At 67.6% G+C, this 46,655-nt stretch carries 57 protein-coding genes and 2 pseudogenes; 16 read left to right on the top strand and 43 right to left on the bottom strand.

The window, feature by feature from the left end:
• Positions 1 to 118: 118 nt before the first annotated feature.
• A complete protein-coding gene (locus NMN56_RS38110) occupies positions 119 to 676 on the bottom strand; it encodes a DinB family protein (RefSeq protein WP_274040293.1) in 558 nt (185 codons plus the stop codon).
• A gap of 61 nt (positions 677 to 737) precedes the next feature.
• Between NMN56_RS38110 and NMN56_RS38105 the strand changes: the two genes are divergently transcribed.
• Positions 738 to 1,235, top strand: coding sequence for a GNAT family N-acetyltransferase (locus NMN56_RS38105; RefSeq protein ID WP_274040294.1), 498 nt, complete (start codon positions 738 to 740; stop codon positions 1,233 to 1,235).
• 156 nt (positions 1,236 to 1,391) lie between these two features.
• Here the strand turns inward: NMN56_RS38105 and NMN56_RS38100 are convergent, their stop codons facing one another.
• From NMN56_RS38100 to NMN56_RS38085, 4 genes are all read right to left on the bottom strand, one after another.
• Positions 1,392 to 2,951, bottom strand: a complete 1,560-nt coding sequence (locus NMN56_RS38100) for an NAD(P)H-hydrate dehydratase (RefSeq protein WP_274040295.1) — start codon at positions 2,949 to 2,951, stop codon at positions 1,392 to 1,394.
• Between the two features lie 41 nt (positions 2,952 to 2,992).
• Positions 2,993 to 3,361, bottom strand: a complete 369-nt coding sequence (locus tag NMN56_RS38095) for a holo-ACP synthase (RefSeq protein WP_274040296.1) — start codon at positions 3,359 to 3,361, stop codon at positions 2,993 to 2,995.
• A 218-nt stretch (positions 3,362 to 3,579) separates the two neighbouring features.
• Entirely contained in the window at positions 3,580 to 5,451 is a 1,872-nt protein-coding gene (glmS, locus tag NMN56_RS38090; RefSeq protein ID WP_274040297.1) for a glutamine--fructose-6-phosphate transaminase (isomerizing), read from the bottom strand.
• Between the two features lie 74 nt (positions 5,452 to 5,525).
• Positions 5,526 to 5,762 carry a hypothetical protein gene (locus NMN56_RS38085; RefSeq protein WP_274040298.1) on the bottom strand — a complete coding sequence of 79 codons (237 nt, stop codon included), beginning with the start codon at positions 5,760 to 5,762 and terminating at the stop codon, positions 5,526 to 5,528.
• Positions 5,763 to 5,898: 136 nt separating this feature from the next.
• Between NMN56_RS38085 and coaA the strand changes: the two genes are divergently transcribed.
• The gene (coaA, locus tag NMN56_RS38080) at positions 5,899 to 6,897 is read left to right on the top strand and encodes a type I pantothenate kinase (RefSeq protein WP_274040299.1); all 999 of its coding nucleotides are present in this window, start codon (positions 5,899 to 5,901) and stop codon (positions 6,895 to 6,897) included.
• Between the two features lie 175 nt (positions 6,898 to 7,072).
• Here the strand turns inward: coaA and glmM are convergent, their stop codons facing one another.
• From glmM to NMN56_RS38060, 4 genes are all read right to left on the bottom strand, one after another.
• A complete protein-coding gene (glmM, locus tag NMN56_RS38075; RefSeq protein ID WP_274040300.1) occupies positions 7,073 to 8,443 on the bottom strand; it encodes a phosphoglucosamine mutase in 1,371 nt (456 codons plus the stop codon).
• A gap of 232 nt (positions 8,444 to 8,675) precedes the next feature.
• Positions 8,676 to 9,179, bottom strand: a complete 504-nt coding sequence (gene rpsI / locus NMN56_RS38070) for a 30S ribosomal protein S9 (protein ID WP_274040301.1) — start codon at positions 9,177 to 9,179, stop codon at positions 8,676 to 8,678.
• A 42-nt stretch (positions 9,180 to 9,221) separates the two neighbouring features.
• Positions 9,222 to 9,665 (bottom strand): 50S ribosomal protein L13, encoded by a 444-nt coding sequence (gene rplM / locus NMN56_RS38065; RefSeq protein WP_274040302.1) that lies wholly within the window; start codon positions 9,663 to 9,665, stop codon positions 9,222 to 9,224.
• A gap of 374 nt (positions 9,666 to 10,039) precedes the next feature.
• A complete protein-coding gene (locus NMN56_RS38060; RefSeq protein WP_274040303.1) occupies positions 10,040 to 11,677 on the bottom strand; it encodes an ABC-F family ATP-binding cassette domain-containing protein in 1,638 nt (545 codons plus the stop codon).
• Positions 11,678 to 11,741: 64 nt separating this feature from the next.
• Between NMN56_RS38060 and NMN56_RS38055 the strand changes: the two genes are divergently transcribed.
• The gene (locus NMN56_RS38055) at positions 11,742 to 12,587 is read left to right on the top strand and encodes a hypothetical protein (protein ID WP_274040304.1); all 846 of its coding nucleotides are present in this window, start codon (positions 11,742 to 11,744) and stop codon (positions 12,585 to 12,587) included.
• Between the two features lie 6 nt (positions 12,588 to 12,593).
• On the opposite strand, the gene truA is transcribed toward NMN56_RS38055, so the two are convergent.
• The 32 genes from truA to rpsJ form a co-directional block, all read right to left on the bottom strand.
• Positions 12,594 to 13,445 carry a tRNA pseudouridine(38-40) synthase TruA gene (gene truA / locus NMN56_RS38050; RefSeq protein WP_430542821.1) on the bottom strand — a complete coding sequence of 284 codons (852 nt, stop codon included), beginning with the start codon at positions 13,443 to 13,445 and terminating at the stop codon, positions 12,594 to 12,596.
• Between the two features lie 73 nt (positions 13,446 to 13,518).
• On the bottom strand, positions 13,519 to 14,031 hold the full coding sequence (gene rplQ / locus NMN56_RS38045) for a 50S ribosomal protein L17 (RefSeq protein WP_274040305.1): 513 nt from the start codon (positions 14,029 to 14,031) through the stop codon (positions 13,519 to 13,521).
• A gap of 262 nt (positions 14,032 to 14,293) precedes the next feature.
• The gene (locus NMN56_RS38040; protein ID WP_274040306.1) at positions 14,294 to 15,316 is read right to left on the bottom strand and encodes a DNA-directed RNA polymerase subunit alpha; all 1,023 of its coding nucleotides are present in this window, start codon (positions 15,314 to 15,316) and stop codon (positions 14,294 to 14,296) included.
• Positions 15,317 to 15,475: 159 nt separating this feature from the next.
• Positions 15,476 to 16,102, bottom strand: coding sequence for a 30S ribosomal protein S4 (gene rpsD, locus NMN56_RS38035; protein ID WP_274040307.1), 627 nt, complete (start codon positions 16,100 to 16,102; stop codon positions 15,476 to 15,478).
• A 28-nt stretch (positions 16,103 to 16,130) separates the two neighbouring features.
• Positions 16,131 to 16,535, bottom strand: a complete 405-nt coding sequence (gene rpsK / locus NMN56_RS38030) for a 30S ribosomal protein S11 (RefSeq protein ID WP_004571845.1) — start codon at positions 16,533 to 16,535, stop codon at positions 16,131 to 16,133.
• Between the two features lie 83 nt (positions 16,536 to 16,618).
• Positions 16,619 to 16,999 carry a 30S ribosomal protein S13 gene (rpsM, locus tag NMN56_RS38025; RefSeq protein ID WP_274040308.1) on the bottom strand — a complete coding sequence of 127 codons (381 nt, stop codon included), beginning with the start codon at positions 16,997 to 16,999 and terminating at the stop codon, positions 16,619 to 16,621.
• Between the two features lie 212 nt (positions 17,000 to 17,211).
• A complete protein-coding gene (gene rpmJ / locus NMN56_RS38020; RefSeq protein ID WP_009740505.1) occupies positions 17,212 to 17,325 on the bottom strand; it encodes a 50S ribosomal protein L36 in 114 nt (37 codons plus the stop codon).
• Between the two features lie 63 nt (positions 17,326 to 17,388).
• Positions 17,389 to 17,610: a translation initiation factor IF-1 gene (gene infA / locus NMN56_RS38015; RefSeq protein ID WP_003948620.1), complete on the bottom strand. Its 222-nt coding sequence runs from the start codon at positions 17,608 to 17,610 to the stop codon at positions 17,389 to 17,391.
• Between the two features lie 188 nt (positions 17,611 to 17,798).
• Positions 17,799 to 18,635 (bottom strand): type I methionyl aminopeptidase, encoded by an 837-nt coding sequence (gene map, locus NMN56_RS38010; RefSeq protein ID WP_274040309.1) that lies wholly within the window; start codon positions 18,633 to 18,635, stop codon positions 17,799 to 17,801.
• A 255-nt stretch (positions 18,636 to 18,890) separates the two neighbouring features.
• Positions 18,891 to 19,541 carry an adenylate kinase gene (locus tag NMN56_RS38005; RefSeq protein ID WP_274040310.1) on the bottom strand — a complete coding sequence of 217 codons (651 nt, stop codon included), beginning with the start codon at positions 19,539 to 19,541 and terminating at the stop codon, positions 18,891 to 18,893.
• Positions 19,541 to 20,854, bottom strand: coding sequence for a preprotein translocase subunit SecY (gene secY, locus NMN56_RS38000; RefSeq protein WP_274040311.1), 1,314 nt, complete (start codon positions 20,852 to 20,854; stop codon positions 19,541 to 19,543). The genes NMN56_RS38005 and secY overlap by 1 nt, the downstream gene beginning before the upstream one ends.
• A 187-nt stretch (positions 20,855 to 21,041) precedes the next feature.
• Positions 21,042 to 21,497 carry a 50S ribosomal protein L15 gene (rplO, locus tag NMN56_RS37995; protein WP_274040312.1) on the bottom strand — a complete coding sequence of 152 codons (456 nt, stop codon included), beginning with the start codon at positions 21,495 to 21,497 and terminating at the stop codon, positions 21,042 to 21,044.
• A 1-nt stretch (position 21,498) separates the two neighbouring features.
• The gene (gene rpmD / locus NMN56_RS37990; protein ID WP_274040313.1) at positions 21,499 to 21,681 is read right to left on the bottom strand and encodes a 50S ribosomal protein L30; all 183 of its coding nucleotides are present in this window, start codon (positions 21,679 to 21,681) and stop codon (positions 21,499 to 21,501) included.
• A complete protein-coding gene (gene rpsE / locus NMN56_RS37985; protein WP_274040314.1) occupies positions 21,681 to 22,283 on the bottom strand; it encodes a 30S ribosomal protein S5 in 603 nt (200 codons plus the stop codon). Before rpsE ends, rpmD begins: the two co-directional genes overlap by 1 nt.
• Before the next feature lie 68 nt (positions 22,284 to 22,351).
• Positions 22,352 to 22,735: a 50S ribosomal protein L18 gene (rplR, locus tag NMN56_RS37980; RefSeq protein WP_274040315.1), complete on the bottom strand. Its 384-nt coding sequence runs from the start codon at positions 22,733 to 22,735 to the stop codon at positions 22,352 to 22,354.
• A gap of 3 nt (positions 22,736 to 22,738) precedes the next feature.
• Positions 22,739 to 23,278: a 50S ribosomal protein L6 gene (gene rplF / locus NMN56_RS37975; RefSeq protein WP_274040316.1), complete on the bottom strand. Its 540-nt coding sequence runs from the start codon at positions 23,276 to 23,278 to the stop codon at positions 22,739 to 22,741.
• Positions 23,279 to 23,302: 24 nt separating this feature from the next.
• Positions 23,303 to 23,701: a 30S ribosomal protein S8 gene (rpsH, locus tag NMN56_RS37970; protein ID WP_274040317.1), complete on the bottom strand. Its 399-nt coding sequence runs from the start codon at positions 23,699 to 23,701 to the stop codon at positions 23,303 to 23,305.
• Positions 23,702 to 23,868: 167 nt separating this feature from the next.
• The gene (locus NMN56_RS37965; protein ID WP_030883916.1) at positions 23,869 to 24,054 is read right to left on the bottom strand and encodes a type Z 30S ribosomal protein S14; all 186 of its coding nucleotides are present in this window, start codon (positions 24,052 to 24,054) and stop codon (positions 23,869 to 23,871) included.
• Positions 24,055 to 24,056: 2 nt separating this feature from the next.
• Positions 24,057 to 24,626 carry a 50S ribosomal protein L5 gene (rplE, locus tag NMN56_RS37960; RefSeq protein WP_274040318.1) on the bottom strand — a complete coding sequence of 190 codons (570 nt, stop codon included), beginning with the start codon at positions 24,624 to 24,626 and terminating at the stop codon, positions 24,057 to 24,059.
• A gap of 2 nt (positions 24,627 to 24,628) precedes the next feature.
• Entirely contained in the window at positions 24,629 to 24,952 is a 324-nt protein-coding gene (gene rplX / locus NMN56_RS37955; protein WP_274040319.1) for a 50S ribosomal protein L24, read from the bottom strand.
• Between the two features lie 2 nt (positions 24,953 to 24,954).
• Entirely contained in the window at positions 24,955 to 25,323 is a 369-nt protein-coding gene (gene rplN / locus NMN56_RS37950) for a 50S ribosomal protein L14 (protein WP_274040320.1), read from the bottom strand.
• 123 nt (positions 25,324 to 25,446) lie between these two features.
• Complete coding sequence (rpsQ, locus tag NMN56_RS37945) at positions 25,447 to 25,755, bottom strand: 30S ribosomal protein S17 (protein ID WP_274040321.1); 309 nt, start codon at positions 25,753 to 25,755, stop codon at positions 25,447 to 25,449.
• Entirely contained in the window at positions 25,755 to 25,979 is a 225-nt protein-coding gene (gene rpmC / locus NMN56_RS37940; RefSeq protein ID WP_023531026.1) for a 50S ribosomal protein L29, read from the bottom strand. The genes rpsQ and rpmC overlap by 1 nt, the downstream gene beginning before the upstream one ends.
• Positions 25,979 to 26,398: a 50S ribosomal protein L16 gene (gene rplP, locus NMN56_RS37935; RefSeq protein ID WP_274040322.1), complete on the bottom strand. Its 420-nt coding sequence runs from the start codon at positions 26,396 to 26,398 to the stop codon at positions 25,979 to 25,981. The genes rpmC and rplP overlap by 1 nt, the downstream gene beginning before the upstream one ends.
• Positions 26,399 to 26,403: 5 nt before the next feature.
• Entirely contained in the window at positions 26,404 to 27,270 is an 867-nt protein-coding gene (gene rpsC / locus NMN56_RS37930; RefSeq protein WP_274040323.1) for a 30S ribosomal protein S3, read from the bottom strand.
• Positions 27,270 to 27,617: a 50S ribosomal protein L22 gene (gene rplV, locus NMN56_RS37925; protein WP_274040547.1), complete on the bottom strand. Its 348-nt coding sequence runs from the start codon at positions 27,615 to 27,617 to the stop codon at positions 27,270 to 27,272. The genes rpsC and rplV overlap by 1 nt, the downstream gene beginning before the upstream one ends.
• Before the next feature lie 43 nt (positions 27,618 to 27,660).
• The gene (gene rpsS, locus NMN56_RS37920; RefSeq protein WP_274040324.1) at positions 27,661 to 27,942 is read right to left on the bottom strand and encodes a 30S ribosomal protein S19; all 282 of its coding nucleotides are present in this window, start codon (positions 27,940 to 27,942) and stop codon (positions 27,661 to 27,663) included.
• A gap of 14 nt (positions 27,943 to 27,956) precedes the next feature.
• A complete protein-coding gene (gene rplB / locus NMN56_RS37915; RefSeq protein WP_274040325.1) occupies positions 27,957 to 28,793 on the bottom strand; it encodes a 50S ribosomal protein L2 in 837 nt (278 codons plus the stop codon).
• A 49-nt stretch (positions 28,794 to 28,842) separates the two neighbouring features.
• Positions 28,843 to 29,265 (bottom strand): 50S ribosomal protein L23, encoded by a 423-nt coding sequence (gene rplW / locus NMN56_RS37910; RefSeq protein ID WP_274040326.1) that lies wholly within the window; start codon positions 29,263 to 29,265, stop codon positions 28,843 to 28,845.
• Positions 29,265 to 29,918, bottom strand: coding sequence for a 50S ribosomal protein L4 (rplD, locus tag NMN56_RS37905; protein ID WP_274040327.1), 654 nt, complete (start codon positions 29,916 to 29,918; stop codon positions 29,265 to 29,267). Before rplD ends, rplW begins: the two co-directional genes overlap by 1 nt.
• Before the next feature lie 8 nt (positions 29,919 to 29,926).
• Complete coding sequence (rplC, locus tag NMN56_RS37900; protein WP_274040328.1) at positions 29,927 to 30,571, bottom strand: 50S ribosomal protein L3; 645 nt, start codon at positions 30,569 to 30,571, stop codon at positions 29,927 to 29,929.
• A 14-nt stretch (positions 30,572 to 30,585) separates the two neighbouring features.
• The gene (rpsJ, locus tag NMN56_RS37895; RefSeq protein WP_016909683.1) at positions 30,586 to 30,894 is read right to left on the bottom strand and encodes a 30S ribosomal protein S10; all 309 of its coding nucleotides are present in this window, start codon (positions 30,892 to 30,894) and stop codon (positions 30,586 to 30,588) included.
• A 639-nt stretch (positions 30,895 to 31,533) separates the two neighbouring features.
• Between rpsJ and NMN56_RS37890 the strand changes: the two genes are divergently transcribed.
• The 11 genes from NMN56_RS37890 (at position 31,534) to NMN56_RS37845 (ending at position 43,672) form a co-directional block, all read left to right on the top strand.
• Entirely contained in the window at positions 31,534 to 31,995 is a 462-nt protein-coding gene (locus NMN56_RS37890; protein WP_274040329.1) for an SseB family protein, read from the top strand.
• Positions 31,996 to 32,054: 59 nt separating this feature from the next.
• Complete coding sequence (locus tag NMN56_RS37885) at positions 32,055 to 32,684, top strand: hypothetical protein (RefSeq protein WP_430542822.1); 630 nt, start codon at positions 32,055 to 32,057, stop codon at positions 32,682 to 32,684.
• The gene (locus tag NMN56_RS37880; protein WP_274040331.1) at positions 32,684 to 37,414 is read left to right on the top strand and encodes a putative T7SS-secreted protein; all 4,731 of its coding nucleotides are present in this window, start codon (positions 32,684 to 32,686) and stop codon (positions 37,412 to 37,414) included. Before NMN56_RS37885 ends, NMN56_RS37880 begins: the two co-directional genes overlap by 1 nt.
• Positions 37,415 to 37,428: 14 nt before the next feature.
• Positions 37,429 to 37,848, top strand: a complete 420-nt coding sequence (locus NMN56_RS37875; RefSeq protein ID WP_274040332.1) for a hypothetical protein — start codon at positions 37,429 to 37,431, stop codon at positions 37,846 to 37,848.
• Positions 37,849 to 38,368: 520 nt separating this feature from the next.
• Positions 38,369 to 38,782: a hypothetical protein gene (locus tag NMN56_RS37870; RefSeq protein ID WP_280842640.1), complete on the top strand. Its 414-nt coding sequence runs from the start codon at positions 38,369 to 38,371 to the stop codon at positions 38,780 to 38,782.
• A gap of 250 nt (positions 38,783 to 39,032) precedes the next feature.
• Positions 39,033 to 39,671, top strand: a complete 639-nt coding sequence (locus tag NMN56_RS37865; RefSeq protein ID WP_274040334.1) for a GNAT family N-acetyltransferase — start codon at positions 39,033 to 39,035, stop codon at positions 39,669 to 39,671.
• Positions 39,672 to 39,909: 238 nt separating this feature from the next.
• Positions 39,910 to 40,269, top strand: a complete 360-nt coding sequence (locus NMN56_RS43475) for a hypothetical protein (protein ID WP_430542820.1) — start codon at positions 39,910 to 39,912, stop codon at positions 40,267 to 40,269.
• 1,072 nt (positions 40,270 to 41,341) lie between these two features.
• The gene (locus tag NMN56_RS37860) at positions 41,342 to 41,695 is read left to right on the top strand and encodes a hypothetical protein (RefSeq protein WP_283742551.1); all 354 of its coding nucleotides are present in this window, start codon (positions 41,342 to 41,344) and stop codon (positions 41,693 to 41,695) included.
• Between the two features lie 244 nt (positions 41,696 to 41,939).
• Positions 41,940 to 42,209 carry a hypothetical protein gene (locus tag NMN56_RS37855; RefSeq protein ID WP_274040336.1) on the top strand — a complete coding sequence of 90 codons (270 nt, stop codon included), beginning with the start codon at positions 41,940 to 41,942 and terminating at the stop codon, positions 42,207 to 42,209.
• A 98-nt stretch (positions 42,210 to 42,307) separates the two neighbouring features.
• Positions 42,308 to 42,757, top strand: coding sequence for a hypothetical protein (locus NMN56_RS37850; protein ID WP_274040337.1), 450 nt, complete (start codon positions 42,308 to 42,310; stop codon positions 42,755 to 42,757).
• A gap of 246 nt (positions 42,758 to 43,003) precedes the next feature.
• On the top strand, positions 43,004 to 43,672 hold the full coding sequence (locus NMN56_RS37845; RefSeq protein ID WP_274040338.1) for a hypothetical protein: 669 nt from the start codon (positions 43,004 to 43,006) through the stop codon (positions 43,670 to 43,672).
• A gap of 138 nt (positions 43,673 to 43,810) precedes the next feature.
• Here the strand turns inward: NMN56_RS37845 and NMN56_RS37840 are convergent, their stop codons facing one another.
• Both NMN56_RS37840 and NMN56_RS37835 read right to left on the bottom strand, forming a co-directional pair.
• Entirely contained in the window at positions 43,811 to 44,014 is a 204-nt protein-coding gene (locus NMN56_RS37840; protein ID WP_274040339.1) for a DUF397 domain-containing protein, read from the bottom strand.
• Positions 44,011 to 44,859, bottom strand: coding sequence for a helix-turn-helix domain-containing protein (locus NMN56_RS37835; protein WP_274040340.1), 849 nt, complete (start codon positions 44,857 to 44,859; stop codon positions 44,011 to 44,013). Before NMN56_RS37835 ends, NMN56_RS37840 begins: the two co-directional genes overlap by 4 nt.
• A 211-nt stretch (positions 44,860 to 45,070) precedes the next feature.
• Here NMN56_RS37835 and NMN56_RS37830 point away from each other — a divergent pair.
• Positions 45,071 to 45,502 (top strand): annotated as a pseudogene (locus NMN56_RS37830) (ATP-binding protein); the annotation flags it as partial.
• 694 nt (positions 45,503 to 46,196) lie between these two features.
• A pseudogene (locus NMN56_RS37825) lies at positions 46,197 to 46,655 on the top strand (hypothetical protein); the annotation flags it as partial.

Genomic DNA, 46,655 nt, shown 5'->3' with positions numbered 1-46,655 from the left:
GATCCTGCGGCCCTCCGTGCCCCCACTCCCCCGCCGCCCCGCTCCGACGCTCCCCTACGGCCCCGACCCTCCGCGACCCGCTGCCTCCCGGTAGCGGCCCCGCTGCACTGCGGCCCCGCTACCGCCCGGTGGAGCCGTCCAGCCCCTCGCGCAGCAGGTCGGCGTGCCCGCAGTGCTGTGCGTACTCGGCGATCATGGAGACGAGGACCCGCCGGACGGAGACCGGCTTGCCCGTCGCGCGGTGGACTCCGGTGGAGTCCAGGCCCGCAGCCGCGACGATCGCGCGCGACCGCTCGCACTCCCCGCGCCACACGGCCAGCGCCTCGGCCGGGTCGCCGTCGAGGCGGTCGAAGTCCTGGTCCGGGTCGTCGTCCGAGTAATGGAGCAGGGGCACGTCCTCGCCCGCCAGTTGTATGCGGAACCACCACCGCTCCACACCCGCCAAGTGCCGCAGCAGCCCGTGCAGGCTCATCGTGGACGGCGGCATGGACTTCTCCGAGAGCTGCTCGCGCGACAGCCCGGCGCACTTCATCGCGATGGTCTCGCGATACCACTCCAGATAGCGGGTCAGCACCTCCCGCTCGTCCCCCACCAGGGGCAGCGGCTCCCGTGTGTCGCCCTCGAAGAACGGTGAAAGGTGCTGCGGTGTCGCGCCGGCGGCGCTCTCTTCACTCATGCCGGGAGTGTGACAGCGACCACTGACAGTGCCCCGAAACTCCCTTGACCCCCTCGGGAGAATGTCCGGCGTGACCTGGAGCATCGCACCCACCCCCGTTGAGGACCCCGAGTCCGCCGCCACCGTGCGGGCCTATATCGACGACATAGCCAGCCGCTTCTACGGCCGTCAGGCGACCGACGAGGAGATCGACGCTTCCCTCGTCGATGAACCGGAGCGTCAACTCATGCCGCCGCACGGCGCGTTCCTGCTCGCGCGGGCCGAGGGCGACGACCGTGTCGCCGGATGTGTCGGCGTGCGGCTGATGGAGGGCGGCGCGACAGCTGAGCTGAAGCGCGTATGGGTGGCCCCGCACGCGCGCCGCCGCGGCCTGGGGTCCCTCCTCGTCGAGGCCGCCGAACGCGAGGCCGCCGCCCTCGGCGCCACCGCGATACGGCTCGACACCCGCGACGACCTCGTGGAGGCGAGGCGGCTGTACGAGCGGCGCGGATACGTCGCGATCGCGCCCTACAACGACTCGCTCTACGCCGAACACTGGCTGGAAAAGAAGCTGCCATAGGCCCCCGGCGACCCGCACCCGCGACTGACCGGCTCCCCATGCCCCGGTGACCCATGCCCCGCGCCCCCACGTCTCACCGTCCCGCCGTCCCGCCGTCGGGGCGCTCGGCGGCGACAAGAGGTCGAGGCAGGGGGCGAAGGCGCCGGCGCAGCGGGGTCAGGTGGTGATGTCGTGCCAGGCGTGGCGGAGCGCTCCGGCCACGTTCGTGGCGGACGGGGGGTCGGGGGCGAGGCGGCCCGCGAGTCCGTGGACATAGGCGCCGGCGGAAGCGGCGTCGCGGGCGGGCAGGCCCGCGGCGAGGAGGCCGCCGATGAGGCCCGAGAGGACGTCGCCGGTGCCTGCGGTGGCGAGCCAGCCGGTACCGGTGGCGTTGACGCGTACGGGCACGGAGGAGTCGGGGTCGGCAACCAGCGTCGTGGACCCCTTGAGCAGCACGGTCGAGGCCGTACGGGCCGCGAGGTCGCGCACGGAGGCGAGGCGCGCGCCCTCGACCTGCTCGCGTGGCACGCCGAGCAGCGCCGACGCCTCCCCCGCGTGGGGGGTCAGCACGGTGGGCGCCGTACGTGCCCGTACGGCGTCGAGGTCCATGAGGCGCAGCCCGTCCGCGTCGACCAGAAGCGGAACGTCGGAGTCCAGCACCTCGGCGACGGCCTGCCGCGCGTCCTGTTCGTCGCCCAGCCCTGGTCCGACGACCCACGCCTGCACGCGCCCCGCCTTGCGCGGCGGCCCGGCGGAGACCAGCGTCTCCGGGTAACGCGCGATGACCGTGTCGGCGCCCGGCCCCGCGTACCGCACGGCCCCCGCCCCGCTGCGCAGCGCGCCGGCGACGGCGAGCACAGCGGCACCGGGGTAGCGCGCCGAACCGGCGACGACGCCGACGACACCGCGCCGGTATTTGTCGCTCTCCGCATCGGGCCTGGGCAGCAGCCGCGCCACGTCGCCGTGCTGGAGCGCCTCGACAGCGGGCGAAGGCGAAGGCCCCTTGCCGGACCCGTCATCGGACCTACCGCGCCCCGTACCGGACCCATCGGACCCCGTACCGGCGGCATCCAGGGCGCCGCCAGGCAGGTGGGGGCCCAGGCCGATGTCGATCAGGCGTACGGCGCCCGCGTACTCCCGCGCGGGGTCGATGAGCAGGCCCGGCTTGTACGTACCGAAGGTCACCGTCGCGTCGGCCCGTACCGCGACACCGGCCACCTCGCCGGTCTCCGCTTCGACACCGCTCGGCAGGTCGACGGCGACGACGGGCACGCCCGCTTCGCGTACGAGGTCGGCCAACTCGACGGCCGCCGGGCGCAGTCCGCCCTTGCCGCCGATCCCGACGATGCCGTCCACCACGAGGTCGGCGCGCGCGATGATCCCGCCGACCGGCTCGGCCACTCCCTCGACCACGGCGCCGGGCGCCACGACCGTACGGCCGCCCGCGGCGCGCAGGGCCGTCAGGCCGCCCTCGTGCGCGCGTTCGGGGGCGAGCAGCACGGCGGTCACGCCGGCCCCGCGCCGGGCGAGCCGGGCACCGGCGTACAGCGCGTCACCGCCGTTGTCGCCGCTCCCGACGAGCAGCACCACACGTGCCCCGTACGTCCGTCCCAGCAGGCCGTTGCACGCCGCGGCGAGCCCCGCAGCCGCGCGCTGCATCAGTGCGCCCTCCGGGAGCCGTGCCATCAGCGCGCGCTCGGCTGCCCGTACGGTCTCCACGCCGTATCCAGTCCTCATGCCCCCAGTGTGGCGGGCACCGGCCGCGCTTGCAGCGCCGGTCAGCCCTCGGCCACGACCACGGCCGAGGCGACACCCGCGTCGTGCGAGAGGGACACATGCCAGCTGCGCACGCCGAGTTTCCCGGCGCGGGCCGCGACGGTGCCGCGAACCTCAAGGAACGGCTGGCCCGTATCGGCGGCGCACACCTCGGCGTCCGTCCAGCGCAGCCCGCCCGGAGCGCCCAGGGCCTTGGCCAGGGCCTCCTTCGCCGCGAAGCGTGCCGCCAGCGAGGCGACGCCGCGCCGCTCGCCGCTGGGCAGCCACAGCTCACGCTCCACGAAGAGCCGGTCGGCCATTCCTGGCGTCCGCTTGAGCGAAGCCGCGAAGCGGTCGATCTCCGCCACGTCGATTCCCACCCCGATGATCACCGCACCGTCACCGTCCCACCGTTTCCGTCCTCGGGTGTCTGGCCACGCCAGCCGTACGCGTCAGCCGTACGCGCTCCGCGTGGCCGGACGCCCGCGCGTCCCTGCAGCCCGTACTCACACGGTCAGGCTCACACGTCCACGACCACGTCCACGCCCACGTCCACATTCACGACCACGACCACGACCACGAAGACCCACGCACTCACGCACTCACGCACTCACTCGACCGTCACCGACTTGGCGAGGTTACGCGGCTGGTCGACCTCGTTGCCGCGCGCGGTCGCCAGTTCGCAGGCGAAGACCTGCAACGGCACGGTGGCGACGAGCGGTTGGAGCAGCGTGGGGGTCGCGGGGATCTCCACGAGATGGTCGGCGTAGGGCACAACGGCGGTGTCGCCGCGCTCGGCGATCACGAGGGTACGGGCGCCGCGCGCCCTGATCTCCTGGATGTTGGAGACGATCTTGCCGTGCAGTACGGAGCGCCCGCGCGGTGAGGGCACGACCACGACGACCGGAAGCCCCTTCTCGATCAGCGCGATCGGCCCGTGCTTCAGCTCCCCCGCCGCGAAGCCCTCGGCGTGCATGTACGCCAACTCCTTGAGCTTCAGCGCCCCTTCGAGCGCCACGGGGTAGCCGACGTGCCGCCCCAGGAAGAGCACGGTGTTCATGCCGGCCTCGCCGGCCAGGCCGCGCGCCAGCTCCCGTACGGGCTCCATCGTGTCGAGCACGTCCTCGACCTGGGTGGAGATCTCCGACAACTCGCGCACCACGTCGCCGATCTCGTCACCCCACTTGGTGCCCCGTACCTGCCCGAGGTAGAGCGCGACCAGGTAGCAGGCCACCAGTTGCGTGAGGAACGCCTTCGTGGAGGCGACGGCGACCTCGGGGCCCGCGTGCGTGTAGAGCACGGCGTCGGACTCGCGGGGGATGGTCGAGCCGTTGGTGTTGCAGATGGCCAGCACATGTGCGCCCTGTTCCCGTGCGTGCCGCACCGCCATCAGAGTGTCCATCGTCTCGCCCGACTGGCTGACCGCGACCACCAGCGTGCGCGCGTCCAGGATCGGGTCCCGGTAGCGGAACTCGCTGGCCAGCTCCATCTCGCAGGGGATACGGGTCCAGTGCTCGATGGCGTACTTCGCGATCATCCCGGAGTGGTAGGCGGTCCCGCAGGCCACTATGACCACCTTGTCGACCTCGCGGAGCACCGAGACGGGGATACGCACCTCGTCCAGCGTCAGCAGCCCCGAGCTGTCGATGCGTCCCAGCAGGGTGTCGGCGACCGCCTTGGGCTGCTCGGCGATCTCCTTGAGCATGAACGACGCGTAACCGGACTTCTCCGCGGCCGAGGCGTCCCAGTCCACGTGGAACGTACGGACGTCGGCCGGTGCGCCTTCGAAGTCGGTGACGGTGATGCCGCCGCCTCTGCGCAGCTCCACGACCTGGTTCTGGCCCAGTTCGACCGCGTCCCGTGTGTGGTCGATGAAGGCGGCCACATCGGAGGCCAGGAAGTACTCGCCGTCGCCGTCACCGCCCCCGACCCCCACCACCAGCGGCGAGTTGCGGCGCGCGCCCACCACCGTGCCGGGGTCGTCGGCGTGCATCGCGACCAGCGTGAACGCGCCCTCCAGCCGGCGGCACACCTGCCGCATGGCCTCGGCCAGGTCGCCGCAGGAGGAGAAGGACTCGGCGAGCAGGTGCGCGACCGTCTCGGTGTCCGTCTCGGAGGTCAGCTCGTGTCCCCTGGCGGTCAGCTCGGTCCGCAGTGCGGCGAAGTTCTCGATGATGCCGTTGTGCACGACGGCGACACGGCCCGCGTTGTCCAGGTGCGGATGCGCGTTCCCATCGGTGGGACCGCCGTGGGTGGCCCACCGGGTGTGGCCGATACCGGCCTGGCCGGTGGGGAGGGGCCGCTCGGCCAGTTCCTTCTGGAGGTTGGCGAGCTTGCCCGCCTTCCGGGCCGCGGCGATCCCCCCGTCAGCCAGGACGGCCGCGCCCGCCGAGTCGTAGCCGCGGTACTCAAGACGCTGGAGACCGGCGAGAACGACGTCGAGCGCCGACCGACCTCCCACGTACCCGACGATTCCGCACATGGATACCCCTTCCAGCCCTGTGGCCTGCATGTCTACCGCAGGGGCCGGGCCGGGACACCTTCCGGGGCGCTACGTCACTCGCCGCGCGCCATCCGGTCTATCGCCTCCTCCACCAGTTCCAGATACTCCGATTCCTCGCAGCGCGGTTTGCTGCCCATCACATACATGTCCAGGGACTCCGTCAGGTCCTCCGCGAGGTCCTCGTCCGGAAGCCCGTCCGTCAGATCGCTGTAGACACGGCCCGCGTGTCCTTCCAGGGGGTCGGCGCGGCGGAGACGCCAAAGGCGCCCGCGGCTCAAGGGGTGCGACATGGCCGGAACATAGCGGCAATCCCCCCTCACGTACACCTTCCGCACGCTTTGCTCGGTGCCGTCTCCCCTGCCCCCGAAGGTGAGGCCCTCACACCCCGGAGATGAACCCCCCACACGGCCCCCGCAGAATGGCCATGTGTCCACAAAGCCGTACCTAGACCTCAGCCGTGCGGAGTGGAGCGCTCTGCGCGAGCGCACACCGCTGCCGCTCACCGCCGAGGAGGTCGAGAATCTGCGCGGTCTCGGTGACGTCATCGACCTGGACGAGGTCAGGGACGTGTACGTCCCGCTCTCGCAGCTGCTGAACCTGCACGTCGGAGCGGCACACGACCTGCGTGCCGCGCTCAACGCGTTCCTCGGGAAAGCGGGCAGGAGCGGCGGCACCCCCTTCGTGATCGGGGTGGCCGGCAGCGTCGCCGTCGGCAAGTCCACGGTCGCACGCCTGCTCCAGGCGCTGCTGTCCCTGCCCCGGCGCCTCAGCGGCGTCGGAGGCGCACCGATGCCCGAGCACCCGCGCGTCGAACTGGTCACCACGGACGGCTTCCTGCTGCCCAAGGCCGAGCTGGAGCGGCGCGGCCTGATGTCGCGCAAGGGCTTCCCCGAGTCCTACGACCGCCGCGCCCTCACCCGCTTCGTCGCCGACGTCAAGGCGGGCAAGCCCGAGGTGACGGGCCCGGTCTACTCGCACCTGATCTACGACATCGTGCCGGACGAGACGCTCACCGTGCACCGCCCCGACATCCTGATCGTCGAGGGCCTCAACGTCCTCCAGCCGGCGCTCCTGACCGGAGGAGCCTCCCGGCCGGAGGCCGGCGGGGGCCGCACCCGCATGGCCGTCTCCGACTACTTCGACTTCTCGCTGTACGTGGACGCGCGCACGGCCGACATCGAACGCTGGTACCTCGACAGGTTCCGCAAGCTGCGCGCCACCGCGTTCCAGGATCCGCTCTCGTACTTCCACAAGTACACGACGGTCTCCGAGGAGGAGGCCCTCGCCTACGCCCGCAACACCTGGCGCACCATCAACGAGCCCAATCTGCGCCAGAACATAGCCCCCACGAGAGGCCGCGCCACCCTCCAGCTCCACAAAGGGCCTGACCACAAAGTGGAACGCCTCTCCCTGCGGAAGCTGTAACCAGAGCTTGGGCGGTCCGCACCAGGGGCGCGGGGCGGGCAAGCGCGGCCCACCCCCACCGGCCCGCACCCGGGGCGCTGCCGTCCGACCCGGACAGCGGGTCCGCTGTGGCTGGTCGCACAGTTCCCCGCGCCCCTGACGGGGCGCGGGGAACACGTCGGATGTCCGCAGCGCCTCAGCCCAGGGCGCGCTTGACCACGTCAGCGAGCCGGCCGGCGACGGCGCGCGCGTGCTCGATGTCGGCGGCCTCGACCATGACCCGCACCAACGGCTCCGTACCGGACTGCCGCAGCAGAACCCGCCCGGTGGTGCCCAGCTCCCGCTCCGCCTCCGCGACAGCGGAAACCAGTTCGGGCGCGGTACCGACCCGCGACTTGTCCACGTCCGGCACGTTCACCAGCACCTGCGGCAGCCGCTCCATGGTCGCTGCCAGCTCCGCGAGCGGCTTCCCTGTCCCCGCGACCCGCGCGGCCAGCATCAGCCCGGTCAGCGTGCCGTCACCCGTCGTGGCATGGTCGAGCACGATCACGTGCCCCGACTGCTCGCCGCCCAGCGAGAACCCGCCGCGCTTCATCTCCTCCAGCACATAGCGGTCGCCGACCGCCGTACGCAGCAGCGCGACGCCCTCGCGCTCCATGGCGAGCTTGAAGCCGAGGTTGGACATCACCGTCGCGACGACGGTGTCCTTGCGCAGCTGCCCCGCCTCCTTCATCGCGAGCGCCAGCACGGCGAGGATCTGGTCGCCGTCGACCTCCTCGCCCGCGGCGTCCACGGCCAGGCAGCGGTCCGCGTCCCCGTCGTGCGCGACACCGAGGTCGGCGCCGTGCCGTACGACGGCGGCCCGCAGCCCGTCCAGGTGCGTGGAGCCGCACGCGTCGTTGATGTTGAGCCCGTCGGGGTCCGTGCCGAGCGTGACGACATCGGCCCCCGCGCGCGCGAACGCCTCGGGCGAGACCCGCGAGGCGGCGCCGTGCGCTCCGTCGATGACGACCTTGAGCCCGTCGAGCCGGTTGGGGAGCACGCCCACCAGGTGCGCGACGTAGTTGTCGAAGCCCTCGTCGTAGTCCTTGACCCGGCCCACACCCGCACCGGTCGGCCGGTCCCACGGCTGCCCGGCGGCGTGGTCACGGTAGAGCGCCTCGATACGGTCCTCCAGCTCGTCGGCGAGCTTGTGCCCACCGCGTGCGAAGAACTTGATGCCGTTGTCCGGCATCGGGTTGTGGCTCGCGGACAGCATCACGCCGAGGTCGGCGCCGAGCGCGCCGGTCAGATACGCGACGGCCGGGGTCGGCAGCACGCCGACCCGCAGCACGTCCACCCCGGCACTGGCCAGGCCGGCGACGACGGCCGCCTCCAGGAACTCTCCCGAGGCGCGCGGATCCCGCCCCACCACGGCCACCGGGGCTGTGGTGTCGGCGGACCCCCCGTCCGCGCGCTTCTCGGTCAACACGTGCGCCGCCGCGACCGACAGCCCGAGCGCCAGCTCGGCCGTCAACCCGTCATTGGCGACGCCACGTACGCCGTCCGTACCGAAGAGTCGTGCCACAGTCTTCCTCCGAGTTCAGCGGGCGTTGGGATACCTCACGGGCGGAGGCTGGGGAGCTTGGCCCCGGGAGCCCAACACAAACAGGTATACGCCCCGTGTTCCCCATGACGGTGCGGGCGTCCCCGACGACGCCGTGCGTGCCGTGCGCACCGCCACCAAAAGACGGATGCCCCGCCGGCACACGAGGTGTGCCGACGGGGCATCCCAAAAAGCGGCTCCAGCCAGCGCGAGGTCAGCGCTTGCTGTACTGCGTGCCCTTACGGGCCTTCTTCAGACCGGCCTTCTTGCGCTCCACCGCACGGGCGTCACGCGTCAGGAACCCGGCCTTCTTGAGCGGGCCGCGGTTGTTGTCCACGTCGGCCTCGTTCAGCGCACGGGCCACGCCCAGGCGCAGCGCGCCCGCCTGGCCCGAGATGCCGCCGCCTGCGATACGGGCGACCACGTCGTAGCGGTCGTCCAGCTCCAGGACCTTGAACGGCTCGTTGACTTCCTGCTGGTGCACCTTGTTGGGGAAGTAGCCCTCAAGGGTGCGACCGTTGATCTTCCACTGCCCCGAGCCCGGGATGATGCGGACACGGGCGATGGCGTTCTTGCGACGGCCGGTGCCCGCGGCGGGCTGCGGCTCGCCGAAGCGGGACGCCATGGACTCGGAGGTGTACTCCTCCGGGGCCTCGGGGGTCTCGGTCGTGTACTCCTCGACGCCCTCGACGGGGGTCTCGGCGGTGGTCTCGGCCACGATTCTCCTCAGCTTCTCTTCAGTCTTAGGGGGTGGCCGGACTTACTGCGCGACCTGGCTGATCTCGAACGGCACGGGCTGCTGAGCAGCGTGGGGGTGCTGGTCGCCCGAGTAGACCTTCAGCTTCGAGAGCATCTGACGGCCCAGGGTGTTCTTGGGGATCATGCCCTTGATGGCCTTCTCGACGGCCTTCTCGGGGCTCTTCTCCAGGAGCTCGTCATAGCGGACCGAGCGCAGACCGCCCGGGTATCCCGAGTGGCGGTATGCCATCTTCTGGGTCCGCTTGTTGCCGGACAGGTGCACCTTGTCGGCGTTGACGATGATGACGAAGTCACCCATGTCAACGTGGGGCGCGTACACCGGCTTGTGCTTGCCCCGGAGAAGGGTGGCGGCCTGCGTGGCCAGACGACCCAGGACCACGTCCTGGGCGTCGATGATGTGCCACTGGCGCTGGACGTCGCCGGGCTTGGGGCTGTACGTACGCACGGTCGTAGCCTTCGCTTCTTCGGAAATGGGGTCTCCCCGCACCCGCTGGGGGCATGGGGATGGATCCTGACAAGGCCACCGACAGATTCCGGCAGTGGACTCGCACACGGTGACGCAACCGCACGCGATCACTGGTCATCGTCAGTAGGCCGGTGTAGAGACCCCCCACGTGAGAACAGGCAAGCCAATACACACAACGATCCAGCACAATACCCGGCCCCACCCGTACGGGTCAAAACCAGCGCCTCCGGGCACTCACCGCACCCCCGACACCCCCGAAAGCCCGCCTCCACGAGGCGGCGGAACGACCCCCTCCCGGCCCCCGTCCCGGGTCCCTCCCAGGCCCCTCAGACGCCCGCGCTCACGCCGCCCCCTCACCGCGCCCGCACCACCCGCGCCTCGTCCCACACCGGCTCGGGCACCTCGCGCACCCGGCCGTCCGCACCGAAGATCAGGAAGCGGTCGAAGGACCGCGCGAACCAGCGGTCGTGGGTGACAGCCAGCACCGTGCCGTCGAAGGCTTCAAGACCCTCCTGCAGAGCCTCGGCCGAGTCGAGGTCCAGGTTGTCCGTCGGCTCGTCGAGCAGCAGCGCCGTGGAGCCCTCCAGCTCCAGCAGCAGGATCTGGAAGCGGGCCTGCTGGCCGCCCGACATGCGGTCGAAGGACAGCTCGGCCTGGCGGGTCAGTTCGTAGCGCCGCAGTACGGACATCGCGGCGCCCTTGTCCCGCGCGTGCTCCTTCCACAGGATGTCGAGGAGCGTGCGCCCCTCCAGCTCGGGGTGCGCGTGGGTCTGAGCGAAGTGTCCCGGCACCACGCGCGCGCCCAGCTTCCAGAAGCCGGTGTGCGCCACCCCGCCGTCGGGGGCATCGGGGCCGCCTGCGAGCAGCCGCAGGAAGTGGGACTTGCCCGAGCCGTTGGACCCGAGCACGGCGACACGCTCGCCGTAGAAGATCTCCAGCGAGAACGGCTGCATCAACCCGGTCAGCTCCAGGTTCTCGCAGGTCACGGCCCGTACCCCCGTACGGCCGCCGCGCAGCCGCATCCGGATGTCCTGCTCGCGCGGCGGCTCCATGGGCGGGCCGGCCTCCTCGAACTTCGCCAGGCGCGTACGGGCCGCCTGGAGCCGGGAGGCCATGTCGGAGTTGAAGGCCGCCTTCTGCTTGTACATGATCACGAGCCGCTTCAGCTTCGCGTGCTCCTCGTCCCAGCGCCGCCGCAGCTCCTCGAAGCGCGCGAACCGTTCCTTGCGCGCCTCATGGAACGTCGCGAAGCCACCGCCGTGCACCCATACGTCGCTTCCCGCAGCGCCCGGCTCGACGCTGACGATGCGGTCGGCGGCCCGCGCGAGCAGCTCCCTGTCGTGGGAGATGAACAGCACCGTCTTCTTGGTCTCGCGCAGCTGCTGCTCCAGCCAGCGCTTGCCGGGGACGTCGAGGTAGTTGTCTGGCTCGTCCAGCAGCAGCACCTCGTCGGTGCCCCGCAGCAGCGACTCCAGCACGAGCCGCTTCTGCTCGCCGCCCGACAGCGTCCGCAGTCCACGCCACTGCGCCTTCTCGTACGGGACGCCGAGCGCGGCGACGGTGCACATGTCCCACAGGGTCTCCGCCTCGTACCCGCGCGCCTCGCCCCAGTCGGCAAGCGCCTGCGCGTACTGGAGCTGTGCGGCCTCGTCGTCCCTGGTCATCATGGCCAGCTCGGCGTCGTCCACCTTGCGGGCCGCGGTCCTGATCCCCGGGCGGGCCACGGAGACGAGCAGGTCACGCACGGTCCGCTCGTCGCGGACGCTGCCGACGAACTGCGGCATGACGCCGAGCCCCCCACTGACCGTCACCGACCCGCCGTCCGGCTTCAGTTCGCCGGCGATGAGCCGCAGCAGGGTCGTCTTGCCCGCGCCGTTCGCGCCGACGAGGGCGACCGAGGCGGCCTCACCGACCCGGAGCGACGCATCGTCGAACAGGGCCCTTCCGTCGGGCAGATAGAACTCGATGTGCGCGGCCTCGACGTGTCCCATGCGCCGATTGTCACCGCATGGTGACGCCTGAACCAAGCGAATATCGAGCGCATAAGATGCGCCCATGAGCTTTGGGCAGGGGGGACCCGACTGGGGTTCCGGGGGATCGTCCACACCCGACTGGACCGCGCTCGCCGAACAGGCAGAGCGGACACGCGCCAGGCGGCGCCGCTGGATGATGGCGGGCGGCGGCGCGCTCGCCACCGCGGCCGTCGCGGGAATCGTCGCGGTGGCCGTCGTCAACGAGGGCGGCGGCGACGCCTCAGACAAGCCCTCCAGCTCCCTGCCGCCGCCCGAGGACCTTCCCTCCAGCTCGGCGGCCGAGCCGGACCCCACCTTCAAGGACGAGCCGCCGCCCCCGCCCCCGCCGAAGGACTTCATCGCCGACGCGCAGCACGACAAGGCGCCACTGAGCATCACCACGCTCTTCCCCGGCAAGCGCGTCACGGTCAACGGCCGCCCGTACAAGCTCGCGGACACCAGTACGAGCAAGAAGTGCGCCGACGCCGCACACGCCGGCCTGGCCCCGGTCCTCGACCGCAACAAGTGCGAGACCCTCTACCGCGCGACCTTCACCCGCGACGGCCTCGCCGTCACGGTCGGCATCGCGGTCTTCCAGAAGACGGAGCCGGCGACCCGGGTGAAGAGGGAGTACAAGCCCAACCTCGTCGCGCTCCCCGGCAAGGGCGTCCCCCACTTCTGCCGCACCGTGGTCTGCCGTACGACCGCCAACTCCCTCGGCCGCTACGCCTACTTCACCATCGCGGGCCGCACCAACGGCAAGGAATCGGGCCCCGCGGACAAGCAGGCCGAACGCGCGGCCCTCGACGGCTCCAACTACGCCTACGCCCGCATCCTGCAACGCGGCAGGGCCCAGTCCTCGGAGGCCGCGGAGGCCCCGCAGGACTGACCGCCCTCAGCAGCAGCCCGCCGCGCCCCCCGCACCGCCAGGCCCCACCATCAGCGAACGCTTGTTCCGCGACGCGAGGTTACGGGCCTCCAACTCGTCGTCAGCCGGGTAGCCGACCTCCTCCAGCGTCAGCCCGTGCGGCCGTACGACATGGACGGCCGAGTCCCGTACACCGGCGGCCAGCACCTTGGCGGGCCACTCGGGCGGGCGGTGGCCGTCGCCGACGAAGAGCATGGCGCCGACCAGCGCGCGCACCATGTTGTGGCAGAACGCGTCGGCCTTGACCGTGGCCTCCAGCACACCGTCCGCGCGCCGCACCCACTCCAGCCGCTGGAGCGTACGAATGGTCGTGGCACCCTCGCGCTTCTTGCAGTAAGCGGCGAAGTCGTGTTCCCCCAGCAGGTTGCCGGCCGCCTCGTTCATGGCGTCGAGGTCCAGCGGCCAGTTGTGCCACAGCACATGGCCGCGCTGGAGCGGGTCGACCCCGCCGGGGTGGTCGGTGACGCGGTACGCGTAGCGCCGCCAGATCGCGGAGAACCGCGCGTCGAAGTGTGCGGGTGCCTCGCTCACCCGGAACACGCGTACGTCCATCGGCAGCCGCCCCGCGAGCCGCCGCAGCAGATGGTCAGCGTGCTCGGCCCACACGTCATCCGGCAGGTCCACATGGGCGACCTGCCCGCGCGCGTGCACCCCCGCGTCCGTACGGCCCGCCACGGTCAGCTCGGGCGTCTCCTCCCGCCGCATGACGACACGCAGCGCCTCCTCGATCTCCTCCTGGACCGTACGGCGGACCCGCTGCCGCGCCCAGCCGGAGAACTCCCGCCCGTCATAGGCCAGGTCCAGCCGTACTCGCACCACGTCACACTCCCGAAGTTGTGGCGAAATACAGAGCGGGCCCACCCCGAGGGGCGGGCCCGCTCACATGCCTGGGTCAGGCGTCCTTGGACTCGTCCTCTGCGGACTCGTCCTTCGCCTCGGTCTCGGCCGCGTCCTTCTTGAGGTCGGCGACGGCCTCGTCACCGGCAGCGTCCTTCGCGGTCCGCTTCGTCGCGGCCTCGGCCTCGCCGACAGCGGTCTGCTGCACGGTCAGGGCCTCGACCAGCTCGATGACCGCCATCGGGGCGTTGTCGCCACGACGCGGGCCGATCTTGGTGATGCGGGTGTAGCCACCGGGACGGTTCTCGTACCGCGGGCCGATCTCGGTGAAGAGCGTGTGCACGACGCTCTTGTCCAGGATCGTGCGCATGACCTGACGGCGGTTGTGAAGGTCACCCTTCTTCGCCTTGGTGATCAGACGCTCGGCGACCGGACGCAGGCGGCGGGCCTTGGCCTCGGTCGTCGTGATGCGGCCGTGCTCGAACAGCGCGGTGGCCAGGTTTCCCAGCATCGCCTTCTGGTGCGAGGCGCTACCGCCGAGACGGGGACCCTTCGTGGGCTTCGGCATGATGTTTCTCCTTCGTTGTCCCTGCACCGGCCGTATCAGGCACCGGCGGCAGTCCCGGCCGTATCAGGCACCGGGAACTTCGGCCCCGCCCCCGGAAAGGAGGCGGGGATGCGCCCTGAAAGGGGCGCGGGGAACTGCGCGACCAGCCACAGCCGACCCGCAGCTCCCCGAAAAGCAGCACGGGGCACACGCTTGGAAGAGCGAGCCCCGCGTCAGCGACACGGGGCACACACTCAAGAGCGCGAGCCCAGCGGCGAGCGCCTCAGTACTGCTCGGTCTCCACGAACCCGGCGTCCGCGTCGTCGTCGGCGCCGAAGGCGTCCGCCGCGGCGGTCGGGTCGAATCCGGGCGGGCTGTCCTTGAGGGCCAGGCCCATGCCGGCCAGCTTCGCCTTGACCTCGTCGATCGACTTCGCACCGAAGTTACGGATGTCGAGCAGGTCCGCCTCGGAACGGGCCACCAGCTCGCCCACCGAGTGGATGCCCTCGCGCTTGAGGCAGTTGTACGACCGAACGGTGAGCTCCAGCTCCTCGATCGGCAGCGCCAGATCGGCGGCCAGCGCGGCGTCCGTCGGCGACGGGCCCATGTCGATGCCCTCGGCGTCGACGTTCAGCTCGCGCGCCAGGCCGAACAGCTCGACCAGCGTCTTGCCTGCGGACGCCATGGCGTCACGGGGCCGCATGGCCTGCTTGGTCTCGACGTCGACGATCAGCTTGTCGAAGTCGGTGCGCTGCTCGACACGGGTCGCCTCGACCTTGTACGTGACCTTGAGCACCGGCGAGTAGATGGAGTCGACCGGAACCCGGCCGATCTCCTGGCCCACCTGCTTGTTCTGTACGGCGGAGACGTAGCCGCGACCGCGCTCGACGGTCAGCTCCATCTCCAGCTTGCCCTTGCCGTTGAGCGTGGCGAGGACCAGGTCCGGGTTGTGCACCTCGACACCGGCAGGCGGCGCGATGTCCGCCGCGGTGACCAGGCCGGGGCCCTGCTTGCGCAGGTACATCACGACGGGCTCGTCGTGCTCCGAGGAGACGACCAGGGTCTTGATGTTCAGGATGAGGTCGGTGACGTCCTCCTTGACGCCCGGCACGGTGGAGAACTCGTGCAGGACACCGTCGATACGGATGGACGTGACCGCCGCACCCGGAATCGAGGAGAGGAGCGTGCGACGCAGAGAGTTACCGAGGGTGTAGCCGAAGCCCGGCTCCAGCGGCTCGATCACGAACCGTGAGCGGAATTCGTCGACGACCTCTTCGGTCAGAGAGGGGCGCTGAGCGATCAGCATGTGTTGTGTGCCTCCAGTATTCGGCAACCGCTATTTGATGCCGTCACTGCAAGAGTACGGGCGGCAGGCCCCAAACGGGACCGTACCGCCCACACCCTGCGAAGCCTTGACCGGAATACACCGGCCGCAGCTCGACGATCGGCCGTCGGCCGACCCGAATTACTTCGAGTACAGCTCGACGATCAGCTGCTCCTGCACCTGGGTGTCGATCACCTGGCGCTCGGGCAGCGAGTGGACGAGGACGCGCAGCTTGGACGGGATCGCCTCAAGCCACGCGGGTACGGTCTTGTCCCCGGCTTCCGCAACGGCCACCTGGAAGGGGGTCATGTTGCGGGAGGACTCACGGACCTCGACGATGTCGTTCGCGGAAACCCGCGCCGAGGGAATGTCGGTCTTGTGACCGTTCAGCGCGATGTGACCGTGCTTGACCAACTGACGTGCGTGGTCACGGGACTTGGCGAAGCCGGCCCGGTACACCACGTTGTCCAGACGGGTTTCAAGGATGCGCAACAGGTTCTCGCCGGTCTTGCCCGACTGGCGGTTGGCCTCGTTGAAATACCCGCGGAACTGCTTCTCAAGGACACCGTAGATACGAGCTGCCTTCTGCTTCTCACGCTTCTGCAGCAGGTACTCGGATTCCTTGGTGCGCCCGCGACCGTGCTCACCCGGGGGGTAAGGACGGATCTCGATCGGGCACTTCGCGCTCTCGCACTTGCTCCCCTTGAGGAAGAGCTTCTGCTTTTCCCGACGGCAACGCTTGCAGTCGGCCCCGGTATAACGCGCCATTTGTCGTTGATCTCCTACTTCAGTTGTCTCAGACCCGGCGACGCTTCGGCGGGCGGCAGCCGTTGTGCGGGGTCGGGGTGACGTCCTGGATCGAACCCACCTCAAGGCCGGTGGCCTGGAGGGAGCGGATCGCGGTCTCACGGCCGGAGCCGGGACCCTTGACGAAGACATCGACCTTGCGCATGCCGTGCTCCTGCGCGCGACGTGCGGCGCTCTCGGCGGCCATCTGCGCCGCGAACGGCGTCGACTTGCGCGAGCCCTTGAAGCCGACGTGGCCGGCAGAGGCCCAGGAGATCACGTTCCCGGTGGGGTCGGTGATCGAAACGATCGTGTTGTTGAACGTGCTCTTGATGTGAGCGTGCCCGTGGGCGACGTTCTTCTTCTCCTTGCGGCGCACCTTCTTGGCGCCGGCCGTACGGCCCTTCGGAGGCATGTGTCAAAAACTCCTGTGGAGGTGGTCGGTCCAACAGCGCGGACGACTCGTCGCACTGAATAGTGGAGTGTGTCCGGTGTGGACTACTTCTTGCCCGGCTTCTTCTTACCGGCGATCGCGCGACGCGGGCCCTTGCGGGTGCGGGCGTTGGTCTTGGTGCGCTGGCCGTGGACCGGGAGACCGCGCCGGTGACGCAGACCCTCGTAGCAGCCGATCTCGACCTTGCGGCGGATGTCGGCCTGGATCTCACGGCGGAGATCGCCCTCGACCCGGAGATTGTTGTCCACGTACTCGCGGAGCTTGACCATTTCTTCCTCGCCCAGGTCCCTGACGCGGGTGTCCGGGCTGACCCCGGTCTCGCTCAGGGTCTGCTGCGCAAGGGTGCGGCCGATGCCGAAGACGTAGGTGAGGGCGACCTCAACGCGCTTCTCACGCGGGAGGTCGACGCCAGCGAGGCGTGCCATGAATGTGGCTCCTGATGATTTCGTCGGAGGTCTGTAGCAGTGCCGTCCCCGTCCCTGGCCTGCCGGCCTGGGTACCCCCACGCTCGTAGAGCTTGGGGAAGGGTCCCCGGCCTCCGACCGGGGGTGTCGACGCCGTCAGCGGCGCCGGGCCCTGCATATATAACTGTTGCTCGCGTCGCGCGAAGGAACTGCGAAAGGCAGGTCGTCGTACGTCAGCCCTGGCGCTGCTTGTGGCGCAGGTTCTCGCAAATGACCATGACCCGACCGTGACGGCGGATCACCTTGCACTTGTCGCAGATCTTCTTGACGCTCGGCTTGACCTTCATGATGTGAGGTTCTCCGGGTCTGGCCGTCTCCCCACAGGAGGGAAGGCAGCACGATCTGTCGATCTACTTGTAGCGGTAGACGATCCGTCCGCGCGTCAGGTCGTACGGAGAGAGCTCCACCACGACCCTGTCGTCGGGAAGGATACGGATGTAGTGCATCCGCATCTTGCCGCTGATATGCGCGAGGACCTGGTGCCCGTTCTGGAGCTCCACCTTGAACATCGCGTTCGGGAGAGACTCGACGACGGTGCCCTCGATCTCGATGGCCCCCTGTTTTTTGGCCATGCTTGAGCGCTTCACCTTCCGGGATCGGCTACCTGGGGTGGCCCAGAAATACTCTGTCGTACAACTGGCATACGGGTACACCTGGGCCGACGAGCCAGTCTACGTCACGCCACCCGGAAAGACGAATCCGGGGATTCTCCCCGCCAACAGAGATCGTTATGCGGGAGGAAGGTGTGGGAATCGTGCCGTTACGCCACGGGGTCGGGCGCCGTCGTGATCCCGTATTCCGCGAGCTTGGCCTTGCCGCCGTCGGGCGCCGTCAGCACGAGCGGGCCCTCGTCGGTGAGTGCGACCGAGTGCTCCCAGTGGCTGGACCAGGTGCCGTCGTTGGTCTTGACCGTCCAGTCGTCCGACAGGACATGGGTCTTCGCCGTACCGAGGCTCACCATCGGCTCGATCGCCAGGCACATCCCGGGCACCAGCTTCGGGCCCTTGCCCCTGCGCCGCTCCACGTAGTTCAGCAGGTGCGGGTCCATGTGCATCTGGGAGCCGATGCCGTGACCGCCGTAGTCCTCGATGATCCCGTACTTGCCCGAGGCGGGCCGGGGCTGGCGGCGCACATAGCTCTCGATCGCCTTGGAGACGTCCACGAGCCGGTTGCCCTTGCGCATCGCGGCGATACCGGCCCACATCGACTCCTCGGTCACGCGGCTCAGCTCGCGCAGCTCGGCCGAGTGGCCCTCCCCCACGAAGACGGTGAGCGCGGCGTCGCCGTGCCAGCCGTCGATGATCGCGCCGGCGTCGATGGAGAGCAGGTCGCCCGCCTTCAGCACGGTCTCGCGGTCCGGGATGCCGTGCACCACGACGTCGTTGACCGAGGTGCAGATGTTGCCGGGAAAGCCGCCGTATCCCAGGAAGTTGGGCTTCGCCCCATGGTCGGCGAGCACCTTCGCCGCGACCTCGTCCAGGTCCTTCGTCGTCGCGCCGGGCACCGCGGCCTGGGCGCAGGCTGTGTGCATCGCGGCGACGACCAACCCCGCCTCGCGCATTTTCGCGATCTGCTCGGGGGTCTTGATCTCCACCATGACGGCCTGCCGCCTTTCCTGATCGACGTCCGCCGTACGGACCCGAATGCTTGATACTGCCCCGTCAAGTCTGCCAGCCGCCCACGGAACGGACAGGCCCCGGACATGAAGCGGGGGCCAGGCACACTGCCCGGCCCCTGCCCGATGCGCCCCGAAGGGGCGCGGGGAACTGCGCGACCTGCCACGACAGGCCCGAGGTCGGCACACAACCTCGCCGCACGCGGAGGAACGGCGCCCCGAGGGGGCGCTCCGCGCTCAGTCCCGCCGCAGCGCGGCCATCGCCCGCGCGGTGACGTCGCCGACCTCGCCCAGCGCGGAGATCGTGGTCACGAGCCCCTGCACCTTGTAGTGGTCGATGATCGGTTCGGTCTCGCTGTGGTACACCGCGAGGCGCTTGCGCACGGTCTCCTCGCGGTCGTCGTCTCGCTGGTACAGCTCGCCTCCGCACACGTCACAGACGCCGTCCTTCTTGGGCGGGCTGTACTCGACGTGGAAGACGTGGCTGCTGTCGCTCCGGCAGATGCGCCTCCCGGCGATCCGCTTCACGACCTCGTCCTCGGGGACCTCAAGATCCAGCACCGCGTCCAGCTTCTGGCCTGTCTCGTCCAGGAAGCTGTCCAGCGCCACGGCCTGCGCGATGTTCCGCGGAAAGCCGTCGAGCAGGAACCCGCCCGCCGCGTCCGGCTCTTCCATCCGGCTCTTGGCCATCCCGATGGTGACCTCGTCCGGCACGAGCTGGCCGGCCCGCATGTACTCCTGCGCCTTCTGGCCGAGCGGTGTGCCCTGGCTGATGTTGGCGCGGAAGAGGTCGCCCGTGGAGATGTGCGGGATCGACAGGTTCTCGGCGAGGAACGACGCCTGCGTTCCCTTGCCCGCTCCAGGCGGCCCGACGAGGACGATACGCATCAGCGGAGGAACCCTTCGTAATGGCGCTGCTGAAGCTGGCTCTCGATCTGCTTCACGGTCTCAAGCCCGACGCCCACGATGATGAGGATGCTCGTCCCGCCGAACGGGAAATCCTGCTGAGCGTTGAACATGATCAGCGCGACTGTCGGCACCAGTGCGATCAGACCCAGATACAGAGAGCCAGGCCACGTGATGCGGTTCAGCACGTAACTCAGATACTCCGCCGTGGGACGACCAGCCCGGATACCCGGGATGAAGCCACCATACTTCTTCATGTTGTCGGCAACCTCTTCGGGGTTGAAGGAGATAGCCACATAGAAGAAGGCGAAGAAGACAATCAGCAGGAAGTACGTGACGATGTAGACAGGGTGATCACCCTTCACGAAGTGCGCCTGAATCCACTGCGCCCAGCCCGCCTGGGAACCGCTGAACTGCACGATCAGGGCGGGAATGTAGAGCAGTGAGGACGCGAAGATGACGGGAATCACACCCGCCTGATTGACCTTCAGCGGAATGTACGTCGACGTACCGCCATAACTCCGGCGCCCGATCATGCGCTTCGCGTACTGCACCGGAATGCGCCGCTGGGCCTGTTCGACGAAGACCACGAGCGCGACCATCGCCAGACCACAGAGGATGACAGCGCCGAACTCGATCCAGCCGTCGGCGAGTTTGCCCTGCTTCTTGATCGCCCACAGCGCGCCCGGGAAACCGGCGGCGATGGAGACGAACATCAGGATCGACATGCCGTTGCCGATGCCGCGGTCGGTGATGAGCTCACCGAGCCACATGATGAGGCCGGTACCAGCGGTCATCGTGATCACCATCGTGATGGTGGTGAAGATGCCCTGATCCGGGATGATTTGGTTGGAGACGCTGCAGTTCTGGAAGAGCGAGCCACTGCGTGCCGTTGCCACCAGGCCGGTGGCCTGGAGGATGGCGAGCGCGACGGTCAGATAACGCGTGTACTGCGTGATCTTCCCCTGCCCTGCCTGCCCTTCCTTCTTCAGCGCCTCAAGGCGCGGAATGACCACGACCAGGAGCTGGAGGATGATGCTTGCCGTGATGTACGGCATGATCCCCAGCGCAAAGATCGTGATCTGAAGCAGCGCACCACCACTGAACATGTTGACGAGACCGAAGAGGCCCTGCGCGCCCTTTGCCTCGTCCATACAGGCTTGAACGTTCTCGTAGCTGACGCCCGGGACCGGGACATGCGCTCCGATACGGAAGAGCACCATGATGCCGAGCGTGAAGAGCAGCTTCTTGCGCAGGTCGGGCGTCTGGAACGCCCGGGCGAACGCGGTGAGCACGGTGCCTCCTGCGCCCCCCGCGGTTCTACCAACGCGAGAGGTGACGGTCTTGAGGATCGACAGATATCAACAGTGCACGCCACCTTACCGGCGACTGCACAACCTAGAAACGACCAGCCGTGTAAACGACCAACCGGGGATGCCCCGTTGGGACATCCCCGGCCTGTCGTTCACCTGGTCAACGAACTCAGATCAGTTCGGTGACGGTGCCGCCGGCAGCGGCGATCTTCTCCTTGGCGGAGCCGGAGACCTTGTCGACAGTCACCGTCAGCTTCACGGAGATGTCACCGTCGCCCAGCACCTTGACCAGCTCGTTCTTGCGCACAGCGCCCTTGGCGACCAGACCGGCCACCGTGACCTCGCCACCCTCGGGGTAGAGCTCGGCCAGCTTGTCCAGGTTCACCACCTGGAACTGCTTGTGGGCGGGGTTCCTGAAGCCCTTGAGCTTGGGCAGCCGCATGTGCAGCGGCATCTGCCCACCCTCGAAGCGCTCCGGAACCTGGTAGCGCGCCTTGGTGCCCTTGGTTCCACGACCAGCGGTCTTGCCCTTGGACGCCTCACCACGACCCACACGGGTCTTGGCGGTCTTGGCGCCGGGAGCAGGACGGAGGTTGTGGACCTTCAGCGGGTTGTCTTCCGCCATCTCAGTCGACCTCCTCGACCGACACGAGGTGACGCACAGCGTGCACCTGCCCGCGAACGACGTCGCTGGCCTCGCGTACGGCCACATCGTTGACGCGCTTGAGACCGAGGGTCCGCAGCGTGTCACGGTGGTTCTGCTTGGTCCCGATTACGGAACGCGTCTGCGTGATCTTCAGGCGAGCCATTACGCGCTCACCCCTGCACGCGCCCGCAGCAGAGCGGCGGGTGCTACGTCCTCAAGCGGCAGACCACGACGGGCCGCGATCTCCTCGGGACGCTGAAGTCCCTGGAGCGCCGCACGTGTGGCGTGCACGATGTTGATCGGGTTGGACGAGCCGAGCGACTTGCTCAGCACGTCGTGGATGCCTGCGCACTCCAGCACGGCACGCACCGGGCCACCGGCGATCACACCGGTACCGGGCGAAGCCGGCTTGAGCAGCACGACACCCGCGGCTTCCTCACCCTGGATGGGGTGCGGGATGGTGCCCTGGATACGCGGGACCTTGAAGAAGCTCTTCTTGGCCTCCTCAACACCCTTGGCGATGGCGGCCGGAACCTCCTTCGCCTTCCCGTATCCGACACCCACGGTGCCGTCACCGTCGCCCACCACGACCAGCGCGGTGAAGCTGAAGCGACGACCACCCTTGACTACCTTGGCGACACGGTTGATCGCGACAACGCGCTCAACGTACGCGGTCTTCTCAGCGGCGGCGCCGCCGTCCCGGCCCTTACGGTCCCGCCGCTCGCCGCCACCGGCGCCGCCACCGCGACGCTGGGGTCCAGCCATTGGAATTACCTCTCTCGATTTCGTCCGCTAGCTCACAGCGACATTCAGTCACTGCCGCGACGGGCGGCTCAGAACCTGAGTCCGGCCTCGCGGGCGGCGTCAGCCAGAGCGGCAATGCGCCCTGCGTACTTGTTGCCACCGCGGTCGAACACGACAGCATCGATACCCGCGGCCTTGGCACGCTCCGCAACAAGTGCACCGACCTGCTGTGCCTGCACGCTCTTGTCACCTTCGGTACCGCGAACCGAACCGTCCAGGTGCGACGCCGAGGCCAGAGTGTGGCCCGCGATGTCGTCGATCACCTGCGCGGTGATACCGCGGTTGGTGCGCGTCACCACAAGACGGGGGCGCTCGGGCGTGCCCGAGACCTTCTTGCGGATCCGGATGTGACGGCGCTTGGCGGCAGCACGCTTGTACGCGTCGCCCTTAGCGATCTTCACGCCGTATGCCATGGCTTACTTACCAGCCTTTCCGACCTTGCGGCGGATGACTTCGCCCGCGTACTTCACGCCCTTGGCCTTGTACGGGTCGGGCTTCCGCAGCTTGCGGATGTTCGCGGCGACTTCGCCGACCTGCTGCTTGTCGATGCCTTCGACCGAGAACTTGGTCGGCGACTCGACCTTGAACGAGATGCCTTCCGGCGCCTTGATCAGGATCGGGTGGCTGTAGCCCAGCGAGAACTCCAGGTCGGAGCCCTTCGCCTGGACGCGGTAACCGACACCGCTGATTTCGAGGTCCTTGCTGAACCCGTTGGTCACGCCAGTGATCATGTTCGCCACCAGCGTGCGGGACAGACCGTGCAGGGCCCTGTTCCGGCTCTCATCGTTGGGGCGCGAGACGACGAGCGCGCCGTCCTCACCCTTGGCGATCTCGATGGGCGCGGCAACGGTGTGCGCGAGGGAACCCTTGGGGCCCTTCACACCGACCGTCTGGCCATCGATGGTGACGTCCACACCGGCGGGAACCGTGATGGGGAGCTTGCCAATGCGCGACATAGCTGTTTCCTCCGTTCCCTTCCGCTACCAGACGTAGGCGAGGACTTCCCCACCCACGCCCTTCTTCTGCGCCTGCTGGCCGGTGAGCAGACCGTGCGACGTGGAGATGATCGCCACGCCCAGGCCGCCGAGCACCTTCGGCAGGTTGGTGGACTTTGCGTAGACCCGCAGACCCGGCTTCGAAATCCGCTTGATGCCGGCGATCGAACGCTCGCGGTTGGGTCCGAACTTCAGCTCAAGGACAAGGCTCTTGCCCACCTTGGCGTCCTCGGTCTTCCATCCCGTGATGTAGCCCTCCTGCTGGAGGATCTCCGCGATGTGCGACTTGATCTTGCTGTGGGGCATCACGACGGTGTCGTGGTACGCCGAGTTCGCGTTTCGCAGACGCGTGAGCATGTCTGCGATCGGATCGGTCATGGTCATGTGATGGCCTTCGGCCTCTCTCGCCGGGGTTTCCCTATGTGCGTCGTCCCTCTCCCCGTCCGCCAGCGAGGCTGACGACGGGACAGGTGCGTCGCGGGGGACCTACGGCGTAGTAAGCGACGTTTCAGCTTACCGAGAGTCCTGGTCCATGCCCAAAAAAGGGCTGGTTACCAGGAGCTCTTGGTCACGCCCGGCAGCTCGCCACGGTGGGCCATCTCACGAAGGCACACGCGGCACAGGCCGAACTTGCGGTAGACGGAGTGGGGACGGCCGCAGCGCTGGCAACGCGTGTAAGCGCGCACCGCGAACTTCGGCTTGCGGCTGGCCTTTGAGATCAGAGCCTTCTTCGCCATGATCAGTTCTCCTTGAACGGGAAGCCGAGGTGACGAAGCAGGGCACGACCCTCGTCGTCGTTGGTCGCCGTGGTGACCACGGTGATGTCCATGCCCCGGACCCGGTCGATCTTGTCCTGGTCGATCTCGTGGAACATGACCTGCTCCGTGAGACCGAAGGTGTAGTTGCCCCTGCCGTCGAACTGCTTCGGCGACAGACCGCGGAAGTCGCGGATGCGCGGAAGCGCGAGCGACAGCAGCCGGTCCAGGAACTCCCACATCCGGTCGCCACGCAGGGTCACGTGGGCACCGATCGGCTGGCCCTCACGCAGCTTGAACTGCGCGATGGACTTACGGGCCTTGGTCACGGCGGGCTTCTGACCGGTGATGGTGGACAGGTCCTTGATGGCACCGTCCATCAACTTGGAGTCGCGGGCGGCGTCGCCCACACCCATGTTGACCACGATCTTCGTCAGACCGGGGATCTGCATGACGTTCTCGTACGAGAACTCTTCCTGCAGCTGGCTCTGGATCTCGGCGCGGTAGCGCTGCTTCAGGCGCGGGGCGGTGTTGGTCGGTGTGGCAGCAGTCATAGTCAGATGTCCTCACCGGTCCGCTTGGCAACGCGGATCTTGTTGCCGTCGTCGTCGAAGCGGTATCCGACGCGGGTCACGACCTTGTTGCCGTCCTTCTCCACGACCAGCTGGACGTTGGAGATGTGGACGGGGGCCTCGGTCGTCACGATGCCGCCGGTCTTCGAACCACGGGCGGTCTGACCGGCCTTGGTGTGCTTCTTGACCCGGTTGACACCCTCGACGAGGACACGGCTCTCGCGGGGGTAGGCCACAATGACCTTGCCCTGCTTGCCCTTGTCCTTACCGGTGATGACCTGGACCAGGTCGCCCTTCTTGATCTTCATGGTCACAGCACCTCCGGCGCGAGCGAGATGATCTTCATGAACTTCTTCTCGCGCAGCTCACGGCCCACCGGGCCGAAGATGCGGGTACCACGGGGGTCGCCGTCGTTCTTGAGCACGACGGCGGCGTTCTCGTCGAAACGGATGTACGAGCCATCCGGGCGGCGGCGCTCCTTCACGGTGCGCACGATGACAGCCTTGACGATGTCGCCCTTCTTCACGTTCCCACCCGGGATCGCGTCCTTGACGGTAGCGACAATGACGTCACCGATACCCGCGTAGCGCCGGCCCGAGCCGCCGAGCACACGGATGGTGAGAATTTCCTTCGCACCAGTGTTGTCGGCGACGCGAAGCCGAGACTCCTGCTGGATCACGTCTATCTCCTGTATGTCTGCCGGTTCCCGGCAGGGATCTCGCGATCCCTGCCGAGCCTGGCGGAACTAGTCCCGCGGGCGACTGCCCGAAGACTGAACTATGAGGAACCCTTGCGGGATTGCCTACTTGGCCTTCTCAAGGATCTCGACGATGCGCCAGCGCTTGGTGGCGGACAGCGGCCGGGTCTCCATCAGGAGGACGCGGTCGCCGACACCGGCAGCGTTCTGCTCGTCGTGCGCCTTGAGCTTGTTGGTACGGCGGATGACCTTGCCGTACAGCGCGTGCTTCACACGGTCCTCAACGGCGACGACGACGGTCTTGTCCATCTTGTCGCTGACGACCAGACCCTCACGGGTCTTGCGGAAGCCTCGCTCCTGGTTACCTGCGGCGGAGCCGCTGGTGGATGCAGTAGTCACATTCGTCTCGCTCATCAGGCGCTCTCCACCGTCTCGATGCCCAGCTCGCGCTCACGCATCAGGGTGTAGATCCGGGCGATGTCCTTGCGGACGGCCTTCAGCCGGCCGTGGTTCTCAAGCTGCCCGGTCGCCGCCTGGAAGCGGAGATTGAACAGCTCTTCCTTGGCCTCGCGGAGCTTGCCAACGAGCTCCTCGTTGCCCAGCTCGCGCAGCTCGGATGCCTTGGTTCCGGCCGCCATCACGCGTCACCTGCCTCGCGCCGCACAATGCGGCACTTCATGGGAAGCTTGTGCGCTGCACGAATGAGCGCCTCTTTAGCAACCTTCTCGTTCGGGTAGGACAGTTCGAACATCACGCGACCGGGCTTGACGTTCGCGATCCACCACTCCGGCGAACCCTTGCCGGAACCCATGCGGGTCTCGGCAGGCTTCTTCGTCAGCGGGCGGTCGGGGTAGATGTTGATCCACACCTTGCCGCCACGCTTGATGTGCCGGGTCATGGAGATACGAGCTGCCTCGATCTGCCTGTTCGTCACATAGGCACCGGTAACGGCTTGGATGCCGTACTCGCCGAAGGCGACCTCGGTACCACCCTTCGCCATGCCCTTGCGCTTGGGGTGGTGCTGCTTGCGGTGCTTGACCCTGCGAGGGATCAGCATGTTGGTCAGGCCTCCGTTCCACCGGTAGAAGAGGGCGCCTCCGCCGGAGCGGCAGTGGTGGCCGCCTCGGCCTTGGGGGCCTCGGCACCGGCGCTCTGCTGCTGCGGCTTACGGCCGCGACGCTCGCCACCGCCGCCGCCACCGCCGCCACGGCGGGGACGCTCGGCGCCGCCGCCGCCACCGCCACCGCCGCGCGACGGGCGGTTGCCCGCACGGGCCGCGGCGTTCTCGGCGCGCACCTCAGCGATGTTCTTGACGTCGCCCTTGTAGATCCAGACCTTCACACCGATGCGGCCGAAGGTCGTCTTGGCCTCGAAGAAGCCGTAGTCGACGTTCGCACGGAGCGTGTGCAGGGGCACGCGGCCCTCGCGGTAGAACTCCGAGCGGGACATCTCGGCGCCGCCGAGACGGCCACCGCACTGGATCTTGATGCCCTTGGCGCCGGCCTTCATCGCCGTCTGCATGCTCTTACGCATCGCACGGCGGAAGGACACCCGGGAGGACAGCTGCTCGGCGACCGCCTGGGCCACGAGCTGCGCGTCCGTCTCGGGGTTCTTGACCTCAAGGATGTTGAACTGGATCTGCTTACCGGTGAGCTTCTCCAGGTTGCCCCGGAGACGGTCGGCCTCCGCGCCGCGACGGCCGATGACGATGCCCGGCCGGGCGGTGTGGACGTCGACACGGACGCGGTCACGCGTGCGCTCGATCTCCACCTTGGAGATGCCGGCCCGCTCCATGCCCTGAGTGAGCAGCTTGCGGATCGCGACGTCTTCCTTGACGTAGTCCTTGTACAGCTTGTCGGCGTACCACCGCGACTTGAAGTCCGTGGTGATGCCGAGCCGGAACCCGTGCGGGTTTACCTTCTGGCCCATTACCGGGTTCCTTCCTTGCTGCTCACGACCACGGTGATGTGGCTCGTCCGCTTACGGATCCGGTAGGCGCGGCCCTGGGCTCGCGGACGGAACCGCTTCAGGGTCGGGCCCTCGTCGACGTATGCCTCGGAGATGAAAAGGCCGTCGGCGTCGGTGTGGTCGTAGTTGTGCGCGGCGTTGGCAATGGCGCTGTCAAGCACCTTGCCCACCGGCACACTCGCGGCCTGCGGGGCGAAACGCAGGACCGCCTGAGCCTCCGTGGCATCCATGCCACGAACGAGGTCCACCACCCGGCGGGCCTTCATGGGCGTGACGCGCACATAGCGCGCTGAGGCCCTGGCTTCCATGGTTGTCCCTTCGGTGTCAGTCATGATCTTCACACCCCGCCCATCAACGACGACGCGACTTGCGGTCGTCCTTGACGTGGCCGCGGAAGGTGCGGGTCGGCGCAAACTCGCCGAGCTTGTGGCCGACCATCGACTCGGTGACGAACACCGGGATGTGCTTACGGCCGTCATGCACCGCGATGGTGTGTCCGAGCATCGCCGGGACGATCATCGAGCGGCGAGACCAGGTCTTGATGACGTTCTTCGAGCCCGCGTCGTTCTGTGTGTCCACCTTCTTGGCGAGGTGGTCGTCGACGAAGGGCCCCTTCTTGAGACTGCGCGGCATCTAAACCCCGCCTCCTAGCGCTTCTTGTTCGTCTTGCGGCGGCGGACGATGTACTTGTTGCTGGCCTTCTTCGGCGAGCGCGTACGGCCCTCCTTCTGACCCCACGGCGAAACCGGGTGGCGGCCACCGGAGGTACGACCCTCACCACCACCGTGCGGGTGGTCGATCGGGTTCATGACCACACCGCGGACGGTCGGGCGAACGCCCTTCCAGCGCATACGGCCGGCCTTGCCCCAGTTGATGTTCGACTGCTCGGCGTTGCCGACCTCGCCCACAGTGGCGCGGCAGCGGACGTCGACCAGGCGGATCTCGCCGGAAGGCATACGAAGGTGGGCCATGCGGCCCTCCTTCGCGAGCAGCTGCACCGAGGCACCGGCGGAGCGGGCGAACTTGGCGCCCCCGCCCGGACGGAGCTCGATGGCGTGAATCGTCGTACCGACCGGGATGAAGCGCAGCGGCAGGTTGTTGCCCGGCTTGATGTCGGCGCCCTGGCCGTTCTCAACCCGGTCGCCCTGCTTCACTCCGCGCGGCGCGAGGATGTAGCGCTTCTCGCCGTCGACGTAGTGCAGCAGCGCGATGCGCGCCGTGCGGTTCGGGTCGTACTCGATGTGCGCGACCTTGGCGGGCACGCCGTCCTTGTCGTGCCGACGGAAGTCGATGACACGGTAGGCGCGCTTGTGGCCACCGCCCTGGTGGCGGACGGTCACACGACCGGCGTTGTTACGGCCGCCCTTGCTGTGCAGCGGGCGGACCAGCGACTTCTCCGGCGTGGACCGCGTGACCTCGACGAAGTCGGCGACACTGGCGCCACGACGGCCCGGAGTCGTCGGCTTGTACTTGCGGATACCCATTATTTTCAGTCCTCGGAAGAATCCGACTTTCGGACGAGACCGACCCCCGTCAGGAGGCCGGACCGCCGAAGATGTCGATACGGTCGCCCTCGGCGAGGGTCACGATGGCGCGCTTCGTGTCCGCGCGCTTGCCGTAGCCGGTGCGGGTGCGCTTGCGCTTGCCCTGGCGGTTGATCGTGTTGACCCCGGTGACCTTGACCGAGAAGACAGCCTCGACGGCCTGCTTGATCTGGGTCTTGTTGGCACTCGGGTCGACGATGAACGTGTACTTGCCCTCGTCCAGCAGCGCGTAGCTCTTCTCCGAGACGACCGGCTTGACCAGCAGGTCGCGCGGGTCCGTGAAGACCTTGCTCGGGTCTGCGGGTGCGATCGGGCCCGGGCCCTCCGCCGCGCGGCGGGTGGCCTTGGCGACGCGAGCGACCTTGGCCGCCTTGGCTGCCTTGGAGGCGATGCTCGGGTGACGCGTAGCCATCAGGCTTCGCTCCCTTCGGTCTCAACGGCCTTCTGGGGGCCAGACACGAAGGACTCAAGCGCGGCCTGGGTGAAGACCACGTCGTCCGAGACGAGCACGTCGTACGTGTTCAGCTGGCCCGGCTCCAGGATGTGCACCTGGGTCAGGTTGCGGGCGGACAGCCAGGCGCTCTCGTCGCTGCGCTCGGCGACCAGGAGCACGTGCTTGCGCTCGCTGACCTTGCCGAGGAGCGTCTTGGCTGCCTTGGTGGAGATCTCGCCCTCGACCACGCCGGTGACGACGTGGACACGGTCGTGACGGGCCCTGTCCGAGAGGGCACCGCGCAGCGCGGCGGCCTTCATCTTCTTGGGCGTCCGCTGCGAGTAGTCACGCGGCACGGGGCCGTGCACGACGCCACCGCCGGCGAACTGCGGCGCACGGGTCGAGCCCTGGCGCGCGCGGCCTGTGCCCTTCTGGCGGTACGGCTTCTTGCCACCGCCGCGGACCTCGCCACGAGTCTTGGTCTTGTGCGTGCCCTGTCGGGCAGCGGCCAGCTGGGCGACAACGACCTGGTGGATCAGCGGAACGCTGACCTGCACGTCGAAGATCTCCGCGGGGAGTTCGACGGTTCCGGTCTTGTCGCCTGCCGGCGAAAGGATGTCAATGGTGCTCATGGGTTACCTCAGGCCCCCTTGGCCGCGGTACGGACCAGGACGAGGCCGCCGTTCGGACCAGGAACTGCGCCCTTGATGAGCAGCAGGCCCTTCTCCGCGTCAACGGCATGGACGGTCAGGTTCTGGGTGGTGACCCGCTCATTGCCCATACGGCCAGCCATGCGGGTGCCCTTGAAGACCCGGCCCGGGGTGGCGCAGCCACCGATGGCGCCCGGCTTGCGGTGGTTACGGTGAGCACCGTGCGAGGCCTTGGCTCCGTGGAAGCCGTGGCGCTTCATGCCACCGGCGAAGCCCTTGCCCTTCGACTTACCGGTCACGTCGACCTTGAAGCCTGCCTCGAACGTGTCGGCGTTCACTTCCTGGCCGAGCGTGTACTCGCTGGCGTCGGAGGTGCGCAGCTCCACGAGGTGGCGGCGCGGGGTGACGTCGGCCTTGGCGAAGTGGCCCTTGAGGGGCTTGTTCACCTTGCGCGGGTCGATCTCGCCAAAGGCGATCTGGACGGCCTCGTAGCCGTCCCTGTCTGCGGTGCGGACCTGGGTCACGACGTTCGGCCCGGCCTTGACGACGGTCACGGGAACAACACGGTTGTTGTCGTCCCAGACCTGGGTCATGCCGAGCTTCTCGCCCAGGACGCCCTTGATCTGCTTTGCCATCTTCAGCGCACCCCTCAGAGCTTGATCTCGATGTCAACGCCGGCCGGAAGGTCCAGGCGCATCAGCGAGTCAACGGTCTTGGGCGTCGGGTCGAGGATGTCGATCAGGCGCTTGTGGGTGCGCATCTCGAAGTGCTCGCGTGCGTCCTTGTACTTGTGCGGCGACTTGATGACGCAGTACACGTTCTTCTCTGTGGGCAGCGGCACCGGGCCTGCGACCGACGCACCAGTGCGGGTCACCGTCTCGACGATCTTCTTCGCCGAGTTGTCGATGACCTCGTGGTCGTAAGCCTTGAGCCGGATGCGGATCTTCTGTCCCGCCATGGCTACTTCGTAGTCCTGTCTCTCGTAACGCTCTGGAACCCCATGGAGGTCTCCGGTCACCCCTGCGTCCGACCCACGCGGTCGGGCGTGTCGTGTTCCTTCCCGTAACTCTCCGCAGGAGAATTCCTGCGAGGACCTGCGAGGAAGGAACCGGGGGAGGAAACCCACCGGGTGCCTGATTGGAAGCCCCTCCTGCACTTCCCGGAAGATTCCCGTACTTCCACCCCTGATAAGAGGTGACGAATACCTGGGACTCGCTTCCGGTCCTCCCGGCGGGAGGCGCACAGCATCGGCACTCAACCGAGCAACCTGGACAGTGTGCCATACGGGGTTTGGACCCCGCCAATCGGGCTTGTACCACATCAGCCCCGCCGTTCCCGCGCCCACCGGCCGAAGACCTGCGGCGTGCCTCCCCCGCGCCTGAACCACGCGCCGCACCCCGGGACCCGCACGCCTCCACGACATCTTGCGCCGCCCACCGCTCCCCCACGTAATCTCGAATGCCGTACGAACGGGGACGGCGGACGCGACGGACGCCACAGGCGCGGCGGGCTGACGAGCGCGGCGGCACAGCGGGCACAGCGGGCACTGCCGGCATGGGGCGCGGCGCCTGCGCTGGGGGACGACAAGGGGTGGGGTATGGGGCTCCCGGACGAGATAGCGGCCACCCGCGCGGGCACGGGGAACCCGTCCGCGCTGGTGGGAGAGCTGCGGCGGACCGCGGTGCTGGTTCCCAGGGTGGGGGAAGAACAGCTGCTGACGGCCGCGTACGGCGGCGTGCGCTGGATTCTGGCGTTCACGGACGAGGCGGCGCTGGCGCGGTACGCGCTGACGCGGGAGGCCCCGGGCGAACCATGGGATTACGCGGCCGTACTGGGGGCGCGGCTGCTGGACGCGGTGATCCCGGAGCTGGGAGAGCCCGCGGGGGTCGCGGTGGATGTGGCGGACGAGGACGGTTCGATGCTGTTCCCGCCGGCGCCGGGCATCGTGCCGGACGCGGTGGCCGTGTGGCCCGTAGAGGCCGCCGAGCCTGTGAACGCCGTAACGGCCGCAGCGCCCGCAGAGCACCGGGGAAGCGGTCACGGGGAGGGGACCCGGTGAGCGGCGACGGCCCCGGGAAGAGCGAGGACGGCGTCGTCTGGAACAAGGAGTCGCTCTCCCTGATCGAGAAGGGGCTCAAAGGCGCCATCGGTGAACTGAAGGAGTCGGGCAGCTCGGCGACGGAGTCGTTGCAGGGCGCCGGGTTCGGTGGCCTCTCCCTGACGGGGATGGAGGCGGGGCACAGCGGTCTGGCGGGCGACTTCGAGGACTTCTGCGAGAAGTGGGAGTGGGGCGTACGGGCGCTGGTGCAGAACGCGAACGGCCTCGCGCAGCGGCTGGGCCTGTCGGCGGGGATGGCGTACGAGGAGGACCAGTATGCGGCGGGCACCATGAAGGTGGCGCTCAACTCGGTCTCGTACACGGGCAATCCGCACGCGACCGAGGAAGAGGTCGCCAAGCAGGGCTATGGCGACATCATGACGCCGGACGCGCCGGACTACAGCGCCGAGTCCTTCCAGAAGGCCGGGGACGACATCACCCAGGAGTGGAAGGACACCGGCCGGGAGCTGACAAGCGAGGGCCGCGGCGGCATGTACATGGACCTCACGCAGGGCGCGACCGGCGTCAGCGACGAGCAGGTCGCCGCGGCACAGGACCGCGCTTTCGGCCCCTCACCCGAGGAACGTGCCGCCGCGCAGCAGCCACAGCAGGGCGCGGCACCCGGACAGGGTGAGGGGGGCGAGGGCTGATGGGCTGGCGGGACTTCGTTCCTGACTCGATCGAGGACAAGGCGGAGGACGTCACCAAGAAGGTCGGGGACGGGGTCGAGGGGTTCGGCAACTGGAGTGCCGACCGCCTGGACGACGCCGGCTGGGAGAGCGGCGCCGACTGGACGCGGGACACCTCGCGTTCGGTGGCCAACCGGATGGGCGCCGATACCGCCGAGTTCCAGCTGGACGAGACCGACGACCCGGCGAGGCTGGTGTTCGGCAGCCCGTCCAAGCTGCGTTCGACGGCGACGCATCTGCGGGACTTCAAGAAGGCGTTCGACAACGTCGCCAAGGGGCTCAAGGGCCTGTCGGGCGGCACGTTGAAGGGCAAGGCCGCCGACGCCTTCTGGGACAAGGTCGGGCTGGAGCCGGCGAAGTGGGTCAAGGCATCAGCGGCGTGCGAGAAGGCAGCGGGCGCCCTGGACGACTTCGCGGGGACCGTGGAGTGGGCCCAGAAGCAGGCGCGCGAGGCGGCGGCGCAGTGGAAGGACGACAAGAAGAAGGAAGCCCAGGAGCTGCTGAACGAGGCACGTTCGCAGCGTGACGAGGCGGCCACACGGGCGCGGACAGCGGTCAAGGCGGCGCGGGACGCGGCGCCGCCCAAGCCCGACTACGCCGACCAGGCAAGCGACGGGCTGACCGGGCTCAAGCTGTCCTCGACCCACTTCACGGGCGGCGTCATCAAGGGCGTCGCCGGCCTGAACAACTTCGTACGCAGCGTCAATCCCGCCGACCCGTACAACATCACGCATCCCGCCGAGTACGTCACCAACCTCAACTCCACGGTCACCGGCATCGCCAAGGTCGCCAACGACCCGGTCGGCACCGGCAAGCAGATGTGGAACAGCTTCCAGAAGGACCCCGAGGAGGGTCTGGGGCGGCTGCTGCCCGAGCTGTTCGGCACCAAGGGCGTGGGCGCGGCGACCAAGGCGGGCCGCGCGGGGAAGCTGGCCAAGGTGGCCGACGACGCGCCCACCAGCGGGCGCGGAGCCCTCGCGGACAAGGGCCCGCACGAGGCGTCCAAGGGGCCGAAGGAGACACCGTCGACCGGCAGCGACCCTGTGGACCTGTCGACGGGGCGGATGTACCTGCCGCAGACCGACCTGGCCCTGCCCGGCGCCCTGCCACTGGCCTTCACCCGCCGTGTGGAGTCCGGCTACCGGCTCGGCCACTGGTTCGGCCCCTCCTGGTCCTCGACCGTCGACCAGCGCCTGGAGATCGACGCGGAAGGCGTCGTCCTCGTCGCCGAGGACGGCCGTCTCCTCTCCTACCCGCACCCGGTGCCGGGGCTGCCCACCCTGCCCTCGGCGGGCTCGGCCCGTATGCCGCTGGAGCGCGCTCCGGACGGCGGCTACACCCTCACCGACCCCGAGACCGGCTGGGTGCGGCACTTCGCGCCCCCGCACGACCCCGACGGTGCGGGCCAGGGGGACGGCACTGCCCGTATCGAGCAGCTGAGCGACCGGGCCGGGCGCCGCATCACCTTCGAGTACGACCTGGAGACAGGTGCGCCCACCCGTCTCGTCCACAGCGGCGGGTACGAGGTGCGGCTGACCGTCGAGAACGACCGGATCACGGCGCTCAGCCTGGTCAGGCCCGACGGCATCGACGAACAGGTGCTGCGCTACGGCTACACCGACGGCAACCTCACCGGGGTCACCAACTCCTCCGGCCTGCCGCTGCGCTTCGAGTACGACGACGAGGCCCGGGTGGTGTCGTGGACGGACACCAACGACCGCCGCTACGACTACGTCTACGACAACGTCCACCGCTGCATCGCCGAGGGCGGGACCGCCGGCCACATGCAGGTCCGTATCGACTACGACGGCGTGGACGAGGCCACGGGCCACCGGGTCACCACGCTCACGACGGCGGCGGGCCACGCGACGCGGACCCTGTTCGACGAGCGGGCCCAAGTGGTCGGCGAGATCGACCCGTTGGGCCATCGCACCCGTACCGAACGAGACCCGTACAACCGGCCGCTCGCCCACACCGACGCGCTCGGCCGCACGACCACGTTCACCTACGACGAAGCGGGCCGCCTCGCCTCGGTCACCCGCCCGGACGGCACGTCGCTCACCTTCGCGCGCGACGCCCAGGGCTTCCCCGTCGAGACGCGCGACCCTGACGGTGCGCTCTGGCGCCAGGAGTGGAACGAGGACGGCAACCGCACCTCCCTGACCGACCCCGCCGGCCACACCACGCGCTACACCTACGACGCGCGCGGCCACCTGGCCACGGTCACGGCCCCTGGGCCGGGCGGCCCGGGAGGCGCCCCCGGCGCGACCACGCACGTACGGTGCGACGCGGCCGGCCTCCCCGTCGAGATCACCGATCCCCTCGGTGCGGTCACCAGCTACGAGCGCGACGCCTTCGGCCGCCCCGTCCGCACCACCGACGCGCTGGGTGCCCGCACGGAGCTGACCTGGACGACCGAGGGCAAGCTCACGCGCCGGGTGGCACCGGACGGCGCCACCGAACACTGGGAGTGGGACGGCGAGGGCAACTGCACCCGCCACGTGGACGCGGCGGGTGGCGAGACCACGTACGAGTACTCGCACTTCGACGTCCTGTCCGCCCGCACAGGCCCTGACGGCGTGCGCTACGAGTTCGCCTACGACGCCGGCCTGCGCCTCACCCAGGTCACCAACCCCCAGGGCCTCACCTGGGACTACACCTACGACCCCGCGGGCCGCCTCGTCGCCGAGCGCGACTTCGACGACCGCGAGCAGCGCTACGAACTGGACGCGGAGGGCGCACTGCGCTGCCGGGTGACCCCGCTGGGCGAGGAGATCCGCTACGAACGGGACGCACTCGGCCGTACGCTCCGCAAGGACGCGGCGGGCGCGGTCACCACATACGCGTACGACCCGGCAGGCCGCCTCCTGGAGGCCACCGGTCCGGACGCCGAACTCCGCTACCAGCGCGACAAGTTGGGCCGCGTCAAGACCGAGCTGGTCAACGGCCGCGCCCTCACCCACACCTACGACGCCCTCGGCCGCCGCACCCGCCGTACGACCCCGACCGGCGCCGTCTCCACCAGCACCTACGACGCAGCCGGCAACCGCACGACCCTCACGGCCAACGGCCACACCCTCGACTTCGTCCACGATGCCGCGGGGCGCGAGACGGTGCGGCGCATCGGGGCGAGCGGCCCCGGGTCAGGGGCACATCACGGTGCGGCGGGGCGTGACGCAAGGGGGCACGTAGGCGCGGGCGGCCCCGGTGTGGGGGGCGACATCGGCGCGACCGACTCCGGCATGGGGGGTGACATCGGCGCGGGCGGCCCCGTGGGGCTCACCCTCACCCAGACGTGGGACCCGGCGGGCCTCCTCACGTCCCAGACGCTGACCGGCACGGCGGGCACAGACGCGGGAGCGGGGGCGGGGGCGGCGGGCCCGATCCAGCGCAGGGAGTACACGTACCGCGCCGACGGCTACCTCACCGGCGTGAACGACCTGCTCTCGGGCCGCAGCACATACGACCTGAACGCGGTAGGCCGCGTCACGGCGGTCCACGCCCGAGGCTGGACAGAGCGTTACGCCTACGACGAGGCAGGCAACCAGACAGAGGCGTCCTGGCCCCCCGACCACGCCTCCCCCGAGGCCATCGGCCCTCGCACCTACTCCGGCACCACCATCCACACGGCGGGCAAGCTCCGCTACGAACACGACGCGGCGGGCCGCACCACCCTCCGCCAGAAGACCCGCCTCTCCAGAAAACCGGACACCTGGCGCTACACCTGGGACGCCGAAGACCGCCTCACCCAGGTGGTCACCCCGGACGGCACGACCTGGCGCTACGAGTACGACCCCCTGGGCCGCCGCACCGCGAAGATCTCCGCCACCGAACGCGTGGACTTCACCTGGGACGGCCCCACCCTCATCGAACAGACGACAAAGGCCCCGACCCTCCCCCACCCCGTCACCCTCACCTGGGACCACCAGGGCCTCGCCCCCCTCACCCAGACGGAACGCCTCACCGACGAAGCCACACAACAGGAGATCGACTCCCGCTTCTACGCCATCGTCACCGACCTGATCGGCACCCCAACCGAATTGGTCGACCCCCACGGAGAAATAGCCTGGCGCACTCAGTCCACCCTCTGGGGAACCACCACCTGGCACACCACCAGCACCACCTACACCCCCCTCCGCTTCCCCGGCCAATACCACGACCCCGAAACCGGCCTCCACTACAACTACTTCCGCTACTACGACCCCGATACGGCCCGCTACCTGTCCCCGGACCCGCTGGGGCTGGGGCCGGCACCTAATCCGGCGACGTATGTGGGAAACCCGCGATGCTGGACTGACCCTCTCGGGCTCGCGCCGGAATATCCTGGGGATGGAAAGAGCAAAGGACGTCTAGCGCAGGAGTCCGGCGACGCCTACGAGAAGCATCTCCAGGAAAAACTCGGCGGTGGCAATGGGTTCTCCGAGGGCGGACGACAGTTCGACGGAGCTTTCGTGGACAGCGCCACTGGCAGGGGGACCTGGTACGAGGCCAAGTCGGGAAACTTCTGGGAAAATGTTCAGGATAATCCGAAGCGCGCCGCGAAATTCTTCTCAACCGAAGGCCAGAAACTGGATATTGCCAACGGTAAGGGAATCGACTACCAGGTCATCTCAGAAAAACCGATCCCGGAGAAGATAACAAACTGGCTTGACAAGAAAGGTATCCCTTGGCGAGTAATACCGAGGGAGTAGAGGTTGGTGCCCTGATGAGTAGAGCAGCAGAGATTGATTTCACTTTTTTCAGCACCATCCAGACCCACGTGGCACTCGACGCCCTGGCAGCGAACGGTGTCAGTTTCGAGTTCGAAGGACGCGTCACCTACGTTATTGACGTTGACGGCATGTTCGACTGGGCTCACGCCGCACCAGGGGACCTTCAACGGGTCAAGGAATCCGCCGCGCATGCCGCGCCGACTACGACGTTCGGCATCACGGCAATTCTCGGGGAGCGAACGGGAGGTGATTTCCTCTTCCATCCCCAGAGGGACACGGTTTCCTTCATGCCGGAGGTAAATCGCCGGCTGCTCCCTGACTCGACGTTCTGTGATTTCGGCTGGTACCTCCACCGACTGGTGCCCGTCTTCGAGCCGTTCGGGCTCACGAAGGTGGAAACTGCGGAGTACTGATCGCACCAGATCCATAACCCCTCGCAGCAACGCGCCTATTTTCTCCTCCGCCAACAATAGAGGAACGGTGGATACCGACCGAATCCTCTACTCACAAGAAGGCGAATGCGCAGGCATCACCTTCAAGGACTGAGCGAGCGACACGGCATCTGACGCGGCCTATGGGCCCACGGGCCTTCCGGCCCGAAAACCGGCCCCATGGACACTCGACGGGGGGGAGGGCACAGGCGACGAGCAAGTCCTCTTCTTGGACCACGAAGACGGCACCACCCAGGCTGTAGCCGTGGACTTCCTGGAGTTTTTGTCGAATCATGCGCTAGCGCACTCTTAGAGGTCCCGGAAGTACAGGTCCAGGTGAGATGGCATCCGGTTCGCCACCTTGACACCAACGAGTCTGAACTGTGCGCCCCCCTCCGCTTCCCTGGCCAACACAGCGACCCCGAAACCGGCCTCCACCCCAACTAGTAGGCGCCTGGAACGGGCAAGGTGGATGGATTCCCAGTCCAAACTACCGGGAGAGATGAGCGAGTTGTCTGACGAATACGAGATTGTCGCCATTCACTCTTCGTCGCGAGAGTCAGCGGGAACCATCCGCATCTCCACACGAACTGGGCCCCCATGGCAACTTCTTGCCACCCTGCCAAGCGGAGAACACGAAGCGCATTCCGGAGATGACCTGCACTCCTGCTTGCTTTCTTTGCGGCGGAGCTTGGAAACCAAGGATATCCTGCTGTGCTGCCAAGGCGCACGTCCTGATGTTTTTGTCAGCGGCATCAAACGACAAATGGAAGGGGGATGCTACGGGTTCACTTTTGATCCTGAATCGCGAGAAGTGGGCGAGGAAGTTGACATTCTGGCCCCGGCGCTCGCCTCTGAGGTCGGCACGGTGGAAGAACAGCGCAGGAACATCTACAAGCTGGCCGGCCTTGAGTAACTGCGTACCAAAGAGTGGTATTTTGCGACGGCCCAGGCCCAGCCTCCAAGCCGATGCCCCTCCGCCGGCATCACTCACCGCATCGCCCGCAACGGGAGCGGCGGGCCTTCGCAGGGACGTGGTCGCCGTCGCTGGGCCGCGGAACGCCCTGCGTCGCATCGCTGCTGCCTCGCTGACCGCGCACCACCACCTGAGCGCACAACCATAAAACCGCTGGCCCCGCGCAACCCGCCTTTGGCAGTCTCCCGTCATGGAAGCCCGCATATGGCCCTTGTACCGACTCCGGATCACGACACCGCGGCTTGAACTGCGGCTTCCTGACCTGAATCTGGCAGGCGAGCTGGCCGAGGTCGCCGCGGCCGGCGTACATGACGAGGCGCGCATGCCTTTCACCGTGCCGTGGACGGACGTGAGCCCTGAAGAGCGTGGGCGGGGAACGTTCCAACACGTCCTCGGCACCATCGCGAACTGGCGCCCGCAGGAGTGGACGCTCAGCCTGGCGGTGCTGTGCCTCGGCCAGGTAGTCGGGCGGCAGGACTTGTCCGCGACCGACTTCGCCGTGACGCAAGAGGCGGAAACAGGCTCCTGGCTGGGGCTCGCTCACCACGGCCACGGGCTCGGCACGGAAATGCGAGCGGCCGTGCTGCACCTGGCTTTTGAAGGGCTTGGTGCGCGTTCCGTTACGTCCGCCGCCATGACGGACAATCCCGCCTCGCTTCGGGTGTCGGAGAAGCTCGGATACCGAGCGGACGGCCTGACCGTGACGTCCGTGCAAGGGACATACCGCACCCTGCAGCGGCTACGCCTCGATCGCGCGGACTGGGCAGCACACCGTACGGTCCCGGTCGATATCCACTCTCTCGAACCGTGCCGGAGTTTCTTCGGCTAGCTTCAACTATTTTGAGGCCGCAATATCTTCACCCGGTGAAAGGACCCCCAGGATTCCAGCGTGGAGATGCAGCTCACCCTCTCACCTGGGACCACCAGGGCTTCCCTCCCCTGACCCACTGGAGCTGGGGCCAGCGCCGAATCCGGCGACGTATGCCGAGAACCCGTACGACTCGTCCGATGCTCTGGGGCTCTCCCCTTGTCCTTCCGGGCGCCAGCCGGCAAGACCGGTGGAAGGCATGGGGGACGCACGCGGGAGAAACGACCTGAGCCACGTCGCCGGAAGAACCGCGGAAACCAGAAACCGTGCTCTGGCCGCCATTCTCAAGGGTTTCCCTGATCTCGATTTCACCCACCAACCCCAGTACAGCCCCTTCGTCGGACACGGGGTCTCACAACACGGGGGTGGTACACAAATTGGTCCGAGCTCATTCGTATCAAGAGAGCAGCTAAGAAATACCCTGATACATGAGGAGTTGCACCGTCGCTGGTGCTCCCGGAGGAATTTTGACTCGCACCACCCCCGAGGTGGTTCGGGCCCGTCGGCTAGATTCTACGATACTGTAGCCCGGCACAAGAGAAGGCGGGGTTGGCAATGAGTACGGTAAGTATTGAGCTCCAAATGCGATGCCACAAATGCACGGAACAGACTACCTGTCTGTCCAGTGAAACTTACTATCGGAGATCCCTCCGATGGGAACTAGAATGCACGTGCCCTTCCTGTGGAAATGCCGTCCACGAGGGAGGACCTGGAAGGCCGAGCGAAGAAATACGAGCAACTTTGATACAGAAGGCAGGGGTGTCAATTCTCCAACTTGCGGACTCCTCAACCCGCACCACGTCGCTGATGAATATTCTGCGGAAGATCGAATATATGCCTCTCAAGGAGGCCAAACTCCAGGCAGACAAACTGAAGACCGAGGGTCGCTCAGGACTCGTCCCCGAGCTGGAGGAATTTTCGGACATCCTGAAATCTGCGGGAATCGAGTCCAGTGTTCTTCGGCAACAGTAGGACAGGGTTTCGCTTCGAAGATATCCGACGACCTAAAATGGATCCCGTTGGCTTCTTCCGTGAACTGGAACCAGAACCGCATAGCACATACAGCGGAAGCTTGCACGAAGCGCTGCAGGAAGAGCCCGCTTATGACTCCGCCATGGTGTGCCGCTACTTGCGTTCCGGATACCCGGTGCTAGATGTCATGGAGACGACCACAGATGTCGTCGATAGATCCTTTAGCGTCCCAGGAGGCTCGTCCGTACTCACTGACGGACGGCACTTCTGGCGGGCGGATCTTGAGGCATACGTGGCAACCTATCGGCTGGGGCTTCCGGCAAGTCTCATTGAGTTCATCGAAGAAAACGGGGGCGCAGCCCCCGAAGTGCCTCAAGCACGCCTGGTGGAAATCTCAAAGGACGTGAATCAATTCCTGGGTTTCCGTGCAGATCCGGGAGCCGGACCACGCCGACGGTAGGTCATCAATATCCCAGACGAGGATCGGCCATGTAGTCACAATCAGCAACGGGGAAGTCGTACAGGGAAGTCAGAATCGCCGAAGCCCTCTCGTCTGGAAGGGGAGGAAATTAGTGGCTCGCCTCATCGGCCTGCGCAAAGGCAGGAAGGGAAAAGTGACCTCCCCATTCGAGTGGCCCGTGCCAGGAGAAATTCGCGGCGTGAGCCTGGACACCCTCCATGACTTGATCAGAGAGGCTAAAGTCCGAGGGTACAGCCGGAACGGCAACCGGATCCCCACGGAAATGCTGGACGAAGATTCCCAGTACGTCCTTACTCCCATTCTCCCCGAATCGAACCCCGAGGATAGCTGGATCTGCATCCTCTTCTCCTACCGCCCCGAAAGGGCTGGCGAAAAGACCCAGGCTCTCCGTCGAATCCCCCATCGACTGGACGTCGCCACTCGAACCTATGCGAAACTCCACCCGATTACCGGACAAACAAAGAATCAATTGCTACACTCTCTCATCTGGGAGTTCACCTCCTCTTCAAACTCCTCTAATTCACCGGAATGAAAAGAAGACTTGAACACCTCGATACGTTTTCGAGCAAAGAGCAAGCAGTAATGCCTCTCCAGCTCCGAGGGACGGGGCAGAGAAATCTCCGGACGAACTCATGCGGCCCATACCCCACGGGGAAATTCCGGCAACCGACGACGCTCCGGCGACTCACGTGTCCACGTGACCGGCACGGAGCTGAGCGTGGACAAGAGGGACCTCCCTCTCTAAATAGCGTCACGAGCGCAGGGGGGGGATTTTCGTGAGCAGATCAGCAGAAATTGAATTTGCCTTCTCCGGTGCCATTCGAGTCGGCGCAGCGCTTGACGCTCTGGAGGCGAGCGGTGTCGATTTCGGGTTCGAAGAACGCGTCACCTACGTCATCGACGAAGGCTGTACGTTCGACTGGTCCAGCGCACCAGCTGAAGCACTTCAGAAAATCAAAGAAGTAGCCGAAAAAGCCAAAAAGGAATCGACCCGCCACTCTTTACCCTACTGGCGGAGGATTCGGCAGAACTGCGACAGGAGATGAACTGCCCCTTGGCTACTGACCCAGCAGCACACAGCGAAGCACCGGGAGACTCATGGGACGTCCTCCGGCGGGCGAAGCCCGAGATCAGAGCTGCGACCATGGCACAAGCCCTGGCCGAGATTGGCAGCGTGACGGACGCCATCGCCTATCGATGGCTCTTCTGGCCAGACGTTGTCGAAGTCGGGGGCGCAGTATTTGTTGACCTTGAGGGAATCGGTAGGGAAGGGATTTCACAGCGACTCCGTACGGCACACGACTCCTCAAGGTTCGGCGAGAGTTCCGAGCAGTGGACAGAACTCATCAATAGTTTCAACTATTTTGAGATCGGCAACATCTTCGCCCAGTGGAAGGGCTCGCAAGATTCCAGCGAGGAGGTGCAGCTCACGCTCGCCGCATCACTCATTGAGCCGTGGACCGCGCGGATCGCGACCGTACGGCCTGCCAGACAGGTCGAAGTGCAAATCGCCCCTCCTGATCCCACACTTGGCGTTTGCATCGAAGTAGTACAGGGAACATTTTCCGAAGTTCCCTCCCCGCCATATTCGTGAACGGGCCGAGAAGCAGGAAGATATCCTCACGCCTCGCAATTTTCCATCCCGTCCCCTTCGAGGACTGGCGAGTCGCCGGTTCACCCCTCCGCTCGGGATAAAGGCGTGGGCCAGAGCCGAGTAATTTTCCCAATCCCCCCTACCCAAAGGGCAATTGGCTGCTCAGTCCGCACGTCCGGTACGGTCCCCCGGCAAGACATCATGGCCGCATTTGCGGCACAGGAACGTCCAGGGGAAGGTTGCCCGATGAGGGACAGGTGCAGGAAGCGGAACGTGGGCCGGATAGCCGGGGCCGTGTTGGCGGTGTCGGTTCTGGGTGTCGCGGGGTGCTCGAACGACGCGGACTCCGGGGAGAAGGAACCGGCCGCGAAGGGTTCGACCGCACCGCAGGACTCCGACGACGGCAAGGGGTCCAACGACAGCAAGGACTCCGGCGGCGGCAAGGAAACCGGCAGCTCGGAGCCCCCGCAGGCCGCCGGCACCCCGCACTCCACAGCTCAGGAGGCGGTTGCCTCATGGGTCGGGGCGATCGTGAAGGGGCAGCCGAAGAAGGCGTGCCTCGTGATGGCGGGGCCGACTTCCGGTTCCTCGCCCGCGCAGGTCGGCAACCCGAAGAGGTGCAACAGCAACGAGCCCGATGTCGTGAAAATGCGGGACGGCGCCGGGAGGTTCCGCGAGGCGTTCTCGCCGAAGCCGCCCCCGAGCAACCCCAAGGTGGAAGTTGCCAAGACCCCGGTCGCCGACGGCAAGACGGTGGTCCCCGCTGACAAGGTCACCATCGACGGCCAGAGCCTGGAGAAGGTCATCCTGTCCAACTCCACCGGAGTGAAGGAAGGCCAGTTGGACGTCAAGGTACATGCTGCCGAGATCAAGAACGCCTGGTACGTGACCGACTTCGACCTCAGCGTCGGCTGACGCCTCGCGCAACCTCCGCACCCCCGCAACGCAACCCGCGCGGCACCGGCGATCCCCGCGACACCGAAGGGCGCCCGGCCCAGAGGGCGAACGCCGTGTGCCCCGCCCAACGGGAGGCGGGGCACAGTTGTACGGGCGTCAGGCTCGCCGGGACACGAACGCGGCCCAGGTAGCGGACGTGAAGGTGAGGCGCGGGCCCGCCGCGTCCTTGGAGTCGCGAACGTGCACCGTGCCGGGCGTCGCCGCCACCTCGACGCACTCCGGACTGTCGTTGCTGCTGTAGCTGCTCTTGGTCCACTCCAGGCCGACACTGACTCCGGAGGACCGCTTCAACGCCGTCATGTCTCTCCCAGCACTTTCTCGATGAACGCCAGGGACTCACGCGGAGTGAGCGCCTGTGAGCGGATCATCCCATAGCGCAGTTCGAGGATCTGCACTTCCTCCGGGCCAGAAATAAGGCGGGCGGTGAGTTGCCCGTCCGTGGTACCCAACGCCTTGCCGCCCTTGAACTTCAGCACCCGGAGTTCGCCCGCCATCCCCGCGTGCTCCTCGCACTCGGTCGGCATCACCTGGAGCGTGACGTGCCGCAACCGCCCGACTTCCAGCAGGTGTTCAAGCTGCCGTCGCAAAACCATCTTGCCGCCAATCGGCCGCCGCAACGTCACCTCTTCCTGGACGAACGTCAGCGAAGGCGGCGGCTTGCGGTGAAGGATCTCCTGGCGGGCCATACGAGCCGCGACGTGCCGTTCGATCTCGTCCTCACCGATCGCCGGGCGCCGCATGGCGAACAGCGCTCGCGCGTACTCCTCGGTCTGCAGCAGGCCGTCGATGTTGTGGTCTCCGTAGGCACCCCGTTCGACGGCCTTGTCCTCCAGCTTCGCCAGGTCCCGTACCTTCTTCGGGTACCGGGCCTCCGCGATGTCCTTCTTCATGGCGGACAACTTGCCGCCCGCGTCCAGTAGTTCGTCGGCGCCCGCCAGGAACTCCGGCCTCGGAAACCGTTTCCCGCGCTCCACGGCGGAGATCATGTCCACGCCGTACCCCAGAGCCGAGCCCAACTCCGCCTGCTTCAGGCCGGCCGCCTCGCGCCACAGCTTGATCTGGCGGCTCACCGCCCTTGCCACAGCGCCGGAGTCCTCGTCCTCCTCCAGGACCGCGTCCCACCCGTCACCGTCGTTCTCAGCCATGCCCACCTGCCTCGGTCGCACTCAGTGAACGACACCGTACGCACGGTCGGCGAGCACGTGTTACAAAGCGTGGAAAAGTGCCCCGGTTACGGGGTACAAGCCGTACCATTCGCCGCTCAGTCCGGACAATGACGGTGAGTGCGCTCGTTACGCCTGTCCGCGGCGCGCGCATACGACCACGCTGGGTGAGGTGAACGAAGAGACCACCACCATCCGGCCACACCACCAACGGCCCCAACTCGCATGCCGCGAGCCGGACTTCACCGTACTGCTCTCCTCGACCCGGCGAGGCGCGCGCCTGGCACGCCTACTCACCGTCGCCGAACTCGCCTCGCGCGGGCTACCGACCGACCCCGCCGCACACATCGTGGGCGAACTGGCCGCCAACGCGGCGTCGCATGGGCACGTGCCGGGGCGCAGCTTCCGGTTGCGGGTCAGCAGCCCCGCTCCCCACACGCTCCGCATCGAGGTGACGGACACCCTCGGCGAACGGGCACCGGGGACGGCAACCCCGCAACTCCCGCCCGCCGACGCGGAGTCGGGACGCGGGCTCGTCCTGGTCGAGGCCCTGGCCGAACGGTGGGGCGTGACGCACGGCCCGACACCGTGCAAAACGGTATGGGCAGAGGTCTCCCTAGCCCCGGACCCCATCGCCCCAGAATCCCTCGCCCCAGAATCCCTCGCTCCGGAACCCGCCGACCCAGAGCCCGCCGCCCCGGAGCCCACCGATGGGGAGCACACCACATCGCGATCCACCACATCGCGGTCCCCCGCATCGCCATCCACCGGATCGCGGTCCCCCGCGTCCCGGTCCCCCGCGACATCAACCCCGTAAGAACCCCGCGAAGCACCTCGCCAAGCCCCGCCAGCCCCCAGCCGGCCCCCACCAGGCGACCTCACTCACACGAGTGAACGGCCCCAACTCGGTTGGTAACAGGGCTGGTTGGCTGGCATATGCTCCGCAGCAGCACGACCAGACGACCGCACACATGTGACGGCCCCCGGCCGGGACTGGCATCCCGATCGAGGGCCTAACCAGCAAGGAAGAAAGCAGCTTCCCGATGGCTCTCCAGCAGCTTAACGCGCCACGCCACACCTCGTATCGAGTTCCCGAATCCACCCACCGAACGAGGCACCCAGACATGCGACGGCCCCCGGCCGGGACTGCAATCCCGATCGAGGGCCTAACCAACAAGGAAGAAAACGGCTTCCCGATGGCTCCCCAGCAGCTTAACGCGCCCGCCCCCGCCCCACGCCCCGTTCCGGAACCCGCCCACCGAACGAGGCCACGCTCCGGGCTCGTACACGTCACGTTCCGCCACCGCGAACGCTTCACCGTGGTCGGCAACCACCTCGCCCAGCACCGCGAGTTGTCCCTCCTCGCGATCGGCCTGGCCGTGCACATCCAGTCGGTACCTGACGGCACCCGCGTGGACATCAAGTCGCTCACGGCCCGCTTCCCCGAAGGCGAGACCCGCATCGCCGCGGCCCTGCGCGAACTAGAAGCGCACGGCTACCTCGCACGCACCGCACGGCGCACGCCCGGCGGCCGGATGGTCACCCACACGGTGTCGTACGCCAACCCCACAGCAGCCCACACCCCCGCCCCGCCACCACCACAACGCCCACGGCCACAAGACCCACGACCACAGCACCCACAGCCACAGCCACAGCCACAGCCAGAACGCTCGCCCTTGCCCCCACAGCCGACGCCGCCCCCAGAACCCTCACCACCCCCCCAGCGGTTCCAGCCCGGCCCTGAGCCCCCCCCCCGCGCCAACCCCACCCGGACCACA

Origin of the sequence: Streptomyces iconiensis (genome assembly GCF_028657195.3) — a bacterium.
GTDB classification, from domain to species: domain Bacteria; phylum Actinomycetota; class Actinomycetes; order Streptomycetales; family Streptomycetaceae; genus Streptomyces; species Streptomyces iconiensis.
The sequence above is the reverse complement of the archived record's forward strand: the minus strand, read 5'-3'. Positions and strand labels throughout refer to the sequence as shown.

Coding starts and splice junctions, on each gene's coding strand:
- NMN56_RS38110 (WP_274040293.1), bottom strand. CDS start 676: ATGAGTGAAGAGAGCGCCGCCGGCGCGACACCGCAGCACCTTTCACCG.
- NMN56_RS38105 (WP_274040294.1), top strand. CDS start 738: ATGTCCGGCGTGACCTGGAGCATCGCACCCACCCCCGTTGAGGACCCC.
- NMN56_RS38100 (WP_274040295.1), bottom strand. CDS start 2,951: ATGAGGACTGGATACGGCGTGGAGACCGTACGGGCAGCCGAGCGCGCG.
- glmS (WP_274040297.1), bottom strand. CDS start 5,451: ATGTGCGGAATCGTCGGGTACGTGGGAGGTCGGTCGGCGCTCGACGTC.
- NMN56_RS38085 (WP_274040298.1), bottom strand. CDS start 5,762: ATGTCGCACCCCTTGAGCCGCGGGCGCCTTTGGCGTCTCCGCCGCGCC.
- NMN56_RS38060 (WP_274040303.1), bottom strand. CDS start 11,677: ATGGGACACGTCGAGGCCGCGCACATCGAGTTCTATCTGCCCGACGGA.
- NMN56_RS38055 (WP_274040304.1), top strand. CDS start 11,742: ATGAGCTTTGGGCAGGGGGGACCCGACTGGGGTTCCGGGGGATCGTCC.
- rplQ (WP_274040305.1), bottom strand. CDS start 14,031: ATGCCGAAGCCCACGAAGGGTCCCCGTCTCGGCGGTAGCGCCTCGCAC.
- NMN56_RS38040 (WP_274040306.1), bottom strand. CDS start 15,316: ATGCTGATCGCTCAGCGCCCCTCTCTGACCGAAGAGGTCGTCGACGAA.
- rpsD (WP_274040307.1), bottom strand. CDS start 16,102: ATGGCGCGTTATACCGGGGCCGACTGCAAGCGTTGCCGTCGGGAAAAG.
- rpsK (WP_004571845.1), bottom strand. CDS start 16,535: ATGCCTCCGAAGGGCCGTACGGCCGGCGCCAAGAAGGTGCGCCGCAAG.
- rpsM (WP_274040308.1), bottom strand. CDS start 16,999: ATGGCACGCCTCGCTGGCGTCGACCTCCCGCGTGAGAAGCGCGTTGAG.
- rpmJ (WP_009740505.1), bottom strand. CDS start 17,325: ATGAAGGTCAAGCCGAGCGTCAAGAAGATCTGCGACAAGTGCAAGGTG.
- infA (WP_003948620.1), bottom strand. CDS start 17,610: ATGGCCAAAAAACAGGGGGCCATCGAGATCGAGGGCACCGTCGTCGAG.
- map (WP_274040309.1), bottom strand. CDS start 18,635: ATGGTGGAGATCAAGACCCCCGAGCAGATCGCGAAAATGCGCGAGGCG.
- NMN56_RS38005 (WP_274040310.1), bottom strand. CDS start 19,541: ATGCGTATCGTCCTCGTCGGGCCGCCTGGAGCGGGCAAGGGAACGCAG.
- rplO (WP_274040312.1), bottom strand. CDS start 21,497: ATGGCGGAAGACAACCCGCTGAAGGTCCACAACCTCCGTCCTGCTCCC.
- rpmD (WP_274040313.1), bottom strand. CDS start 21,681: ATGGCTCGCCTGAAGATCACGCAGACGCGTTCCGTAATCGGGACCAAG.
- rpsE (WP_274040314.1), bottom strand. CDS start 22,283: ATGGCTGGACCCCAGCGTCGCGGTGGCGGCGCCGGTGGCGGCGAGCGG.
- rplR (WP_274040315.1), bottom strand. CDS start 22,735: ATGGCATACGGCGTGAAGATCGCTAAGGGCGACGCGTACAAGCGTGCT.
- rplF (WP_274040316.1), bottom strand. CDS start 23,278: ATGTCGCGCATTGGCAAGCTCCCCATCACGGTTCCCGCCGGTGTGGAC.
- rpsH (WP_274040317.1), bottom strand. CDS start 23,701: ATGACCATGACCGATCCGATCGCAGACATGCTCACGCGTCTGCGAAAC.
- NMN56_RS37965 (WP_030883916.1), bottom strand. CDS start 24,054: ATGGCGAAGAAGGCTCTGATCTCAAAGGCCAGCCGCAAGCCGAAGTTC.
- rplE (WP_274040318.1), bottom strand. CDS start 24,626: ATGACTGCTGCCACACCGACCAACACCGCCCCGCGCCTGAAGCAGCGC.
- rplX (WP_274040319.1), bottom strand. CDS start 24,952: ATGAAGATCAAGAAGGGCGACCTGGTCCAGGTCATCACCGGTAAGGAC.
- rpsQ (WP_274040321.1), bottom strand. CDS start 25,755: ATGAGCGAGACGAATGTGACTACTGCATCCACCAGCGGCTCCGCCGCA.
- rpmC (WP_023531026.1), bottom strand. CDS start 25,979: ATGGCGGCCGGAACCAAGGCATCCGAGCTGCGCGAGCTGGGCAACGAG.
- rplP (WP_274040322.1), bottom strand. CDS start 26,398: ATGCTGATCCCTCGCAGGGTCAAGCACCGCAAGCAGCACCACCCCAAG.
- rpsC (WP_274040323.1), bottom strand. CDS start 27,270: ATGGGCCAGAAGGTAAACCCGCACGGGTTCCGGCTCGGCATCACCACG.
- rplV (WP_274040547.1), bottom strand. CDS start 27,617: ATGGAAGCCAGGGCCTCAGCGCGCTATGTGCGCGTCACGCCCATGAAG.
- rpsS (WP_274040324.1), bottom strand. CDS start 27,942: ATGCCGCGCAGTCTCAAGAAGGGGCCCTTCGTCGACGACCACCTCGCC.
- rplB (WP_274040325.1), bottom strand. CDS start 28,793: ATGGGTATCCGCAAGTACAAGCCGACGACTCCGGGCCGTCGTGGCGCC.
- rplW (WP_274040326.1), bottom strand. CDS start 29,265: ATGGCTACGCGTCACCCGAGCATCGCCTCCAAGGCAGCCAAGGCGGCC.
- rplD (WP_274040327.1), bottom strand. CDS start 29,918: ATGAGCACCATTGACATCCTTTCGCCGGCAGGCGACAAGACCGGAACC.
- rplC (WP_274040328.1), bottom strand. CDS start 30,571: ATGGCAAAGCAGATCAAGGGCGTCCTGGGCGAGAAGCTCGGCATGACC.
- rpsJ (WP_016909683.1), bottom strand. CDS start 30,894: ATGGCGGGACAGAAGATCCGCATCCGGCTCAAGGCTTACGACCACGAG.
- NMN56_RS37890 (WP_274040329.1), top strand. CDS start 31,534: ATGGGGCTCCCGGACGAGATAGCGGCCACCCGCGCGGGCACGGGGAAC.
- NMN56_RS37880 (WP_274040331.1), top strand. CDS start 32,684: ATGGGCTGGCGGGACTTCGTTCCTGACTCGATCGAGGACAAGGCGGAG.
- NMN56_RS37875 (WP_274040332.1), top strand. CDS start 37,429: ATGAGTAGAGCAGCAGAGATTGATTTCACTTTTTTCAGCACCATCCAG.
- NMN56_RS37870 (WP_280842640.1), top strand. CDS start 38,369: ATGAGCGAGTTGTCTGACGAATACGAGATTGTCGCCATTCACTCTTCG.
- NMN56_RS37865 (WP_274040334.1), top strand. CDS start 39,033: ATGGAAGCCCGCATATGGCCCTTGTACCGACTCCGGATCACGACACCG.
- NMN56_RS43475 (WP_430542820.1), top strand. CDS start 39,910: ATGGGGGACGCACGCGGGAGAAACGACCTGAGCCACGTCGCCGGAAGA.
- NMN56_RS37850 (WP_274040337.1), top strand. CDS start 42,308: ATGGCACAAGCCCTGGCCGAGATTGGCAGCGTGACGGACGCCATCGCC.
- NMN56_RS37845 (WP_274040338.1), top strand. CDS start 43,004: ATGAGGGACAGGTGCAGGAAGCGGAACGTGGGCCGGATAGCCGGGGCC.
- NMN56_RS37840 (WP_274040339.1), bottom strand. CDS start 44,014: ATGACGGCGTTGAAGCGGTCCTCCGGAGTCAGTGTCGGCCTGGAGTGG.
- NMN56_RS37835 (WP_274040340.1), bottom strand. CDS start 44,859: ATGGCTGAGAACGACGGTGACGGGTGGGACGCGGTCCTGGAGGAGGAC.